The 55170-nt window shown below is 62.8% G+C and carries 54 protein-coding genes and 1 other RNA gene (1 of these 55 running past the window's edge); 24 read left to right on the top strand and 31 right to left on the bottom strand.

Annotated elements, in window-relative coordinates; all coding sequences use genetic code 11:
• The first annotated feature begins 165 nt into the window (after positions 1-165).
• The 3 genes from pyrC to rnpB all read left to right on the top strand — a co-directional run bounded on the left by pyrC (position 166) and on the right by rnpB (position 2488).
• Positions 166-1239 (top strand): dihydroorotase, encoded by a 1074-nt coding sequence (gene pyrC, locus AWB74_RS17625; RefSeq protein ID WP_061148046.1) that lies wholly within the window; start codon positions 166-168, stop codon positions 1237-1239.
• A 10-nt stretch (positions 1240-1249) separates the two neighbouring features.
• A complete protein-coding gene (locus tag AWB74_RS17620) occupies positions 1250-2056 on the top strand; it encodes a DUF3025 domain-containing protein (RefSeq protein ID WP_061148009.1) in 807 nt (268 codons plus the stop codon).
• Positions 2057-2074: 18 nt separating this feature from the next.
• An RNA gene (gene rnpB, locus AWB74_RS17615) (RNase P RNA component class A) lies at positions 2075-2488 on the top strand.
• A 66-nt stretch (positions 2489-2554) separates the two neighbouring features.
• Here rnpB and AWB74_RS17610 read toward each other — a convergent pair.
• On the bottom strand, positions 2555-2977 hold the full coding sequence (locus tag AWB74_RS17610) for an OsmC family protein (protein ID WP_061127173.1): 423 nt from the start codon (positions 2975-2977) through the stop codon (positions 2555-2557).
• 590 nt (positions 2978-3567) lie between these two features.
• On the opposite strand from AWB74_RS17610, the gene rplM reads away from it, so the two are divergent.
• The 3 genes from rplM to erpA all read left to right on the top strand — a co-directional run bounded on the left by rplM (position 3568) and on the right by erpA (position 4976).
• Positions 3568-3996, top strand: coding sequence for a 50S ribosomal protein L13 (rplM, locus tag AWB74_RS17605; protein WP_035961695.1), 429 nt, complete (start codon positions 3568-3570; stop codon positions 3994-3996).
• Between the two features lie 11 nt (positions 3997-4007).
• A complete protein-coding gene (gene rpsI / locus AWB74_RS17600; RefSeq protein WP_061148008.1) occupies positions 4008-4400 on the top strand; it encodes a 30S ribosomal protein S9 in 393 nt (130 codons plus the stop codon).
• Between the two features lie 210 nt (positions 4401-4610).
• Positions 4611-4976: an iron-sulfur cluster insertion protein ErpA gene (erpA, locus tag AWB74_RS17595; RefSeq protein ID WP_061127160.1), complete on the top strand. Its 366-nt coding sequence runs from the start codon at positions 4611-4613 to the stop codon at positions 4974-4976.
• Positions 4977-5029: 53 nt separating this feature from the next.
• Here erpA and AWB74_RS17590 read toward each other — a convergent pair whose 3' ends face one another.
• Positions 5030-6160, bottom strand: a complete 1131-nt coding sequence (locus AWB74_RS17590; RefSeq protein WP_087039076.1) for an anhydro-N-acetylmuramic acid kinase — start codon at positions 6158-6160, stop codon at positions 5030-5032.
• 320 nt (positions 6161-6480) lie between these two features.
• Here AWB74_RS17590 and tyrS point away from each other — a divergent pair, with 320 nt between their 5' ends.
• The 3 genes from tyrS to AWB74_RS17575 are packed head-to-tail and all read left to right on the top strand — an operon-like array spanning position 6481 to position 8815.
• Positions 6481-7728 (top strand): tyrosine--tRNA ligase, encoded by a 1248-nt coding sequence (tyrS, locus tag AWB74_RS17585; protein WP_061148007.1) that lies wholly within the window; start codon positions 6481-6483, stop codon positions 7726-7728.
• Positions 7725-8168: a D-aminoacyl-tRNA deacylase gene (dtd, locus tag AWB74_RS17580; protein ID WP_061148006.1), complete on the top strand. Its 444-nt coding sequence runs from the start codon at positions 7725-7727 to the stop codon at positions 8166-8168. The genes tyrS and dtd overlap by 4 nt, the downstream gene beginning before the upstream one ends.
• On the top strand, positions 8165-8815 hold the full coding sequence (locus AWB74_RS17575; protein WP_061148005.1) for a histidine phosphatase family protein: 651 nt from the start codon (positions 8165-8167) through the stop codon (positions 8813-8815). The genes dtd and AWB74_RS17575 overlap by 4 nt, the downstream gene beginning before the upstream one ends.
• On the opposite strand, the gene ruvB is transcribed toward AWB74_RS17575, so the two are convergent.
• From ruvB to AWB74_RS17515, 12 genes are all read right to left on the bottom strand, one after another.
• Positions 8812-9885 (bottom strand): Holliday junction branch migration DNA helicase RuvB, encoded by a 1074-nt coding sequence (ruvB, locus tag AWB74_RS17570; protein ID WP_061148004.1) that lies wholly within the window; start codon positions 9883-9885, stop codon positions 8812-8814. The two genes, AWB74_RS17575 and ruvB, sit on opposite strands and share 4 nt — an antisense overlap.
• 58 nt (positions 9886-9943) lie before the next feature.
• Entirely contained in the window at positions 9944-10525 is a 582-nt protein-coding gene (gene ruvA, locus AWB74_RS17565) for a Holliday junction branch migration protein RuvA (RefSeq protein WP_061148003.1), read from the bottom strand.
• A gap of 21 nt (positions 10526-10546) precedes the next feature.
• Entirely contained in the window at positions 10547-11089 is a 543-nt protein-coding gene (gene ruvC / locus AWB74_RS17560; RefSeq protein WP_061148002.1) for a crossover junction endodeoxyribonuclease RuvC, read from the bottom strand.
• Positions 11090-11179: 90 nt separating this feature from the next.
• Positions 11180-12745, bottom strand: a complete 1566-nt coding sequence (purH, locus tag AWB74_RS17555) for a bifunctional phosphoribosylaminoimidazolecarboxamide formyltransferase/IMP cyclohydrolase (protein ID WP_061148001.1) — start codon at positions 12743-12745, stop codon at positions 11180-11182.
• 64 nt (positions 12746-12809) lie between these two features.
• Entirely contained in the window at positions 12810-13043 is a 234-nt protein-coding gene (locus AWB74_RS17550) for a Fis family transcriptional regulator (protein ID WP_008351548.1), read from the bottom strand.
• Positions 13040-14134 (bottom strand): tRNA dihydrouridine synthase DusB, encoded by a 1095-nt coding sequence (dusB, locus tag AWB74_RS17545; protein ID WP_061148000.1) that lies wholly within the window; start codon positions 14132-14134, stop codon positions 13040-13042. Before dusB ends, AWB74_RS17550 begins: the two co-directional genes overlap by 4 nt.
• Positions 14135-14347: 213 nt before the next feature.
• Positions 14348-15538 (bottom strand): UbiH/UbiF/VisC/COQ6 family ubiquinone biosynthesis hydroxylase, encoded by a 1191-nt coding sequence (locus AWB74_RS17540; protein ID WP_061147999.1) that lies wholly within the window; start codon positions 15536-15538, stop codon positions 14348-14350.
• 2 nt (positions 15539-15540) lie between these two features.
• The gene (locus AWB74_RS17535; RefSeq protein ID WP_061148044.1) at positions 15541-16938 is read right to left on the bottom strand and encodes an aminopeptidase P N-terminal domain-containing protein; all 1398 of its coding nucleotides are present in this window, start codon (positions 16936-16938) and stop codon (positions 15541-15543) included.
• A 168-nt stretch (positions 16939-17106) separates the two neighbouring features.
• Positions 17107-18411: a THUMP domain-containing class I SAM-dependent RNA methyltransferase gene (locus AWB74_RS17530; RefSeq protein WP_061147998.1), complete on the bottom strand. Its 1305-nt coding sequence runs from the start codon at positions 18409-18411 to the stop codon at positions 17107-17109.
• Between the two features lie 125 nt (positions 18412-18536).
• Entirely contained in the window at positions 18537-19979 is a 1443-nt protein-coding gene (locus AWB74_RS17525; RefSeq protein WP_061147997.1) for an NAD(P)(+) transhydrogenase (Re/Si-specific) subunit beta, read from the bottom strand.
• Entirely contained in the window at positions 19980-20300 is a 321-nt protein-coding gene (locus AWB74_RS17520) for an NAD(P) transhydrogenase subunit alpha (protein WP_061147996.1), read from the bottom strand.
• Between the two features lie 14 nt (positions 20301-20314).
• On the bottom strand, positions 20315-21460 hold the full coding sequence (locus tag AWB74_RS17515; protein WP_061147995.1) for a Re/Si-specific NAD(P)(+) transhydrogenase subunit alpha: 1146 nt from the start codon (positions 21458-21460) through the stop codon (positions 20315-20317).
• Between the two features lie 225 nt (positions 21461-21685).
• On the opposite strand from AWB74_RS17515, the gene AWB74_RS17510 reads away from it, so the two are divergent.
• From AWB74_RS17510 to AWB74_RS17495, 4 genes are all read left to right on the top strand, one after another.
• A complete protein-coding gene (locus tag AWB74_RS17510; RefSeq protein WP_061148043.1) occupies positions 21686-22168 on the top strand; it encodes an NUDIX hydrolase in 483 nt (160 codons plus the stop codon).
• A 12-nt stretch (positions 22169-22180) separates the two neighbouring features.
• Positions 22181-23311 (top strand): tRNA 2-thiouridine(34) synthase MnmA, encoded by a 1131-nt coding sequence (mnmA, locus tag AWB74_RS17505; protein ID WP_061147994.1) that lies wholly within the window; start codon positions 22181-22183, stop codon positions 23309-23311.
• A gap of 159 nt (positions 23312-23470) precedes the next feature.
• Entirely contained in the window at positions 23471-24028 is a 558-nt protein-coding gene (locus AWB74_RS17500) for a TetR/AcrR family transcriptional regulator (RefSeq protein ID WP_061147993.1), read from the top strand.
• A gap of 253 nt (positions 24029-24281) precedes the next feature.
• Positions 24282-25316 carry an alpha/beta hydrolase gene (locus AWB74_RS17495; RefSeq protein ID WP_061147992.1) on the top strand — a complete coding sequence of 345 codons (1035 nt, stop codon included), beginning with the start codon at positions 24282-24284 and terminating at the stop codon, positions 25314-25316.
• 45 nt (positions 25317-25361) lie between these two features.
• Here the strand turns inward: AWB74_RS17495 and AWB74_RS17490 are convergent, their stop codons facing one another.
• The 5 genes from AWB74_RS17490 to AWB74_RS17470 all read right to left on the bottom strand — a co-directional run bounded on the left by AWB74_RS17490 (position 25362) and on the right by AWB74_RS17470 (position 29856).
• A complete protein-coding gene (locus AWB74_RS17490; protein ID WP_200821987.1) occupies positions 25362-25973 on the bottom strand; it encodes a glutathione S-transferase family protein in 612 nt (203 codons plus the stop codon).
• Positions 25974-26125: 152 nt separating this feature from the next.
• Positions 26126-26830 (bottom strand): PqiC family protein, encoded by a 705-nt coding sequence (locus tag AWB74_RS17485; RefSeq protein ID WP_061147991.1) that lies wholly within the window; start codon positions 26828-26830, stop codon positions 26126-26128.
• A complete protein-coding gene (locus AWB74_RS17480; protein ID WP_235024609.1) occupies positions 26827-28509 on the bottom strand; it encodes a PqiB family protein in 1683 nt (560 codons plus the stop codon). Before AWB74_RS17480 ends, AWB74_RS17485 begins: the two co-directional genes overlap by 4 nt.
• Positions 28502-29182, bottom strand: a complete 681-nt coding sequence (locus AWB74_RS17475; RefSeq protein ID WP_061147990.1) for a paraquat-inducible protein A — start codon at positions 29180-29182, stop codon at positions 28502-28504. The genes AWB74_RS17480 and AWB74_RS17475 overlap by 8 nt, the downstream gene beginning before the upstream one ends.
• Complete coding sequence (locus tag AWB74_RS17470) at positions 29179-29856, bottom strand: paraquat-inducible protein A (protein WP_061147989.1); 678 nt, start codon at positions 29854-29856, stop codon at positions 29179-29181. Before AWB74_RS17470 ends, AWB74_RS17475 begins: the two co-directional genes overlap by 4 nt.
• Positions 29857-30314: 458 nt before the next feature.
• On the opposite strand from AWB74_RS17470, the gene AWB74_RS17465 reads away from it, so the two are divergent.
• From AWB74_RS17465 to AWB74_RS17455, 3 genes are all read left to right on the top strand, one after another.
• Positions 30315-30884: a cytochrome b gene (locus AWB74_RS17465; protein ID WP_061147988.1), complete on the top strand. Its 570-nt coding sequence runs from the start codon at positions 30315-30317 to the stop codon at positions 30882-30884.
• A gap of 135 nt (positions 30885-31019) precedes the next feature.
• Positions 31020-31577, top strand: coding sequence for a YceI family protein (locus AWB74_RS17460; RefSeq protein ID WP_061147987.1), 558 nt, complete (start codon positions 31020-31022; stop codon positions 31575-31577).
• 90 nt (positions 31578-31667) lie between these two features.
• A complete protein-coding gene (locus AWB74_RS17455) occupies positions 31668-32219 on the top strand; it encodes a YceI family protein (RefSeq protein WP_407642449.1) in 552 nt (183 codons plus the stop codon).
• A 197-nt stretch (positions 32220-32416) separates the two neighbouring features.
• Here the strand turns inward: AWB74_RS17455 and secF are convergent, their stop codons facing one another.
• The 5 genes from secF to queA all read right to left on the bottom strand — a co-directional run bounded on the left by secF (position 32417) and on the right by queA (position 38412).
• The gene (gene secF / locus AWB74_RS17450) at positions 32417-33367 is read right to left on the bottom strand and encodes a protein translocase subunit SecF (protein ID WP_061147985.1); all 951 of its coding nucleotides are present in this window, start codon (positions 33365-33367) and stop codon (positions 32417-32419) included.
• A gap of 28 nt (positions 33368-33395) precedes the next feature.
• Positions 33396-35471, bottom strand: coding sequence for a protein translocase subunit SecD (gene secD, locus AWB74_RS17445; RefSeq protein WP_061147984.1), 2076 nt, complete (start codon positions 35469-35471; stop codon positions 33396-33398).
• Positions 35472-35610: 139 nt separating this feature from the next.
• Positions 35611-35937, bottom strand: coding sequence for a preprotein translocase subunit YajC (gene yajC, locus AWB74_RS17440; RefSeq protein ID WP_061123793.1), 327 nt, complete (start codon positions 35935-35937; stop codon positions 35611-35613).
• Positions 35938-36147: 210 nt separating this feature from the next.
• Positions 36148-37311, bottom strand: coding sequence for a tRNA guanosine(34) transglycosylase Tgt (gene tgt / locus AWB74_RS17435; protein ID WP_061147983.1), 1164 nt, complete (start codon positions 37309-37311; stop codon positions 36148-36150).
• Positions 37312-37365: 54 nt separating this feature from the next.
• Positions 37366-38412, bottom strand: a complete 1047-nt coding sequence (queA, locus tag AWB74_RS17430; protein WP_061147982.1) for a tRNA preQ1(34) S-adenosylmethionine ribosyltransferase-isomerase QueA — start codon at positions 38410-38412, stop codon at positions 37366-37368.
• Positions 38413-38503: 91 nt separating this feature from the next.
• Between queA and recG the strand changes: the two genes are divergently transcribed.
• From recG to ubiA, 6 genes are all read left to right on the top strand, one after another.
• On the top strand, positions 38504-40687 hold the full coding sequence (gene recG / locus AWB74_RS17425) for an ATP-dependent DNA helicase RecG (protein WP_061147981.1): 2184 nt from the start codon (positions 38504-38506) through the stop codon (positions 40685-40687).
• A gap of 133 nt (positions 40688-40820) precedes the next feature.
• Positions 40821-41780 carry a hydrogen peroxide-inducible genes activator gene (locus tag AWB74_RS17420; protein ID WP_061147980.1) on the top strand — a complete coding sequence of 320 codons (960 nt, stop codon included), beginning with the start codon at positions 40821-40823 and terminating at the stop codon, positions 41778-41780.
• Between the two features lie 334 nt (positions 41781-42114).
• Positions 42115-43587 (top strand): catalase, encoded by a 1473-nt coding sequence (locus AWB74_RS17415; RefSeq protein ID WP_061147979.1) that lies wholly within the window; start codon positions 42115-42117, stop codon positions 43585-43587.
• Between the two features lie 30 nt (positions 43588-43617).
• Entirely contained in the window at positions 43618-43770 is a 153-nt protein-coding gene (locus AWB74_RS46420; protein WP_160110268.1) for a hypothetical protein, read from the top strand.
• 178 nt (positions 43771-43948) lie between these two features.
• Positions 43949-44437 carry a Dps family protein gene (locus AWB74_RS17410; protein WP_061123787.1) on the top strand — a complete coding sequence of 163 codons (489 nt, stop codon included), beginning with the start codon at positions 43949-43951 and terminating at the stop codon, positions 44435-44437.
• Positions 44438-44542: 105 nt separating this feature from the next.
• The gene (gene ubiA, locus AWB74_RS17405; RefSeq protein WP_061147978.1) at positions 44543-45400 is read left to right on the top strand and encodes a 4-hydroxybenzoate octaprenyltransferase; all 858 of its coding nucleotides are present in this window, start codon (positions 44543-44545) and stop codon (positions 45398-45400) included.
• A gap of 58 nt (positions 45401-45458) precedes the next feature.
• Here ubiA and proC read toward each other — a convergent pair whose 3' ends face one another.
• The 6 genes from proC to AWB74_RS17375 all read right to left on the bottom strand — a co-directional run bounded on the left by proC (position 45459) and on the right by AWB74_RS17375 (position 52494).
• Positions 45459-46271 (bottom strand): pyrroline-5-carboxylate reductase, encoded by an 813-nt coding sequence (gene proC, locus AWB74_RS17400; RefSeq protein WP_061147977.1) that lies wholly within the window; start codon positions 46269-46271, stop codon positions 45459-45461.
• Between the two features lie 15 nt (positions 46272-46286).
• Positions 46287-46982: a YggS family pyridoxal phosphate-dependent enzyme gene (locus AWB74_RS17395; protein ID WP_061147976.1), complete on the bottom strand. Its 696-nt coding sequence runs from the start codon at positions 46980-46982 to the stop codon at positions 46287-46289.
• Positions 46983-47022: 40 nt separating this feature from the next.
• Entirely contained in the window at positions 47023-48249 is a 1227-nt protein-coding gene (gene glcF / locus AWB74_RS17390; protein ID WP_061147975.1) for a glycolate oxidase subunit GlcF, read from the bottom strand.
• A gap of 8 nt (positions 48250-48257) precedes the next feature.
• On the bottom strand, positions 48258-49346 hold the full coding sequence (gene glcE, locus AWB74_RS17385; protein WP_061147974.1) for a glycolate oxidase subunit GlcE: 1089 nt from the start codon (positions 49344-49346) through the stop codon (positions 48258-48260).
• Between the two features lie 115 nt (positions 49347-49461).
• Positions 49462-50973 (bottom strand): FAD-linked oxidase C-terminal domain-containing protein, encoded by a 1512-nt coding sequence (locus AWB74_RS17380; protein WP_061148040.1) that lies wholly within the window; start codon positions 50971-50973, stop codon positions 49462-49464.
• Between the two features lie 102 nt (positions 50974-51075).
• Positions 51076-52494, bottom strand: a complete 1419-nt coding sequence (locus AWB74_RS17375; protein ID WP_061147973.1) for an FAD-binding oxidoreductase — start codon at positions 52492-52494, stop codon at positions 51076-51078.
• Between the two features lie 251 nt (positions 52495-52745).
• Here AWB74_RS17375 and AWB74_RS17370 point away from each other — a divergent pair, with 251 nt between their 5' ends.
• Complete coding sequence (locus AWB74_RS17370; RefSeq protein ID WP_061147972.1) at positions 52746-53300, top strand: cob(I)yrinic acid a,c-diamide adenosyltransferase; 555 nt, start codon at positions 52746-52748, stop codon at positions 53298-53300.
• A 155-nt stretch (positions 53301-53455) separates the two neighbouring features.
• Positions 53456-54376 (top strand): restriction endonuclease, encoded by a 921-nt coding sequence (locus AWB74_RS17365; protein ID WP_061147971.1) that lies wholly within the window; start codon positions 53456-53458, stop codon positions 54374-54376.
• A gap of 68 nt (positions 54377-54444) precedes the next feature.
• On the opposite strand, the gene aroG is transcribed toward AWB74_RS17365, so the two are convergent.
• A protein-coding gene (gene aroG / locus AWB74_RS17360) for a 3-deoxy-7-phosphoheptulonate synthase AroG (RefSeq protein ID WP_061147970.1) crosses the window boundary here: on the bottom strand, positions 54445-55170 show its 3' portion. The gene runs 348 nt beyond the window's last position; 726 of the gene's 1074 nt are visible here — the last part of the coding sequence; its start codon lies off the right edge, out of view — the gene reads right to left on this strand; its stop codon occupies positions 54445-54447.

Genomic DNA, 55170 nt, shown 5'->3' with positions numbered 1-55170 from the left:
TTATGGCCTGGTTGTTACAATACGTCCGACAAGCATATCACCGAGGCAAGAGCGAAAAAATCGCGCGAGCGCTCGCCAGCGCACGCGTTGTGGATTTTCCACGGCGATTTTTTTTCCAGTCTTCGCGTGAACGTGCGCCATTCCAACGTCTCCCGTCACTTCGCCATGTCCGCTAACTCATCCTCGCCCAAGTCGCTCACGATCGCGCGCCCCGACGACTGGCATCTGCACGTGCGCGACGGCGCGACGCTCGCGGCGGTCCTGCCGCACACGGCGCGCCAGTTCGGCCGCGCAATCATCATGCCGAACCTGAAGCCGCCGGTCACGACGACGGAACTGGCCGCCGCGTACCGCGACCGCATCTTGGCGGCACTGCCGAAAGATGGTGCGGGCGCACGCTTCGAGCCGCTGATGACGCTCTATCTCACCGACAACACGCCGCCCGACGAAATCCGCCGCGCGAAAGAGAGCGGTTTCGTGCATGGCGTGAAGCTGTATCCGGCGGGCGCGACGACGAATTCCGACGCAGGCGTGACCGATCTGCTCGGCAAGTGCGCGAAAACGCTCGAAGCGATGCAGGAAGTCGGCATGCCTTTGCTGACTCACGGCGAAGTGACCGACAGCGACATCGACGTGTTCGATCGCGAAAAGGTGTTCATCGACCGCGTGATGACGCCGCTGCGCCGCGATTTTCCGGCGCTGAAGGTCGTGTTCGAGCACATCACGACGAAGGATGCCGCCGATTACGTGCGCGACGTGGAAGGCCCGATCGGAGCGACGATCACCGCGCATCACCTGCTCTATAACCGCAACATCATGCTGGTCGGCGGCATGCGGCCGCATTACTACTGCCTGCCGGTATTGAAGCGCGAGACGCATCGCGTGGCGCTCGTCGAGGCGGCGACGTCGGGCAATCCGCGCTACTTCCTCGGCACCGACAGCGCGCCGCATCCGAAAGGCCTGAAGGAACACGCCTGCGGCTGCGCGGGCTGCTACACGGCGCTGCACGCGCTCGAGCTCTACGCTGAATCGTTCGACAAGGCAGGCGCGCTCGACAAGCTCGAAGGCTTCGCGAGTTTCCACGGCGCCGACTTCTACGGCCTGCCGCGCAGCGCGGAAAAGGTGACGCTGGAACGCGCATCGTGGACGCTGCCCGACGAATTCACCGCCGGCGACGCGACGATCGTCCCGCTGCGCGGCGGCGAGTCGATCGGCTGGCGCTTCTCGGACGCGCATTGATACGACGCACGTGAGCGCGGGTTTCGCCGATATCGACTGGGCGCGGCCCTGGCTCGCGCCGATCGAGCCGCGCGGCAAACGCTGGCAGGCGGCGGCGCTCACCGGTTACGCCGACTATCTCGCGACGCTGAACGAAGACGCATCCGCCGCCGCGCTTTTCACGGGCCGTGGCCGGCCGCTTGCGTTCATCGCGCAGGAAGAGTTGCCGGCGGGCGCGTCTTACGAAGGTCATATCGCGCAAACCGGCCGCGTGCCGACGCGTCACAATCTCCACGATTTCTTCAACGGCTCGATGTGGTTCGCGTATCCGCGCATCAAGGCGGTGCTCAACGCGCGCCAGGCGGAACAGATCGATGAACGCGGCATCGGTCCGACGCGTGGCGGCGTGCGCGACGGGCTCACGCTCTTCGACGAGAACGCGGTGCTCTTCGCCTGCGCCGATGCAGCGCTCGCGGATTCGCTGCGCGGGTTTCAGTGGCGCGCGCTGTTCATCGACCAGCGCGCGGCGTGGGGTACGCGCTGCGAGGCGCGCATCTTCGGCCATGCGCTGCTGGAAAAGCTCGTCGCGCCTTACAAGGCATGCACGGGGCATGCGTGGATCGTCGATGTCCCCGCCGACTATTTCACGCTCGACGATGCCGGCCGCCGCGCGCTCATCGACGAACGCATCGCGCAAAGCGTGCTCGACGCGCCGCTCGACAGCCGCGCCTTCGCGCCGCTGCCGGTGCTGGGCGTGCCGGGATGGTGGGGGGCGAACGCATCGCCCGATTTCTATGACGATGTCTCCGTGTTCCGCCCGGGCCGGCGTAATCGCTGATGTTAAAATCGATGCCGCAAAGCAGGCCAGGCAATCGCGGCTTCGGCGTTTCGGCGCAGAGGGCGAGGAAAGTCCGGACTCCACAGGGCAGGGTGATGGCTAACGGCCATCCGTGGCGACACGCGGAACAGGGCAACAGAAAGCAAACCGCCGATGGCTTCGGGCGCAAGTCCGGAGATCAGGTAAGGGTGAAACGGTGCGGTAAGAGCGCACCGCGGACGTCGCGAGACGTTCCGGCACGGTAACCTCCACCCGGAGCAATTCCAAATAGGCAGGCGCGCATCCTCGCGATGCAGGACGGGGCCCCCGTTTCGTCTGCGGGTAGGAAGCTTGAGCGCGTCAGCAATGGCGCGCCTAGAGGAATGATTGCCACGCGCGTCGGGCTTCGGCTGGGCGTGTGCACAAAATCCGGCTTATCGGCCCGCTTTGTCGACATCAAAAAGAAAGAGCCGGCGTCTCGCGACGTCGGCTCTTTTTGCTTTCGCGGATGCTTCGTGCTCAGACTTCGACGATCTCGAACGAATGCGTGAGCTCCGCCGACTTCGCCAGCATGATGGACGCCGAGCAGTACTTGTCGTGCGACAGGTTGATCGCGCGTTCGACCGTCGCCGGATTCAGGTTCTTGCCCGTTACCGTGAAATGGAAGTGGATCTTCGTGAAGACCTTCGGGTCTTCGCTCGCGCGATCCGCCTTGAGCGTCACCGAACAGCCCTGAATTTCCTGGCGGCTCTTCTTCAGGATCATTACGACGTCGTACGCGGTGCAGCCGCCGGTGCCGAGCAGCACCATTTCCATCGGGCGGGGCGCGAGATTGCGGCCGCCGCCTTCGGGCGCGCCGTCCATGTTGACGAGATGGCCGCTGCCCGTTTCGGCGGCGAACGCCATGCCGTCTTGTCCCATCCAGCTAACTTTGCATTCCATGCTCAGGCTCCAGCTGCTCAACGCATCGTTACAGAGGGCTTCATTGTAGCGGTTCATTGACTTTGGTTCTCTCGCTGCTTACGAGCAATTACCAGTTGACGCAGCGAAATTCGGCGAGGCGGTTCACTATTCAAAGATCCGAACGAGTCCTCTAGACCGCGAGATTGGGCAACGTACGTCACGTAACTACATGAAATGAATCAAGAAACCCGCTTTTCGTGTGATCGTGTCAAGATTTCAAATTATGAAATTCGATTTCGCGATGCAAATCTTCTTGCCTTGCAGCATGACCGTACCTATACTCGTTCCTGTCTCCTCCACCTCCTCCTTGGTGGATTAAGCCCGAGCCTCAGTTGCCCGGGCTTTTTTTCGTCCGCTTTTTTGTTCATGCGGCGCGCGAAATCAATTCTTTGACGCGGCAGCAGAAATCCCTTTATAATTCAAAGTTCTCTTCGCCCTACGCCCGCGGAGGGAGGCCTGTGAGAGCCTGCAAGCGTCGGATTCTTGGATCTGAGCGCACTCATATAAGCAGGGCCGAACAGCGCAGAGTCGAAATCAGTTCAAGGGCAATTCAATTTTTTGGATCGATCATGAAGACGTTTTCCGCAAAAGCCGAAGAGGTGACGCGCGAATGGTACGTGATTGACGCGACGGATAAGGTTCTCGGCCGTGTCGCCAGCGAAGTGGCACGCCGTCTTCGCGGCAAGCACAAGCCTGAATTTACTCCGCACGTCGACACTGGTGATTTCATCATCATCATCAACGCCGGCAAGCTGAAGGTCACGGGCAACAAGACCACGGACAAGAAGTACTATCGTCACTCGGGCTACCCGGGCGGCATCTACGAAACGACGTTCGGCAAGATGCAAGAGCGCTTCCCGGGCCGTGCGCTCGAGAAGGCTGTCAAGGGCATGCTTCCGAAGGGTCCTCTCGGCTACGCAATGATCAAGAAGCTCAAGGTCTACGCTGAAGCCACGCATCCGCATACGGCTCAGCAGCCGAAAGCGCTCGAGATCTAAGGGGAGCCCACATGATCGGTAACTGGAACTACGGTACGGGCCGCCGCAAGAGCGCCGTCGCTCGCGTCTTCATCAAGTCGGGCAAGGGCGAGATCGTCGTCAATGGCAAGCCCATCGCCGACTACTTCTCGCGTGAAACGTCGCTGATGATCGTGCGTCAGCCGCTCGAGCTCACGAACCACGCCACCACGTTCGACATCAAGGTCAACGTGTCGGGCGGCGGTGAAACGGGTCAGGCAGGCGCGGTTCGCCACGGCATCACGCGCGCGCTGATGGACTACGACGCTACGCTCAAGTCGCAACTGTCGAACGCTGGCTTCGTCACGCGTGACGCGCGTGAAGTGGAACGTAAGAAGGTCGGTTTCCACAAGGCACGTCGCAGGAAGCAGTTCTCGAAGCGTTAAGCGCTTCGGCTTCGCCCGGGCTGGTCCGCCGGCCTGGATGCGAAAACTGCCGCAAAGCCGCCCGCACTCAGGTGCCGGCGGCTTTTTGTTTTGGCGCGCGCAGGCTGATCGATGTCGAATTTGCATATAGCCCATTGATTTCATGGACATTCGGCACGATATTGAGATCAGCCCTACAATAGCGGTTAGAAGCTTAATTGGAGAATTCGAATGAGCGCTGTCAGCGACACCCCCACGACCGAAATGCCGATGCCGTTCGTCTTCACCGACGCGGCTGCGGACAAGGTCAAGCAATTGATCGACGAAGAAGGCAATCCGGATCTGAAGCTGCGCGTGTTCGTGCAAGGCGGCGGATGCTCGGGGTTCCAGTACGGTTTCACGTTCGACGAGGAAGTCAACGAAGACGACACGGTGCTGGACAAGGCGGGCGTGCAGTTGCTCGTCGACTCGATGAGCTATCAGTATCTCGTCGGCGCGGAGATCGACTATAAGGACGACCTCAACGGCGCCCAGTTCGTCATCAAGAACCCGAACGCCACGACCACCTGCGGTTGCGGTTCGTCGTTCTCGGTTTAAGCGCGCGTTTCTGGCGCTGAAGAAAAACGGAGCCTCGTGGCTCCGTTTTTTCGTTAATGCGGGTAAATCGCGCCGAGCACGCGTACGCCCGCCGCGCCTGTCACCGCAGGCAGATTGCCCGGCTCGCGCGCGACACAGCGCATCGCGAGCCATGCGAAGGCGAACGCTTCGACTTGCTGCGGTGGCACGCCGAGCGCTTCGGTCGTCATGACGGGCACGCTCGCGACCGCGTTGTCCGCCAGCGCCTGCTGAAGCATCTGCATCAGCACCGGATTGCGCGCGCCGCCACCGCACACATACACGGCGCGCGTGTCGGATGCGTGGCGCGCGATCTCGCGGGCGACCGTCGTCGCGGTGAGCGCGGTGAGCGTCGCCTGGACATCGGCGGGAGCGAGGCTTGCGAAGGCCGCGAGCTTCGCGTCCATCCACGCCGGATTGAACAGATCGCGGCCCGTGCTCTTCGGCGGCACGAGATCGAAAAACGGTTCGTCGAGCAATGTGTTCAAAAGCGGCTGGCTGATGCGGCCTTGGGCCGCGAACTGTCCGCCATCGTCATACGCGCGCTGCGTGTGACGGAACGCCCATTCATCGATGAGTGCATTCGCCGGGCCGCAATCGAAGCCGCGTACTTCGCCGTTCGCCGCCAGAATCGTGATGTTGCTGATGCCGCCCAGATTGCACACGACGCGCGTTTCGTTCGCTGCGCCGAACATCGTCGCGTGAAACGCCGGCACGAGCGGCGCGCCCTGGCCGCCCGCGGCGACGTCGCGGCTGCGGAAGTCGGCGACCACGTCGATGCTGGTCATTTCCGCGAGCAGCGCGGGATTGTTGATCTGCCGCGTGTAGCCCTTTTCCGGCCGATGCCGCACCGTCTGTCCATGCACGCCGATCGCCCGCACCTTCGACGCCGAGTAGCCGCTCATGCTCTGCAATTCGTGACAGCAGACGGCATAGCGCGTCGCCAGCGCATTGGCGGCGAGGGCTTCGCGCTCCAACTCGTTGTCGCCGGGCGATTGCAGCTCGAAGAGCGCGTCGCGCAGACCTTTCGAAAAGGATACATGCGCCTCGCCGAGCACGACGGGCGGTTTGCCCGTCGCGAACTGCACCGCGACGCCATCGACGCCGTCCATGCTGGTGCCGGACATCAAACCGAAGTACACGCCATCCGACTTGCCGGTTTCGATTGCTTCGGTTTTCTTTCCCACGTTGCTCTCCTCTTCGATGCCGTGCCGCCGGTTCTCGTTCAAGCGGGGATTATCCGCGTTACGGAGCGAATCGTTAAGATGCGTCTGACTTCGATCTGGATGGAAACGGTTCGACAGGACATGAAACGGCGCGAATGGCCGCGTCATCGCGTAAAATCCTCAGCCTGAACAAGCAATTGCGCGCGATATCGTCATTTTTTCCCGCGCGCGCCGCTCGACTGAGCGGCCTTCCTCACGGCCACGGCGCCTGCCGCCACATCGCCAGTCATCGAACCCTTTTGACTTCACAAGCCGCAAGCATGACCACTGATTCCAACGCTTCCGCCGCGCAGAGCTTTCCGATCACCGACGACGTGAAGAGCGCGCTCGCCATCGCCAAACGTGGCTGCGACGAACTGCTGATCGAGGACGAATTCGCGCAGAAGCTCGCGAGGAGCGCCGCGACGGGCAAGCCGCTGCGCATCAAGCTCGGTCTCGATCCGACCGCGCCCGATATCCACATCGGCCACACGGTCGTGCTGAACAAGATGCGCCAGTTGCAGGATCTCGGCCATCACGTCATTTTTCTGATCGGCGATTTCACGTCGCTGATCGGCGATCCGTCCGGCCGCAACGCGACGCGTCCGCCGCTCACGCGCGAGCAGATCGAAATGAACGCGAAGACGTATTTCGAGCAGGCGTCGCTCGTGCTCGACCGCGAGAAAACCGAAATCCGCTACAACAGCGAATGGTCGATGCCGCTCGGCGCCGACGGCATGATCAAGCTTGCATCGCGCTACACGGTCGCGCGCATTCTCGAGCGCGAGGACTTCACCAAGCGCTTTCAGGGCGGCGTGCCGATCTCGATCCACGAATTCCTCTATCCGCTGATGCAGGGCTACGACTCCGTCGCGCTGAATTCGGATCTCGAGCTCGGCGGCACGGATCAGAAATTCAACCTGCTCGTCGGCCGCGAACTGCAGAAGCAGTATGGCCAGGAACAGCAGTGCATCCTGACGATGCCGCTGCTCGAAGGCCTCGATGGCGTCGAGAAGATGTCGAAGTCGAAGAACAACTACGTCGGCATCAGCGAGAAGCCGACCGAGATGTTCGGCAAGCTGATGAGCATCTCTGATGTGCTCATGTGGCGTTATTTCGAACTGCTGTCGTTCCGCCCGATGAGCGAGATCGAAGGCTACAAGCGCGAGATCGAAGGCGGACGCAATCCGCGCGACTTCAAGGTGATGCTCGCGCAGGAAATCGTCGCGCGCTTCCATTCGTCCGCCGATGCCGAACGCGCTCTCGACGACTTCAACCATCGTGCAAAGGGCGGCGTGCCGGACGACATCCCGTCGGTGACGCTCGCGGGCGCGCCGGTCGCGATCGGTCAGTTGCTGAAGCAGGCGGGCCTCGTGCCGTCGACGAGCGAAGCGCTGCGCAACATCGAGCAGGGCGGCGTGAAGATCGACGGCGCGACTGTCTCCGACAAGGCGCTGAAAGTCGAAGCGGGCGAGTTCGTTGTGCAGGTCGGCAAGCGCCGCTTCGCGCGCGTTACGTTGACGGCATGATTGCGCTGATTCAACGCGTGAAGCGCGCCGATGTGTGCGTAGGCGAGCGCGTGACCGGCGCCATCGACGCGGGCTTGCTCGCGCTCGTCTGCGCCGAACGCGGCGACAACGAAGCCACCGCCGACAAACTTCTCGCGAAAATGCTCGGCTATCGCGTGTTCAGCGATACAGAGGGCAAGATGAATCTCTCGGTGCAAAGCATCGGCGGCGGTTTGCTGCTCGTATCGCAATTCACGCTCGCCGCCGATACGAACAGCGGCCTGCGCCCGAGCTTCACGCCCGCCGCGCCGCCGGACGAGGGCAAGCGGCTCTTCGATTACTTCGTCGGGCAGGCGCGCGCGAAGCATCCGATCGTCGAGACGGGCGAGTTCGGCGCGGAGATGCAGGTGTCGCTCGTCAACGACGGGCCGGTGACTTTCTGGCTTCAGGTAAGACCATGACGACACAGGTTCTCTTCATCCGCCACGGCGAAACCGACTGGAACGCCATCAAGCGCATTCAGGGGCATATCGACATTCCGTTGTCCGCGCACGGCTTGCTGCAAGCGGAACAGCTCGGACAGCGACTTACGCGTGATGGCCGGATCGATGCGGTGTATTCCAGCGATCTGCAACGCGCGCAGCAGACGGCGCGTCCTTTCGCGGACGCGCTCGGGCTCGGCTTGCGTCTGTCGGAACGCTTGCGCGAACGTTTCTACGGTGCGTTCCAGGGCCATGACAGCGACGAGATCAACGACAAGTTTCCCGCCGAATACATCGAATGGCAGACGCGCGATCCCGGCTTCGCGCCACCCGGCGATGGCGAATCGCAGCGTGTGTTCTATCACCGCATCGTGCATGCGATGGAACCGATCGTCGCGGCCCATCCGGGCGGACGCATCGCGGTGGTCGCGCATGGCGGCGTGCTCGATTGCATCTATCGGTTTGCGATGAAGCTATCGCTGCACGAACCGCGCAACTGGCCGCTGCTCAATTGCAGCGTCAACGTGGTGGACTACGCGGATGGCGGCGCGACGGTCGTGTCGTGGGGCGATATCGCGCATCTTTCGACCGACACCGACGACGACAGTCTGCGCAAGCGCGCCTAGCTGTTGCTCGTATTGCTGCCCGTGTCCCAGAGATCGCGAATTGGCCCCGCGTCGGGCGCGGCAAGGCCGAAGTGCCGGTACGTGAGCATCGTTGCGACACGCCCGCGCGGCGTGCGCTGCAGAAAGCCTTGCTGGATCAGATAAGGCTCCAGCACGTCTTCAATCGTATCGCGCTCTTCGCCGATGGCCGCGGCGAGATTGTCCACGCCGACGGGCCCGCCATCGAACTTGTGAAGGATCGCTTCGAGCAGCTTGCGGTCCATCAGATCGAAGCCGACGGGATCGACGTCGAGCATCTTCAATGCTTTATCGGCGACGTCGGCGGTGATCATGCCGTCCGCTTTCACTTCGGCGTAATCGCGCACGCGACGCAGCAAGCGGTTCGCGATACGCGGCGTGCCGCGCGAGCGCTTCGCGATTTCCAGCGCGCCTTCCGGCACGATCTCCGCCTTCAGCAACGACGCCGAGCGCGCCACGATACGCGCCAGCTCGCTCGCGTTATAGAACTCCAGCCGCGACACGATGCCGAAACGGTCGCGCAGCGGATTCGTCAGCATGCCCGCGCGCGTGGTCGCGCCGACGAGCGTGAACGGCTGAAGATCCAGCTTCACGCTGCGCGCGGCCGGTCCTTCGCCGATCATGATGTCGATCTGATAATCCTCCAGCGCCGGATACAGGATTTCCTCGACGACCGGCGAAAGCCGGTGAATTTCGTCGATGAACAACACGTCGTTGGCTTCGAGATTCGTGAGCAGCGCGGCGAGATCGCCCGCGCGTTCCAGTACCGGCCCCGACGTCTGCCGCAGATTCACGCCCATTTCCCGCGCGATGATGTGCGCGAGCGTTGTCTTGCCGAGACCGGGCGGCCCGAACAGCAACACGTGATCGAGCGCTTCGGAACGGCGCTTGGCCGCCTCGATGAAGATTTCGAGCTGGCCGCGCGCCTTTTCCTGCCCGATATATTCGTCGAGCTTGTGTGGGCGCAGCGCCCGTTCGAACGCTTCCTCGTTCGGCGAGACGGGCGTGGCCGAGATGACGCGTTCGGCGGCGAGTTTGTCGGTTTCGATCATTTTTTGATTGTACAGCGAGCTTTTCAGCAGCGAATCTGGCCGAACGGCCTAGGCACAATCACCCTTTCGAAAGCGCCTTCAGCGCCATCTTGATGCCTTCCGACACGCCCGTTCCCGCCGGCACGTTCTTGATCGCGGCGAGCGCTTCCTTCTCCGAATAGCCGAGCGCGAGCAGCGCGTTGAGGATGTCGGATGCGTGATCGGACTGCGAAACCGTCGCCGCGATCGCGCCGAGATCCGCGCCGAGCTTGCCCTTCAGTTCGAGCAAAAGACGCTCTGCCGTCTTCTTGCCGATGCCCGGCACGCGCGTGAGGCGCGCTGCGTCCTGCGTCGTGACGGTCTGCGAGAGTTCATGCACGCTCATGCCCGAGAGCACGGCCAACGCCATCCGCGCGCCGATGCCGCTGATCTTCAGCAGTTCGCGGAACGTCGCGCGTTCCTGCGCGGTGAGAAAACCGTACAGCAGATGCGCATCTTCGCGCACGATAAGTTGCGTGAGCAGCACGACCTTCTCGCCGGCATTCGGCAGGTTGTAGAACGTGCTCATTGGCACGTCGATTTCGTAGCCGACGCCGTTGCAGTCGACGAGCAGATGCGGCGGATTTTTTTCCAGCAGAACGCCGGCGATGCGACCGATCATAGTTCGAGCTTGAGAAGAGTGTTAACCGATGAGACGCCCGCGCCGCACACGCAAGCCTTTCTTGGCAAGCGATGGCGCGATGCCGCCGAGCGCCGCGAGACCCGTGCCGCCGTGCGCGTGACAGATCGCCATGCCGAGTGCGTCGGCGGCGTCGGTGCTGGGTACGCCGGAGAGATTCAATAGCCGCACGACCATCTGCTGCATCTGCTCCTTGGTCGCGCGTCCATAACCGACGACGGCCTGCTTCAGTTGCAGCGCCGTGTATTCGGCCACCGGCACGCCGCTCGCGACGAGCCCGCAGATCGCGGCGCCGCGCGCCTGCCCAAGCAGCAGGGTCGATTGCGGGTTGACGTTGACGAAGACCTTTTCGATCGCCGCCTGATCCGGGTTGTGCTGCGCGACGAGCGTGGAAATGCCGCTGAAAATCGTGTTGAGGCGCGAAGGCAGATCCGCGTCGGCAGTCTTGATGACGCCGCTCGTCACGTAATTGAGCGTATGCCCGTGCTTCTCGATGATGCCGAAGCCGGTCACCCGCAGACCTGGATCGATGCCGAGGATTCTCATTCGTTCGCGATTTTGCGCTGGTTCAAAACATAAGGCCTGTTTGCGCCGTGCTCGGCGCAAACAGGCCCATGTTATCTGGAAATACGCGAATTAATGACGGAAGTGACGCGTACCGGTGACGATCATCGCGACGTTGTGCTCGTCGGCGGCGGCGATCACTTCGTCGTCGCGCATCGAGCCGCCCGGCTGGATCACGCAGGTCGCGCCCGCGTTCACGACGACATCGAGGCCATCGCGGAACGGGAAGAACGCGTCCGACGCCACCGCCGAGCCGTTCAGCGTCAGACCGGCGTTCTGCGCCTTGATGCCCGCGATGCGCGCCGAATCCACGCGGCTCATCTGGCCCGCGCCGACGCCCATGGTCATGCCGTTCGCGCAGAACACGATTGCGTTCGACTTCACGTACTTCGCGACGCGCCACGCGAACATCAGATCGTCCATTTCCTTCGGCGTCGGATGGCGCTTCGTCACGACGCGCAGTTCGTGCGGCTGCACGTTCTTCGCATCGAGCGATTGCACGAGCAGACCGCCGCCGACGCGCTTCAGATCGAACGCGTTGTGACCGGCGCCGAGCGCGATCTGCAACAGGCGCACGTTCTGCTTCGCCGCGAACACGGCGCGGGCCGCGTCGCTGAACGCCGGCGCGATCAGCACTTCGACGAACTGCTTCGCGACCGCCTGCGCCGCCGCTTCGTCGACTTCACGATTGAACGCGATGATGCCGCCGAACGCGGAAGTCGGATCGGTCTGGAACGCCTTCGAGTACGCTTCGAGCGCATTCACGCCGAGCGCCACGCCGCACGGATTCGCATGCTTGATGATGACGCACGCGGGCGCATCGAACGTCTTCACGCATTCCCATGCGGCGTCCGAATCGGCGATGTTGTTGTACGACAGTTCCTTGCCCTGCAATTGCTCGTAGTTCGCGAGCGCGCCGGCCGGCACGGACAGGTCGCGGTAGAACGCAGCGCTCTGATGCGGATTCTCGCCGTAGCGCAGATCCTGCACCTTCTCGAACGCCAGATTGAACGTGGCCGGATACGTGTTGCGATCCGAATGCTGGAGCGCTTCGGTCAGGCTCGTCAGATAGTTCGTGATCGCGCCGTCGTATTGGGCGGTGTGCGCGAACACCTTGGTCGCGAGACGGAACTTCGTCTGGTAGCCGACGCTGTTATTGTTCGCGCGCATCTCGTCGAGCACGGTCGAGTAATCAGCCGGATCGACGATAACCGTCACGTCGCGATGATTTTTCGCCGCCGAGCGCAACATCGTCGGGCCGCCGATATCGATATTCTCGATCGCGTCTTCCAGCGTGCTTTCTTCCTTCGCGACCGTCTGCACGAACGGATACAGATTCACGACCAGCAGGTCGATCGTCGGAATGTCGTGCTCTTCGAGCGCGGCCACGTGCTCGGGCGAGTCGCGGCGCGCGAGAATGCCGCCGTGAACTTTCGGATGCAGTGTCTTCACGCGCCCGTCGAGCATTTCCGGGAAGCCGGTGTAGTCGGCGACCTCGGTCACGGGCAGGCCTGCGTCGGCGAGCAGTTTCGCCGTGCCGCCGGTCGAAAGGAGCTTGACGCCGAGCGCCGACAGCGATTTGGCGAAATCGACGATGCCGGATTTGTCGGAAACGGAAAGGAGCGCTTGCTTGATCATGATGAACACTGAAACCGAAAAGGGAAACCAGGCCGGACCAAGGCGCACGCCTCAGTCCGATGAATCAAATCAATCCGTGCTGTTGCAGCTTCTTGCGCAAGGTGTTGCGGTTGATGCCGAGATACTCGGCCGCGAGCGATTGATTTCCGCCCGCCTGCTCGAGCACCACTTCGAGCATCGGTTTTTCCACGCACGAAATCACCATGTCGTACACGTCGTGCGGGTTGGAGCCGTCCAGATCCTGAAAGTAGTTGTCGAGGCTCTGGCGGACGCATTGTTCGATGTTATGTCTGCTCATGCGGCAATCAGTCGGTCTGTCGTGTTGTTGTTCCCGCCACACGATTCTTCCCCGTCCGCATCTTCGGCGTCACCGCTTTCGTCCACATAGACGAGACGGTCCGACAACGCCTTTTGTGCGTCAAAGAATTCGTTGACGGCGAGCAATTGTTCTTTGGTCGTGTCCAGCGTATTCATCCGGTGCCGGAAGGTGTTGGCGCCGGAAAGGCCGCGAGTGTACCAGCCGATGTGCTTGCGCGCAGTCCGGACGCCCGTGAATTCCCCGTAAAAGGCGTAGTGATCTTCGAGGTGCTCGTTCATCACCTGCTGGATCTCGTCGATGCGCGGCGGCGGCAGGCGCTCGCCCGTTTGCAGAAAATATTCGATCTCGCGGAACAGCCACGGACGGCCCTGTGCGGCGCGACCGATCATGATGGCGTCGGCGTTCGTGGCGGCTAGTACGTCGCGCGCTTTTTCGGGCGTTGTGATGTCGCCGTTCGCGACGACGGGAATTTTCACCGACGCCTTCACGGCCGCGATGGTTTCGTACTCCGCGTCGCCCTTGTAGAGATCGGCGCGCGTGCGGCCGTGGACGGTGAGCATGGCAATGCCGGCGTCCTCCGCGATCTTCGCGATGGCGAGCGCGTTCTTGTTCTCGCGATTCCACCCCGTGCGAATCTTGAGCGTGACGGGCACGGCATCCGGCCCGACGCCGACCGCCTGCACCACGGCCGCGACGATCTGCGCGACGAGCGGTTCGTTCTGCAGGAGCGCGGACCCCGCCGCGACGTTGCACACCTTCTTGGCCGGGCAGCCCATGTTGATGTCGATGATCTGCGCGCCGTTCGCCACGTTGTGCCGCGCCGCTTCCGCGAGCATCTGCGGATCGGCGCCGGCGATCTGCACCGAGATCGGCTCGACCTCGCCCGCGTGATTCGCGCGGCGCATGGTCTTCTCGCTTTTCCACAGCTGCGCGTTCGACGCGACCATCTCCGACACCGCGTAGCCCGCGCCCATGCGCTTGCAGAGCTGCCGGAACGGGCGGTCGGTGACACCTGCCATCGGGGCGACGAACAGGTTATTGCGCAGAACGTGTGAACCGATGGTGGGCATGAAGGCTAAAGGACCCGCTCGGTCGTTACGCAGTGAAACCGCGTCCGGCGGATGCAACATTTCTCAAGGGGAAACGCATATTTTAGCGCGAATAGCGTGCTGAAATTAAGAGCAATCGCATGCAAGTCTTTAAATCTTCTATGAAAGACGGCGCGTTCATAGAGGATAAGTTCTTCTTTTTAGCGCAGACGATTGCCTCTTTGCCGTGTTGGCTCAGCGGCGCTGCCCGAACATCATCTGGCGGGCGAGGGCCGTTTTGACCGGCGGAAGGAACTCGAGCGCCGTGAGAGCGAGGCCGCGCATCGCGGCGAACGGCGCAAAGTCCACCGTGAAAATGCGGGCGAGCGTATCCGTCGCACCGATCGTCAGGCGGCGGTCAAGCGCGCGGCGCTGGGCGAAGCGCGCCAGCGCGAGCGGGCGCGGGCCGTCGGCGGAAAGGGCGTCGGTGAGCGCGAGCGCGTCGCGCAGGCCGAGGTTCAGACCCTGCCCCGCGACCGGATGCAGCGTCTGCGCGGCATTGCCGATCGCTACGGTGCGCCGGTCGACGAGCACATCGAGCGCGGTCAGCCCGAGCGGAAACGCGGCGCGTCCCGTGATGCGCGTGAAGCGGCCCATGCGCGTGCCAAAGGCGGCGCCGAGTTCGGCGAGAAAGGTGTCGTCGTCGAGTTGCGTGCGGCGCGCGGCTTCGTCGGGCGAGCAACACCAGACGAGCGAATAATCCGCGTGACGCTGGCCGCCGCACGGCAGGAGCGCGATCGGTCCTTCGTTCGTGAAGCGCTCCCACGCGACGTTCGCGCGCGGATCGGACACGCTCACCGTCCCGACGATGGCCGTCTGGCCGTAATCGCGTGCGCGGCGATCATCGGAGGGTGCGTCCTTCTGATAGAGACCGCCCTCCGCGTTCACCAGCGCTTTCACGCGGATCGTGCGCTCGCCCTGTGCCGATTGCAGCGGCAGCGTGACGCTGTCGTGGTCCTGTAGCGGCGCGAGGGCGGAAGTGTCTGTCAGCCAGTCGACGCCGGTCGCGCGCACGGCATCGGCGAGCGCGCCGACCAGCGAGCCGTAGCGTACGACGTAGCCCAGTTCGGGCAACTCGTGCTCGTCGTGCTCGATCAGCGTCCGGCCGAAATGTCCGCGCTGCGAAACGTGGATACGACGGATCGGCGTGGCGTCGGCGGGAAAACCGAGCGGCTGGAGCATCACGCGGCTGCCGTGCGAGAGTGCGAGCGCGCGCGGATCGTTCGCAGCGGCTTCGGGCGTGCGCGCGTCGATGAGCGCGATGGAAAGCCGTGAGGTTGCGCTACGCCGCGCGAGCCAGCCCGCAAGCGCGAGCCCGACCGGCCCCGCGCCCACGATGGCGATGTCGTAATCGAAATGCGGTTCGGTGCCTTGAACGTCGCTCATGGTCAGTTTGCGTTCGTTTCGCGCATCAGCGCTTCGATATCGTCGGCGGCGACGGGCACTTCGCGCGTCAGCAGCTCGCAGCCGTTTTCCGTGACGACGGCGTCGTCCTCGATGCGGATGCCGATATTCCAATACTGCTCTGGCACGTCCTCGGCGGCGCGCACGTAGAGACCCGGCTCGACGGTGAGCGCCATGCCGGGCACGAGCGTGCGCCACGGACGCGCGCCTTGCTCGTCGCGCGGACCACTGGCGTCGCGGTACTCGCCCGCGTCGTGCACGTCCATGCCGATCCAGTGTCCCGTGCGATGCATGTAGAAACGCGCGTAGGCGCGTTCCGCGAGGACGTCGTCGACGCTCCCGAATGTGGTTTTGTCGAGAATGCCCGTATCGAGCAAACCTTGCGACAGCACTTTCAACGCCGCCTGATGCGGCGCGTCGAAGTTCACACCGGGGCGAGTCGCGTCGACCGCTGCGGCCTGCGCGGCGAGCACGATGTCGTACAGCTCGCGCTGCGCGAGCGTGAAGCGGCCGCTCGCGGGAAACGTGCGTGTGATGTCCGACGCATAACCGTCGAGCTCGCACGCGGCGTCGATCAGGATCAGATCGCCTTCGCGCGCGATCGCGTTGCCCGCCGGATAGTGCAGGACGCAGGCGTTCGCGCCCGCTGCGACGATCGAACCGTACGCGGGGGCCTGCGCGCCGTGACGGCGGAACGTGTACAGCAGCTCGGCCTCGATCTCGTATTCGCGCATGCCGGGGCGGCAAGCGCGCATCGCGCGGCGATGCGCTTCGGCGGAAATCGCTGCCGCACGCCGCATGATCGCGATCTCGTGCGCATCTTTGACCAGGCGCATTTCGTCGAGAATCGGCAGCAGATTCTCCGCGCGGGCGGGCGCGCGCACGCCGCTGCGGCTCTGCGCGCGCACGGCGGCGAGCCAGCCACGCACTTGCGCATCCAGTTCCGCCGATGTGCCGAGCGCGTAATGCAGCGCGGGCTTGTCGGCGATGAGGCGCGGGATTTCCTCGTCGAGCGCGGTGATGGGCGATGCGGCATCGAAACCGAAGGCGTCGCGCGCGGCTTCGGGGCCGAAGCGGAAGCCTTCCCACGTTTCGCGCTCCGCGTTTTTCTCGCGACAGAAGAGTATCGACGCGGGCTCGCCGTCTTTGGCGTTCGCGTTCAGCACGAGCGTCGCCTCGGGTTCGTTGAAGCCCGTCAGATAGTAGAAGTAGCTGTCGTGACGGAAGGGGTAGTCCGTGTCGCGATTGCGCATGACTTCCGGCGCGGTCGGCACGATGGCGACGCCGCCGCCTTGCGCACGCAGCGCGGCGAGCACGCGCTCGCGACGGGCGCGGTAGATGTCGACGGCGATGGGACTGGCGAGTTCGGTCGGTGAGTTCATGCGCCGATTGTAGCGCCGGCTCTTCGCTGCCGACACTCGGCCGTTTGGCATAAGCCGAAATGCATGGGGGCGAAGGACTTCAAGCGATTCGTGCGATTTGCCTATGCCATTCGGCCGAATGGCTTCACGTGCGCCGCCGCTGCATACTTGTTTCGAAGGCGGCGCGGCTTACTCGTCGGCGGGGCGATTGCGCACGCTGCCCGCGATCAGATCGAAGCGGAACAGACGGCATTCGAGCGCGCCATTGAAAAGCGGCGTTTTCGTCGACTCGCGCAGCCGCAGCATGCCCGGCAGTTTGCGGTCCGACGTGAGCACGTAGGCGCGCCAGCCGGGAAAGCGCTGCTTGAGCGCGTTACCGAAGTTGACGAAGAATTCCGTGTCGGCGGGATCGGGCTGCGCGCGGGCGAAGGCGTCGTCGTCTTCGCGGCGGGAGCGCGCCGTGTCGCGGATTTCGCCGCGCGGGCCGCGTCCGCGCACTTCGATCCGCTCGCCGTACGGCGGATTCGCGACGAGGATGCCGGGCGCGTCGGTCGGGGGCACCATGTTGCGGGCGTCGACCTGCTTGAGCGAGAGGCCGGAAACGCCCGCGCGGCTCAGGTTCGCGCGCGCTTTTTCGAGCATGTCGCCGGAGATGTCGCTGCCGAAGATATTCAGTTCGTTTTGGGCTGCGCGTGCGGCGCGGCGTTGTTCGAGCGCGGCCGTCTTGAGCTTTTGCCACATGCCGGGGTGGAACGGCTTGAGCTTTTCGAAGCCGAAGCGCCGCTCGCTGCCCGGCGCGATCTCGAGCGCCGTTTGGGCCGCTTCGGCGAGGAAGGTGCCGCTGCCGCACATCGGATCGAAGAGCGGCGTGCCGGGCGTCCAGCCCGTGAGGCGCAGAATGCCTGCGGCGAGATTCTCCCGCAGCGGCGCGGCGCCCTTGTCCATGCGCCAGCCGCGCTTGAAGAGCGGCTCGCCCGAGGTGTCGAGATAGAGCGTGCACTCGTTCATCGTGAGGAACGCGAACACGCGCACATCGGGCTGGGCGGTGTCGATGCTCGGACGAGCGCCAGCCACGTCGCGCAGACGGTCGCAGACGGCGTCCTTCACGCGCAAGGTCGTGAATTCGAGGCTTTTCACCGGCGATTTGATTGCCGTGAGATCGACGCGCATCGTCTGGCTCGGCGTGAACCATTGCTCCCAGCGCTGGCGATGCGTCAGTTCGTAGATGTCGTGCTCGTTGCGATACGGACCTTGCGCGACTTTTAAAAGCACGCGGCTCGCGATGCGCGAGTGCAGGTTCGCCGCCATGCCCGCGACCCAGCCGCCCCGGAAATGCACGCCGCCGGGCACTTGCGCGCCGACGACGAGCGATCCGCCACCCGACAGCGGCGCGCCTGACACATGCCGTTCACCGATCTCCGCAAGCTCGGCGGCGAGCGGCGCTTCGAGACCGCGCGGGCAGGGGACAAACCAGTCGAAGAGAGGGGAGGACATGTGGTGCTTTTCTGACGTTCAAAGGCGGTATTGTACGCGGGCGATCGAAACGAAAGCGCCAGCCTCTGTGAGAGCAGGCTGGCGCAGTTCGTTCGACGATCTCGATCGTGGCTATGCCATGACCGTCAATCCACCGCCTTCATCATCTCCTCGACGACCTTCTTCGCGTCCCCGAACACCATCATCGTCTTGTCCATATAGAACAGTTCGTTGTCGAGACCGGCATAACCCGCCGCCATCGACCGCTTGTTCACGATGATCGTCCGCGCCTTGTACGCTTCGAGAATCGGCATCCCGGCGATCGGTGACTTGGGATCGGTCTTCGCGGCGGGGTTCACCACATCGTTCGCCCCGAGCACCAGCACCACATCGGTCTGGCCGAACTCGCTGTTGATGTCCTCCATCTCCTGGACCATCTCGTAAGGCACTTCAGCCTCCGCGAGCAGCACGTTCATGTGCCCCGGCATGCGCCCCGCGACCGGGTGAATCGCGTACCGCACATCGATGCCTTTCTCGACGAGCTTGTCGGTCAGCTCCTTCAGCGCGTGCTGCGCGCGCGCTACGGCCAAACCGTAACCCGGCACGATCACCACGCTTTCGGCATTGCCGAGCATGAACGCGGCGTCATCGGCGGAACCGGATTTGACCGGGCGTTGCTCTGCCGAACCACCCGCCGTCGCACCGCCAGCCTCGCCGCCAAATCCGCCGAGAATCACGTTGAAGAACGAGCGGTTCATCGCCTTGCACATGATGTACGACAGAATCGCACCCGACGAACCCACGAGCGAGCCCGCGATAATCAGCATCGGATTGTTCAGCGAGAAGCCGATGCCCGCCGCCGCCCAGCCCGAGTACGAGTTCAGCATCGACACGACCACGGGCATGTCCGCGCCGCCGATTGGAATGATGATGAGCACGCCCAGCGCGAACGCAATGATCGTCATGATGATGAACGGCAGCCACGATTGCGTGATCATGAAGATCACACCGAAGCCGACCATTGCGATCGCGAGCAGCAGGTTGATCAGATGCTGTCCCGAATACACGACCGGCGCGCCCTGAAACAGCCGGAACTTGTACTTGCCCGACAGCTTGCCGAACGCGATGACCGAACCCGAGAACGTAATCGCACCGACGAATGTGCCGATAAACAACTCGACGCGATTGCCGTACGGAATCGGCTCACCGAGCGGCGCGAGACCGAACGCGGCCGGCTCCGCAACGACGCCATAGGCGATACACACCGCCGCGAGACCGATCAGCGAGTGCATGGCCGCGACGAGTTCAGGCATCTTCGTCATCTCGACTTTCGCCGCGATGTACGCGCCCGCGCCGCCGCCGACGATCAGCGCGACGAACAACAGCGACAAGCCCAGCGCCAGATTCGCTTCGAGGTAAGCCGCCTGCTTCACGATCAGCGCGAGCGTCGTGAGAATGGCGATCGCCATGCCCGCCATGCCGAACGTGTTGCCGATGCGCGCGGTCTTCGGATTGGACAAGCCCTTCAACGCCTGGATGAAGCACACCGAGGCGACGAGATAAAGGAGAGTAACGACGTTAAGGCTCATTTACGCACCCTCCTTGCTCGTAATCTTCTTGGGTTCTTTCTTCTTGAACATCTCGAGCATTCGCCTTGTGACGAGGAAGCCGCCGAACACGTTTACCGCCGCAAGCAGCACGGCGAGTGTGCCGAAGAACTTGCCCGCGACGCCGACGGTCAGGCCGACCGCGAGCATCGCGCCGACGATGACGATTGCCGAAATCGCATTGGTCACGGCCATCAGCGGCGTATGCAGCGCAGGCGTGACGTTCCACACGACGTGATAGCCCACATAGATGGCCAGCACGAAGATGATGAGGTTGATCACCGTATGATTGATGACGTCCATGGCTCGTCTCCGTGTTATGCCGTGGCGCGCGCCACTTGACCGTCGCGGCACTGGAGCGTGGCCGCGACGATGTCGTCCGCGAGATCGATGTTGAGCGTGCCTTCCTTCGTCAGAATCAGCTTCAGGAAGTCCAGGAGATTGCGGGCGTAGAGCGCGGAGGCATCGGCGCCGACCATCGAAGCGAGATTCGTGTGGCCGACGATATGCACGCCGTGCTTCATCACCACCTGATCGACTTCGGTGAGCGGGCAATTGCCGCCTTTCTTGCCTTCGTACTCGGGCCCGCGACCGGCGGCGAGATCGACGATCACGCTGCCAGGCTTCATGTGCTTCACGGTTTCGACGGAAATGAGCGTCGGCGCGGGACGGCCGGGAATCAGCGCCGTCGAGATGACGATGTCCGCCGCCTTTGCACGCTCGTGCACTTGTGCCGCCTGCCGCGCGAGCCAGCTTGGCGGCATCGGGCGCGCGTAGCCGCCGACGCCGACTGCGGCTTCGCGTTCCTCATCGGTTTCGAAGGGCACGTCGACGAACTTCCCGCCGAGCGATTCGATCTGCTCCTTCACGGCCGGACGCACATCGGAGGCTTCGACCACCGCGCCGAGACGCTTGGCCGTCGCAATCGCCTGCAAGCCCGCCACGCCCGCGCCGAGCACGAGCACGCGCGCCGCTTTCACGGTGCCGGCGGCGGTCATCAGCATCGGCATGAAGCGCTGGTAGTACTGGCAGGCCATCAGCACCGCCTTGTATCCGGCGATGTTCGCCTGCGACGAGAGCACGTCGAGGCTTTGCGCGCGCGTGGTACGCGGCGCGGCTTCGAGCGCGAACGCGGTCACGTTCGCGGACGCGAGACGTGCGGTGTTCTCCGTGTTGAAGGGATCGAGCATGCCGATGAGCACGGCGCCCGGTTTGAGCATCGCGAGTTCGCCTTCGCTCGGCGATTGCACCTTGAGGACGATTTCGGCGGAAAAGGCCGTGGCCGCATCGACGAGATCCGCGCCCGCCTGAGCGAACGCATCGTCGATATAACTTGCCGGCAAGCCCGCGCCGCTCTGGACAGAAACGCGATGTCCTTGCGTGACGAGCTTTTTGACCGTTTCGGGCGTGGCGGCGACGCGCGCCTCGTTCGCCCGCGTTTCAGCAGGCACTCCAATATGCATCTTCAATTCTCCTGTCTCTGTTGCCTTCTTCACCCGGGCAAGGCTTAGGAAGGCTTAAGGCTGAGTTTTTATTTCAAATGCTGGAACTTACGGCTATCGCAACTGTAACCGAAGAAATGCGCGCGCAAGAACCCGATCCGGCACTCGTTCCGTTTTGCCCACAGTCGGCGCTTACCCTTAGGGCGGATGCGCGTGATCTGTGCGGGGACGGTAAAATATCTCACCATGAAATCAGTTACTTGGGCCCCCCACGTTACGGTGGCTGCCATCATCGAGCGCGACGGGCGTTTTCTCGTCATCGAGGAGCACACCTCCGCAGGGCTGCGAATCAACCAACCGGCCGGTCATCTCGAAGCGGGCGAAACGCTCGTCGAGGCCGTGGTGCGCGAAACGCTGGAAGAAACCGCGCATCGCTTCGAACCGGAGGCGCTCGTCGGCACGTATATGACGCACTTCGAGCGGCCGGGCCGCGGCGTCACGTATCTACGATTTACGTTCTGCGGCAGGTCGTCGGGAGAAGAGTCCGGTCGTTCGCTCGACGCAGGCATCGTCCGCGCGATGTGGCTCACCGCCGACGAATTGCGGGCGTCCGCAAGCCAGCATCGGACGCCGCTCGTGATGCAGTGTGTCGACGATTATTTATCCGGGCGGCGTGTGCCGCTCGACTTCATTCATACGCATTCGGTCGCGCCGGTCGTGCGGAGCTGAGCTTTTTTTCCTATGAGCAAGCGAAGAGTAGTGGTAGGCATGTCGGGCGGCGTGGACTCGTCGGTGACGGCATGGCTTCTGAAGGAGCAGGGCTACGACGTGGTCGGCCTCTTCATGAAGAACTGGGAAGACGATGACGACGGCGAATACTGCTCGACCCGGCAAGACTGGATCGACGTGGTATCCGTGGCGGACCTGATCGGCATCGACGTCGAGGCGGTCAATTTCGCCGCGGAGTACAAGGACCGCGTGTTCGCGGAATTCCTTCGCGAATATTCGGCGGGCCGCACACCCAATCCCGACGTGCTCTGCAACGCCGAAATCAAGTTCAAGGCGTTCCTCGACCACGCGATGTCGCTGGGCGCGGAAAACATCGCGACGGGGCACTACGCGCGCGTGCGCGAGCAGGACGGCCTCTTCCAGTTGCTCAAGGCCACCGATTCGACCAAGGACCAGTCGTACTTCCTGCACCGGCTGAATCAGGCGCAATTGTCGAATACGCTGTTTCCGCTTGGCGAGATTCCGAAGACGAAAGTGCGCGAAATCGCCGCGCAGATCGGCCTGCCGAACGCGAAAAAGAAGGATTCGACGGGCATCTGTTTCATTGGCGAACGGCCGTTCCGCGAATTTCTGAATCGCTATCTGCCGACCAAACCCGGCCCGATGAAAACGGCCGAGGGCAAGGTCGTCGGCGAGCATATCGGGCTGGCGTTCTATACCTTCGGGCAGCGCAAGGGCATCGGCATCGGCGGGGCGAAGGACGGCAGCGGCGAGCCGTGGTTCGTCGCCGGCAAGGATATGGCGACGAACACACTCTACGTCGTGCAGGGGCACGATCATCCGTGGCTGCTGTCGCCGACGCTCGTCGCGGGCAACACGAGCTGGGTCGCGGGTTTCGCGCCGGAAGAGGGCGCAGCGTGTGGCGCGAAGACGCGCTATCGGCAACAGGATGCCGCGTGCCGTTTCGCGAATGCCGACGACGGCCGATTCGCGCTCCATTTCGACGACGCACAATGGGCCGTGACGCCGGGGCAATCCGCCGTGTTGTATCAAGGCGATGTGTGTCTGGGCGGCGGCATCATCGAGCGTGCGGCGGTGGGCGACGAGCCGGTGCAAGCCGCTGTCCTTTCCGCAGCGCGCTAGATTCCTCTGCGATTTCCGTCGAACGACGACGAGCCCTGCCTACGGTCAGGGCTTTTCTTTTTCCTATCAAGCCGATAAAAACTTTTTTGATACAAGTGCTTGACCATCTATCTAGTGATAGATAAATTACGCATATCGAATGCAGGGACAATCAGGGAAATGGACAGGAACACCGTACGCGAGGCGCTGCTGGACCACGCTCAGACGCTGTTGATGACGCGCGGCTACAACGGTTTCAGCTACCGTGACCTGTCCGAACTGGTGGGTGTGAAGACATCGAGCATTCACTATTACTTTCCGACCAAAGAAGACCTCGCGCTCGAAGCGGTGAACGCGTACAGCGCCGACGTGATGTCGTCGATATACGCGATCGACAGCTCTGCGCCGGCCGACAAGAAGCTCGATCGGTACACGAAGCTTTTCGGGCGGATCATCGGCGGGGGAAACCAGATTTGCCTGTGTGGCATGCTTGCGGCGGACATCGAATCGTTGCCCGAAAGGGTTCGGCACGCGGTGCAGTCGTTCTACAAGGCCAACGAGAACTGGCTGACTAAAGTGCTCGCGGAAGGCGAGGCGCAGGACACGCTCGATGCCGGCAAGAATCCTGAAGCCGCGGCGCGCACGCTGTACGCCGCATTCCAGGGCAGTCTCCTCGCTTGCCGCCTGTTTCAGACGCGTGCAAGGCTCGAAGAAGTCGCGAACGCCGTACGCCGGTAGATAACCCTGTGGATAACCTTGTGAAAATCGCGTGAATCGGCGTTCGAAAATCTATCTTTAAGTAGATAAATTTTGGTGGATAAAGCTGCGGATTTCCCGATCCGTGGTTCCGTCAGTCGGTTCGGCATCAGAACGCGTTCCCCGGAGCGGAAATGGTCCAGGTAGTTCGTGACATGTTTCAAATACGCTTCGTTATCTATCTAGTAGTAGATGTAAATCAATATCTAACTTGACTGAGAAAAGGAGTGCCTCGATGAAGAAGCTCAAAGCCGCCGCCATCGCCACCGCTGTTGCAACCGCCGTGTTGGCGCAGTCGGCCGCGCACGCGCAATCCTCTGCGCCCGTCCTCGAACCCGTGACGCAGCAGTTCATCGACGCTCTCGCCGCGAAGAACGTGCCGCCGATCTACACGCTCTCGCCCGCCGACGCGCGCAACGTGCTTGCCGGCGCTCAAGCGCAGCCGGTGAAAAAACAGGCGGCGAAGATCGAGGATCGCGTGATCGAAGCCGGACCGACCGGAAAAATCGCGCTGCGCATCGTGCGACCCGAGCACGCGAAGGGCGCGCTGCCGGTCGTCATGTACTTCCACGGCGGCGGCTGGGTGCTCGGCGATAAGAACACGCACGATCGCCTCGTGCGCGAAATCGCGAACGGTGCGCAGGCGGCGGTCGTGTTCGTCGATTACGACCGTTCACCGGAAACCAAATATCCGGTGCCGATCGAACAGGCGTACGCGGCGACGCGCTACGTCGCCGACCACGCGCGCGAATTCAACGTCGACGCGTCGCGCATGGCGGTGGCGGGCGATAGCGTCGGCGGCAACATGACGGCGGCCGTCACGCTGCTCGCGAAGGAACGCGGCGGACCGAAGCTGCGCGCGCAAGTGCTGTTCTATCCGGTGACGGACGCCAGTTTCGACGACGGCTCGTACACCCAGTTCGCCAACGGGCCGTGGCTCACGCGCGACGCGATGAAGTGGTTCTGGGACGCCTACGCGCCGGACGCCGCCGACCGCGCGAAGATCACGGCATCGCCGCTGCGCGCGAGCATCGATGAGCTGAAGGGATTGCCGCCCGCACTCGTTATCACCGATGAAAACGACGTGCTGCGCGACGAAGGCGAGGCTTATGCGCGCAAGCTGACGCAGGCCGGTGTACCGGTCACGTCGGTGCGCTACAACGGCACGATCCACGACTTCGTGATGCTCAACGCGCTGGCCGGGACCCCCGCGACGCGCGCGGCGATCGGCCAGGCGAACGCGACGCTGAAAGCCGCGCTGAAGAAGTAAGCGCGAGACGCTCCCGCCGCGTGCGGGAGCGCATCGTCTTGCGGCTCAGGCGGGCGCGGTATCGATGAACGACGGGCGCTGCGAAATGCGCGCGAAGTATTTGTCGAGATTCGGATGCGCGTCGCGCCAGTTCAGATCCGGCATGCGAAAGTCGAGATAGCCGAGCGCGCAGCCGCACGCGATGTCCGCGAGCGTGAAGCGGTTCGCAGAACACCATTGCTTCGAGCCGAGGCCACGCGCCATCGCGCGCAGGCCGTCTTCCACTTTGCGATGCTGACGCGCCGTCCACTTTTCGCTGCGATGCGCCTCTTCGCGCACCACGCCTTCGAGCCGGATCAGCACGGCGGCATCGAGCATGCCGTCGGCGAGCGCTTCCCAGCAACGTACCTCGGTGCGCTCGCGCCGCTCCTGCGGCAAAAGTTTGCCGACGGGCGTGAGCGTGTCCACGTACTCGCAGATGACGCGGGAATCGAACACCGCTTCGCCGTCGTCGAGAATGAGGCAGGGCACTTTGCCGAGCGGATTGTAATCGTGGATCTTCGAATCGGATGCCCAGACGTCCTCGAGCACCAGTTCGCAATCGATTTTCTTTTCCGCCATGACGATTCGTACCTTGCGGACGAATGGGCTGGGGTGCGAACCGATCAGTTTCATCATCTATTCTTCGCTGTTGATTCGGAATACAGGCGACGACGATCTTAACCGGGCGCGCACGAACCATCGGCAATTTAGAGATGGCGGCGGACGACAATGTCGCCTGCCCACAACATGAGACGCCGCGCCCGGCGCGATGCCGGGCGCGGCGTGGATCATGGCGCGCTGGCCGTCGTTGCCGCGCTTGCGACAGGACACGGCAGCATCGGCGCGGATGCGGGCTTCGTGACCGCGCCGCTCTTGCCCTTCGCGGGCGCGACGGGTGCGCTCGCCGTCGTGCGCGGCAGCGAGCCCAGGCTGCGCACGCCTGCGGAGATCGCCGACGCGAGTTCGTCGACGGCCTTGCGATGGCCCTCCACGAGCGCGTCGTAGCCCGAGCCCACGCGTTCCTGCGCGACGGTCCGGCAAGTCAGTACGGTGTCCGATCCGGCGGCGCGCACGCTCCACACCGCGTCGATCACGGCTTGCGAGCCGGGCCAGGATTCGAAGCGCTGCACGTTCACCTTCACGCGATAGACCGGCACCGCGTCCGGATGCGGCGTGCCGTACACATCGATCGCGCCCAGTTGCTGCGTGAGATCTGCCGACAGCGCGCGACGCACTTCGTCGCCGGGCAGCGATGCCCAGCGCTCTTCCTCCAGCACGCGCACCTGCGCGGGGCTCGTCTGCACCACCAACTGATTCTTCGCGACCTGCTGCGGCATGTCCACGGGCGCGAGCTCGAAATAGAACGAAGCCGGCGCGGACGATACGGGCCGCGCGTCGCTGCTGCCGAGCGTATAGAAACGGCTCGCCGGCGAAGCGCAGGCGGCGAGCACAGCCACCGCGCCCAAGGTCGATATCAACGAGCCGAACTTCATGGTTTGTCTCCCGATTTACCGCGCACGAGCGATTCCGGATGGCGCTCCAGATAATCCGCGAGCGAATTGAGCGATTGAAGCGTGCGTGTGAGCTCCTGCAACGCCTGATGCACGTCCGATTGCAGCGGCGAGTCCTGCTGCAGCGTCGATCGCGCTTCGCCGAAGGTGTTCTTCGCCTGCGTGAGCGTGTCCTTCATTTCCGGCATGACTTCCTTGTCGAGCCGGTCGAACAGTGCGTTCGCGTTCTTCAGCGAGCCGTTCAGGTTCGTGCCGATCTCATCGAACGGAATCTTGTCGATCTTGCGCGCGATATCCGCGATCTGCAGTTGCAGTTCGTCGAGCGTGTTCGGCACAGTGGGAAATTCGAGCGGATCCGCAGTGCCATTCACCTTGACCGTCGGCGCCTTCGGGAAGAAGTCGAGCGCGATATACAACTGGCTCGTCAGCAGGTTGCCGGTGCGCAACTGGCCGCGCAGGCCGCGATTCACGAGCAGTTGCAGCATGTCCTGGCTCGCCGGGGAACCTTGTTCCGGCAACACCTGCTTTGCGCGCTTGCCGAGCCGGTCCGGATAGAGATCGATCGTGACCGGCATCCTGAACGAACGCGATTTCGGATCGTATTGCACGCCGATGCCCGTCACCTGACCGAGCACGATGCCGCGGAAATCGACCGGCGCGCCGACCGAGAGCCCGCGCAGCGACTGATTGAAATTCATCACGACGTGCACGGCCTGGCCGTCGGGATCGCGCATCGCGTCGGCCTGATCGCCGGCGAGACGGAAAGTCGTATTGTTCTGCGCCTGTGGCCCGGACTGCTGGTTGGGTGGCGTCTGGAACGCGATGCCGCCGAGCACGACGGTCGCGAGCGATTGCGTGTTGAGCGTGAAGCCGCTCGAATCGAGCCGCAGATCGACGCCGCTCGCATGCCACCAGCGCGAATTGCTGCCGACGTACTGGTCGTAGGGCGCGTTGACGAACACCTGCAGCGTGACGCCGGTGCCGTCCTTGTCGAGCGAAAACCCGACAACCTGGCCCACCTGCACGCGCCGGTAATACACGGGCGAGCCGATATCGAGCGAGCCGAGCGATTCGCCATGCAGCGTGAAGGTGTGGCCCTTCTGGTCGCCAGTGACGCCGGGCGGCCCTTCGAGACCGACGAAATGCGTCTGGTCCTCGGTCGATTTGCCCGCATCGACGCCGATGTACGCACCGGACAGGAGCGTCGACAGACCGGTCACGCCGCTTGCGGCCACGCGCGGACGCACGACCCAGAAGCGCGTGTCCTTCACGGCGAAATCGGTGGCTTCCTTCGTGAGCAATACGTCGACGAGCACGCGCGAATGATCCTTCGACAACGTGATGGTCTTGACCGTGCCGATATCGACGTCCTTGAACTTCACCTTGGTCTTGCCGGGCTCGAGGCCTTCCGCCGAGACGAAGCTGATGGTGATGGTCGGTCCGCGGCTCGACACCGTCTTCACGACGAGAATCACGCCGATCAGCGCCGCGACGAGCGGAATGACCCATACGAGCGACGGCAGCCAGCGGCTGCGCGGTTCGATCACGGGTTCGGGGAGATTCGGCGGCAGTCCGCCGCCTTTGCCTTTATCGCCTGTGTCGCCGTTTCCGGACGGCGGCACGGGCTGCTTCGGGTCGTTCGGACCTTGGGCACTAGTCATATTTCTTTCCTGACGGTTCGATGTTGTCCCAGATGAGGCGCGGGTCGAATTGCATGGACGCGATCATCGTCAGCACGACGACCGACGCGAACGCGAGCGCGCCGGGGCCTGGCGTGATGACGGCGAGCGACTTGAAGCGCACCAGCGCGATGGTGAGCGTGATCACGAAGATATCGAGCATCGACCAGCGGCCGATGCCCTCGACGATGCGAAAGAGCGTCGTGCGCTGACGCGGCCGCCATTGCGAGCGCCACTGCACGCTGATGACGAGAAAGCTGAGCGTGACGAGCTTCAGCATCGGCACGAGAATGCTCGCGATGAAGATCACGGCGGCGAGCGGATAGTCGCCGTCGTTCCAGAAGAGCGCGACGCCGCTCATGATGGTGTCGTCCTCGGAACCGAGGATGGACGACGTATGCATGATCGGAAACAGATTCGCGGGGATATAGAGAATCGCCGCGCTGATGAGCAGCGCCCACGTGCGCGCGATGCTGTCGGGGTGGCGCCGGTGGACGACCGCGTCGCAGCGCGTGCAGCGCTGCTTCTCGATGGTGCGCGCGAGCGGCTGCACGAGCCCGCACGCGTGACAGGACACGAGTTGCGCGCGCGAGGCGGTCGTGTAGTTCGGCTGCGGCGCGTCAGCGTCCGCAGGCTGGTCGAAGGAGTCGCTCATTGTTTTTGCCTCGTGGCGGGGCGCATGCGCTCGGACTGTGTGCCGCCCACGGCCTTGCGCGGGCCGAGTCTGCCCGCGATGTCCCACAGCGCGCGCGGATCGAAACTCACGACGACCGCGAACATCAACGTGAGCGCGCCGAACGCGAAGAGCGCCGCCTCGGGAATCACGCGCGCGATGCTCACCATCTTCACGAGCGTGACGAGCACGCCGAGCATGAAGACTTCGATCATTCCCCACGGACGCACGAACTGAATCGCGCGCAGGACCGCATGCAGGCCCGGTGGAACGTAACCTGAGCGCAGCGGAATCAGCACGTAGAGCAGCGCGATCAGCTCGCACAGCGGGAAAAGAATCGTCGAGCAGAAGACGAGGACGGCCATGATTTCCATCTGCTCGTTCCACAGCGCGACGATCGCGCCGATGAGCGTGGTCTGCGACGTGAGACCGTTGGCATCCAGCTCGACGATGGGAAAGCCCTGCGCGATCACGAACGTGACGAGCGCGGCGAGCGTCATTGCGGAGATCTTGTCGAGGTTCGACGAGATGCTTCGATAGAGCAGCGATCCGCAGCGCGGACATTTCGCCGATGTGCGCCGAGGCAATGCACGTTTATGGAAGAGCGCGTCGCATTCGTGACACGCGATAAGTTCGTCCGGTTCGTTGGCGTTCATGGTCGAGGCCCGAGGCGTGTCGAGCGTATGTATCGGGCGCCGCGAGAACCGGCTCCGACGGAGCCTAGCAAGCAGCAGGCCAGCGCAAAGGGTAGCAGCATGTTATCAAATGGCGGGTTTGCGACCGATTAGGCAGGACGCTTCGTTACAGACGGAATGAAACCGCTTGCCCGCTCGTTAATACATCGATGCCGGAATGCCGTGCCGTTCACGCCGCCTCTTCGCGCTTCATCGACCGTTGCACGCGTGGAATAGTTCGTTGCATGCGCGGCACGTGAGTGCGCCGCAGGGCGGCCGGAAGCCCGCAGAGCCGCGCCGGGCGTGGCTCTGCGATCTTGCGAGTGTCGCTTTGCGCGCGCTGGCAATTCGTTATCGTTGAGGTAGCATGGCGGCCTTGGATACTTGTCATCGGCTGATGACAAGCCAGGAAACCATCGAACACATTGGGTGAAAGCAATATGGAAAGCAGCGCGCGCATCGCGGCGACAGCGCCGGCGCAACGCTACGGCGCCACGGCGATCGGCCTGCACTGGCTGATTGCGTTGTTGATTGTGGGCGGCTTCTGGCTCGGCTGGATCATGACCGATATCCCCGGCATCACGCCGACGAAGCTCAAGTACTTTTCGTGGCACAAGTGGATCGGCGTGACGGTGTTCGCGCTCGCGTTGCTGCGCCTCATCTGGCGCGCGACGCATCCGACGCCGCCGATGCCCGATGGCATGCCGCGCTGGCAGCAGCAAGCGGCGAATCTCACGCACTTCCTGCTCTATGTGCTGATGCTCGTCATTCCCGCGTCGGGCTATCTGTACAGCTCGGCCGCGGGGATTCAGGTGGTGTACCTCGGCGTCCTTCCGCTGCCGACGATCATCGGTCCGGACAAGGCGCTGAAGGCGACGCTGCGCATCGTGCATGTGGCGCTGAACTACACGCTGCTGTTCTTCGTGGTCATGCACGTGCTCGCTGCGCTGAAGCATCATTTCGTCGATCGTGACGGTTTGCTCGGCCGCATGCTGCCGTTTCTCCGATAAGCACGTCGATTGTTTCTTCGCCGTTGGCAGGACGTTTCCCGGCGGCTGATTGTTCTTGCGTTCTTTTGATTTCCAATACCGGTTTGTTCATTCAGACCGTTTCGAAGCGTTTCGAATCGTTTCAATAGGGCACACATGAAAGTGAAACTCAATCGTTGGATGCTGGCCACGGCAGCTTCGCTCGCTCTCGCGGCCGGCGCGCACGCGCAGGTGGACGTGAGCAAGAGCACGGTGATCGCTACGTCGAAGCAGATGAACGTGCCCACCGATGGCAAGTTCAACAAGTTCACCGCGCAGATCGCGTTCGATCCCGCGAAGCCGACGGCGGGCACGGCGAGCATCACGATCGACACCGGCAGCTACGATCTCGGCGACGACGAGTACAACAAGCAAGTGCGCGGCGCGGAATGGTTCGACGCGGGCAAGTATCCGACCGCGACTTTCGTCTCCAGCGCGATCGCGCCTGCGGGCGGGAACAAGTACAACGTCACGGGCAAGATCACGATCAAGGGCAAGTCGCAGACGCTCACGGTGCCGGTGACGGTCACGCAGCAGGGCGCAACCGAAACCTTCGACGGCTCGCTGCCGATCAAGCGCACCCAGTTCGATGTCGGAACGGGCGAATGGAAGGACACGTCGATCGTCGCGGACGACGTCGTCATCAAGTTTCACATCGTCGCCGCGAAGAAGTGAGCGGCACATATTTCGCGTATCTGCGCATATTTGGTTAGTCAGGAGAACAACTTGAAAAAGCTTTCGATCATCGCTGCGGGCGCGCTCGCAATGGGTCTGTCGTTTGGCGCGTCGTTGAGCGCGATTGCGGCCGACACGTATCAGCTCGACCCGAACCACACCTATCCGAGCTTCGAAGCGGATCACTTTGGCGGCGTGTCGACGTGGCGCGGCAAGTTCAACAAGAGCAGCGGCACCGTCGTGCTCGATCGCGCGGCGAAGACCGGCACGGTCGACGTGACGATCGACGTCGCATCGGTGAATACCGGCAACGTGAAGCTGGACGAGCATCTGCAGAAGGCCGAGTTCTTCGATGTCGCCAAGTTCCCGACGGCCGTCTACAAGGGCACGTCGATCAAGTTCGACGGCGACAAGCCTTCGGAAGTGATCGGCACGCTGACGATGCACGGCGTGACCAAGCCGATCAACCTGAAGGTCGAGAGCTTCAAGTGCTTCGTCAATCCGATGATGAAGAAGGAAGTGTGCGGCGTCGAAGCGACGACGACCTTCGATCGCGGCGACTTCGGGATGGACTACGGCAAGGCTTATGGGTTCAGCCTGAAGACGGTGCTGCATATTCAGGCGGAGGGCGTTAAGCAGTAAGTTCGCTTTCGCTGAATCTCTTGAGAGAACCGCTTCGTGCGTATGCGCGAAGCGGTTTTTTTTTGTGCCTGAATAGCCGCTAATCGAGCTTTATGTCTTGCACGATGAGCGATTGACCGATTGTCTTGCCTCGAAAAGACACAAAAAAGCCGGTCTGGATAGACCGGCTTCAGAAGCTCTCAATTACCGCGCACCACTCAAACCTGCGCTCCCGCATTCGGATCGTTCGGATCGAACTTGTCTTTCTTGTCCTTCACGAGATCCTCGCGCTTCACGCCGAACCACATCGCGAGCGCCGCCGCGACGAACACTGACGAGTAGATGCCGAACAGAATGCCGACGGTGAGCGCCAGCGCGAAGTAGTGCAGCGTCGGGCCGCCGAAGAAGAACATCGACAGCACCATCATTTCCGTACAGCCGTGGGTGATGATGGTTCGCGACATCGTGCTCGTGATCGCGTGGTCGATCACTTCCTTCACCGTCATCTTGCGCTGCTTGCGGAACGTCTCGCGGATCCGGTCGAAGATAACCACCGACTCGTTCACCGAATAGCCGAGCACCGCGAGAATCGCCGCCAGCACCGACAGCGAGAACTCCCACTGGAAGTAGGCGAAGAAGCCGAGGATGATCACGACGTCGTGCAGGTTCGCGATGATGCCCGCGACCGCGTACTTCCATTCGAAGCGGAACGACAGGTAAATGACGATGCCGATCACCACGCACGCGAGCGCGAGCAGACCGTTCGTGACGAGCTCCTTGCCCACCTGCGGCCCGACGAACTCCACGCGCTGCAACTTCACTTGCGCGTTATCGGCCTTGAGCGCGGTCATCACCTGATCGCTTTGCTGTGCGGACGTCAGGCCCTGCTTGAGCGGCAGACGGATCAGAACGTCCTGCGACGTGCCGAAGTTCTGCACCTGTGCGTCGGGGTAGCCGAGCCTGCCCATCGACGCGCGCACGGGCTCGAGCTGCGCGGCTTGCGGATACTGCACTTCGACGACCGTGCCGCCGGTGAATTCCACCGACAGATGCAGGCCGCGATGCATGAGGAAAAACACAGCGACGAGGAACGTCACGAACGAAATCACGTTGAAAATCAACGCGCGTTCCATGAACGGCAAGTCGCGGCGGATGCGGAAGAATTCCATTTGCTTTTTTCTCCGGACTCAAGCGGTCTCAGCGGGACTGGCCCGGCTTCTGTTGATCGACGCCCGGGCCCGAGCGGCGGCGCACCGTCGGCTTGCCGGTGCGCGCGTTCGGCTGACTGGCCGGTTCCGCTGCGCGCGGCGCCGCCACGGCGGTCTTCGTCTTGCCCTTCGCGGTCTTCACGATTTCGTCGACGGGCGATTCGTCGCCGCGTTGCGCCGCGAGATAGGCCGCCGCGGCCGCTTCGGCATTCGTGCCTTCGGGGCGCCACACCTGACCGATCGCGAGCGACTTCAGCTTCTTCTTGCCGCCGTACCACAGGTTCACGAGGCCGCGCGAGAAGAACACCGCCGAGAACATCGACGTGAGAATGCCGATACAGTGCACGACCGCGAAGCCGCGCACCGGACCCGAGCCGAACGCGAGCAGCGCGAGGCCGGCGATCAGCGTGGTGACGTTCGAGTCGAGAATCGTCGCCCAGGCGTGCTTGAAGCCTTCCTGAATCGCGGTCTGCGGCGGCGCGCCGTTACGCAGTTCCTCGCGGATACGTTCGTTGATCAGCACGTTGGCGTCGATCGCCATACCGAGCGCGAGCGCGATAGCCGCGATGCCCGGCAGCGTCAGCGTTGCCTGCAGCAGCGAAAGGATGGCCACCAGCAGCAGCAGGTTGACCGACAGCGACAGCATCGAGAACAGACCGAACAGCAGGTAGTACGCGATCATGAAGATGGCGATCGCGGCGAAACCATACGTGACCGAATCGAAACCTTTCTTGATGTTGTCCGCGCCGAGGCTCGGGCCGACCGTGCGTTCCTCGATGATGTCCATCGGCGCCGCGAGCGAGCCGGCGCGCAACAGCAACGCGAGATCGGTGGCGGCCTGCGCGCTCGGCTGGCCGGTGATCGAGAAGCGGTCGCCCAGTTCGGACTGGATGTTCGCCACCGTCAGCACTTCGCCCTTGCCCTTTTCGAAGAGCACCATCGCCATCGGCTTGCCGATGTTGTCGCGGGACACGCTCGCAATCGCGCGGCCGCCGGCCGAGTCGAGACGGATATTCACCGACGGACGCTGATGCTCGTCGAAGCCCGTGGAAGCATCGACGATGCGGTCGCCAGTGAAGATCACCTGCTTGCGCAGGAGCACGCGGCGATCGCCCTGATTGAACGCTTCGTCGCCCGGCGGCACCGCATCGTTCGGGCCGATGTAGGTGTTGATCGGATCGGCGAGACGCGCTTCGAGCGTCGCCGTGCGGCCGATGATGTCCTTCGCCTTCGCGGTGTCCTGTACGCCCGGCAGTTCGACCACGATGCGATCGGAGCCTTGCTGCTGGATCACCGGCTCCGCGACGCCGAGTTCGTTCACCCGGTTATGCAAGGTCGTGATGTTCTGCTTGAGCGCGCTGTCTTCGACGGTTTTCATCGCGTCCGGCGCGAACGTGCCGACGACCTGGAAGCCATCGGCGCCCTGGCGCGTCGTCCATTGCAGCTCGGCGACGCCCGTCTGGAGCAGCGTGCGCGCGCTGTCCGCTGCGGCCTGATCCGAGAAATTCACGACGACCGATTGCCCGACGCGGTTCACGCCGCCATCGCGGATGTTGCGGTCGCGCAGGTAGGTGCGCGCGTCCGATGCGTCGGAGTCGAGTTTCTTGTTGAGCGCGCCGGCCATGTCGACCTGGAGCAGGAAATGCACGCCGCCGCGCAGGTCGAGACCGAGGTACATCGGCAGCGCATGCAGCGCCGTCAGCCAGCGCGGCGAGGCGCTCTGCAGATTCAGCGCGACGATGTACTGCGGATTGGCGGGGTCCGGGTTCAGCGTCTTCGAAAGCAGATCCTTCACGTGCAGCTGCGTGTCGGTGTCTTTGAGACGCACGCGGATGTTCGCGTTGAGCTGCGAGTTGTCGAAGTTGACTTCGTCGGGCTTGATGTTGCTCGCGGCGAGCGCGGCTTCGACGTTCGAGAGTGTCGACGAATCGAGCTTGACGGTCGCCTTGCCGCTCGACACCTGAACTGCGGGCGCTTCGCCGAAGAAGTTGGGGAGCGTGTACACGAGGCCGATGGCGAGCGCCACCAGCATCACGACATACTTCCAGAGGGGATAACGATTCATGGGGATGGCCGACCGGAAAGTTGGCTTCGGGGGAGAGGGCGTCCGGCGATATGCGCTGCGAGCGGGTCGGGAAGACGCGTGTGGCTCAGTGAGCGAGGCCGCGCCGGACGCGATGGAACCATTGGCCTGACAGCGGGCCTTACAGCGACTTGATCGTGCCCTTCGGGAGAATGGTCGTGACCGACGCCTTCTGCACGGTGATTTCCGTGCCTTCGGCGATTTCCACGCCCACGTAAGCGTCCGACACCTTCGTCACCTTGCCGACGATACCGCCGTTCGTCACGACTTCGTCGCCCTTCGCCATCGCGGAGAGCATGTTGCGATGCTCCTTCTGACGCTTCATCTGCGGACGGATCATGATGAAGTACAGCACCGCGAACATCAGGATCAGCGGCAGGAAGCTCATCAGGCTCGATTCCGCGCCACCGGTTGCGCCTTGTGCAAAGGCATTGGAAATGAACGACACGTTGGTCTCTCCGTTAAAAACGTCAGAAATACGTTCGAAAAACTCGAATGGAAATTAGCCCGGTATTCTACCACTCGGGCATGTCGCGAGACTCCGGAATGCGCTTTGCCATCAAGCCGTTAGGGCGCGGTTTCCTGAAGTATCGCGGCATTTTCCCGCAAGTGATAGAAAGCAGATTGTAATACTTGCCGCGCCATTTCGAGACGTCGCTCAATCGACGCCGCGCGCCCGGTTCTCTGCAAAAGTCTTGCGGAACGCTTCGAACGTATGGTTTTCGATCGATTCCCGCACTTCGCCGATCAGCTGCAGGTAGTAATGCAGGTTGTGGATCGTGTTCAATTGCGCGCCGAGAATTTCGCCCACGCGATGCAGATGATGCAGATAGCCGCGCGTGAAGTTCTGGCAGGTATAGCAGCCGCACGATTCATCGAGCGGTTTCATCGAGTTCTTGTGGGTCGCGTTCTTGATCTTGAGATCGCCGAAGCGCGTGAAGAGCCAGCCGTTGCGCGCATTGCGCGTGGGCATCACGCAGTCGAACATGTCGACGCCCGCCGCCACGCCCGCGACGAGATCCTCCGGCGTGCCGACGCCCATCAGATAGTGAGGCTTGTCGGCGGGCAGCTTCGGGCCGATATGGTTCAGCACGCGCATCATGTCTTCCTTCGGCTCGCCGACCGACAGCCCGCCGATCGCGAGTCCGTGAAAGCCGATCTCGGAAAGGCCCGCGAGCGATTCGTCGCGCAGGTCTTCGAACATGCCGCCCTGCACGATGCCGAAGAGCGCGTTCGGATTGCCGAGCCGCTGAAATTCGTCGATAGAGCGTTTCGCCCAGCGCATCGACATGCGCATGGAGTCCGCGGCGTCCTTGTGCGAAGTCGCGATGCCGTTGGTCGAGTAGGGCGTGCACTCGTCGAACTGCATGACGATGTCCGAGTTCAGCACCTTCTGGATTTGCATTGACACTTCGGGCGACAGAAACAGTTTGTCGCCATTGATCGGCGATGCAAACGTGACGCCTTCTTCCGTGATCTTGCGCAGATCGCCCAACGAAAATACCTGAAAACCGCCGGAGTCGGTGAGAATCGGCCGGTTCCATCCCATGAACTTGTGCAGGCCGCCGTGCGCGCCGATGACTTCGAGCCCCGGCCGCAGCCAGAGGTGAAACGTGTTGCCGAGGATGATCTGCGCGCGAATTTCTTCGAGCTCGCGCGGCTGGATCGCCTTGACGGTGCCGTACGTGCCGACCGGCATGAAGATCGGCGTTTCGACGACGCCGTGATTGAGCGTTAGACGGCCGCGGCGCGCCTGGCCATCGGTCGTCAGCAATTCGAACTTGAGGCCGTTTTCGGGCGGGGTAAATTGACCAGTGGTCATTGATGAAGCTCCATGCAACCGGAGAACAGTCCGGCGCAAAAGTGGTTGAGAAACTCAGTTCTTGCGAGTCAGCAGCATCGCGTCGCCGTAACTGAAAAAGCGATAACGCTGCTTGATCGCGTGCCGGTACGCGTCGCGAATCGTGTCCATGCCGGCGAACGCGGACACGAGCATGAGCAGCGTCGACTTCGGCAGATGGAAGTTCGTCACCAATCTGTCGACGACGCGAAATTCATAGCCCGGCGTGATGAAAATATCCGTCTCCGCCTGGCTGCCGGCGAGCGGCTTGCCTGCGTCGGCGGCGTCGCGGGCGGCGGCTTCCAGTGCGCGCATCGATGTCGTGCCCACCGCGATCACTTTATTGCCGCGGGCCTTCACGGCCGCGATGCGGTCGACGAGCGATTGCGGCAGGTCGTACCACTCGCTGTGCATCTTGTGCTCGGCGATATTCTCGACGCGCACCGGCTGAAACGTGCCGGCGCCAACATGCAGCGTCAGCGTCGCCCGCTCGACGCCTTTTGCATCGAGTTCGGCGAAGAGCGCATCGTCGAAATGCAGGCCGGCAGTCGGCGCGGCCACCGCGCCCGGATTGGCTGCATACACCGTCTGGTAGCGCGTTTCGTCGTAGGCGTCGGCGTCGTGCTCGATGTACGGCGGCAGGGGCAAGCGCCCGTATTGCTCGATGAGCGTCAGGCATTCGGCCGGAAAATGCAGCGTGTAGAACGGTTCGACGCGCTCGCCGACGGTCACGTCGAAAGCGTCCGCGAGCCGGATCGTGCTGCCTTCGGCCGGGCTTTTGCTCGCGCGGATTTGCGCGAGCGCCGTGGTCGCGCCGGCCAGACGCTCGACCAGCACCTCGACGCGCCCGCCGCTGGCCTTCTTGCCGAGAAAGCGCGCCTTCAGGACTTTGGTATCGTTGAACACCAGCAGATCGCCGGCATCGATGAGATTCGGCAACTCGGAGAAGCGCCGGTCGATGAGCCGGGTTTGCGTCATGTCATTGGACACTTCGAGCAGGCGGCTCGCGCTGCGCTCGGCGAGCGCACTCTGCGCGATCAGCTCGGGCGGCAGATTAAAATCGAAATCGGAAAGCGTGAACATGGCTTGAACGTAGCGCGAACGGGCGCGAACGAAGTGTTATCAGGTTCAATCGCGCCGAACAAACCTCATATTGTACTTGCGAAGAGAGTCAATGCCCTTGTCCGACCGCCGCCTCGCCTCGACCGATCCGCTGCCCGTGGAGGAAAGCGAAGCGCCGCGCGCCGCCGCTGCCGCGCGCAAGAAGGCGAAAACGGAGGAAAAACCGAAGCCCGTCGTGAAGACGGCGGACAAGCTCGCCAAGCTCGGACTGAAATCCGATATCGATCTCGTGCTGCATCTGCCGATGCGCTACGAGGACGAAACGCAGCTCACGCCCATCGGCGAGATGATTCCCGGCGATATCGCGCAGACCGAAGGCGTCGTGTTCGACAACGAAATCGCGTACCGGCCGCGCCGCCAGTTGCTCGTGAAAATGCAGGACGACGCCGGCGACGAGCTCACGCTGCGTTTTCTCAATTTCTACGGCTCGCAGGTCAAGCAGATGGCCGTCGGCGTGCGTCTGCGCGTGCGCGGCGACGTGCGCGGCGGCTTCTTCGGACTGGAGATGGTGCATCCGGCGGTGCGTCCCGTCGATGAAGACACGCCATTGCCGCAAGCGCTCACGCCGGTGTATCCGTCGACGGCAGGCATCTCGCAGGCGTACTTGCGCAAGGCGATCGATTCGGCGATCTCGCGTGTGTCGCTGCCGGAGCTTTTGCCTGAACCGATTGCGAACGCGTATCTGAAGCCGCTCGATGTGCCCGGCCTGCTCGACGCAGTGAAGACGCTGCATCATCCGCGCGCGGATTCGGACGAGACCGCGCTCATCGACGGGACGCATCCGGCGTGGACGCGCATCAAATTCGAGGAACTGCTCGCGCAGCAGTTGTCACTCAAGCGTGCGCACGAAGAGCGCCGCACCCGCGCCGCGCCGGCGATGCCGCGCCGTTTGCCGAACGATGAACAATCGCTCGTCGTGCGGCTGCTCAAAGCGCTGCCGTTTGCGCTGACCGGCGCGCAAGAGCGCGTCGTTGGCGAAATCGCGGGAGAGCTCACGCTCGCGCATCCGATGCAACGTCTCTTGCAGGGCGATGTCGGCAGCGGCAAGACCATCGTCGCAGCGCTCGCGGCGGCGCAGGCCATCGACGCGGGTTATCAGGCCGCGCTCATGGCGCCGACCGAAATCCTCGCGGAACAGCACGCGCGCAAGTTGCGCGGCTGGCTGGAGCCGCTCGGCGTGTCCGTCGCGTGGCTCGCGGGCAGCCTCAAGGCGAAGGACAAGCGCGCCGCGCTCGAAGCGGCGGCGCTCGGCACGGCGCAACTGATCATCGGCACGCACGCGATCATTCAGGATGCGGTCGAGTTCGCGCGCCTCGGGCTCGTGATCGTCGACGAGCAGCATCGCTTCGGCGTCGCGCAACGGCTCGCGCTGCGCGCCAAGGCGGCGAACGCGGCGGACGGCGCGCGCGATTTCCAGCCGCATCAACTGATGATGTCCGCGACGCCGATCCCGCGCACGCTCGCGATGACCTATTACGCCGATCTCGACGTCTCCACGATCGACGAATTGCCGCCCGGCCGCACGCCGATCCTGACGAAAGTCGTCGCCGATGGCCGCCGCGACGAGATCATCGGCCGCGTGCGCGAGGCGGCGCTGACCGGGCGGCAGGTGTATTGGGTGTGTCCGCTGATCGAGGAAAGCGAGACTTTGCAGTTGCAAACCGCCGTCGAGACATACGAAACGCTCGCCGCCGCGCTGCCGGAACTGCGCGTCGGGCTGGTTCACGGGCGGCTCGCGCCCGCCGAAAAAGCCGCCGTCATGGACGCGTTCTCACGCAATGAAGTACAACTGCTCGTCGCGACGACGGTGATCGAAGTCGGCGTGGACGTGCCGAACGCATCACTGATGGTGATCGAGCATGCCGAGCGCTTCGGACTCGCGCAGTTGCATCAGTTGCGTGGGCGCGTGGGGCGGGGCAGCGCGGCGTCCATCTGCGTGCTGATGTATTCGAACCCGCTGTCGCAGACGGCGCGCGCCCGCCTGAAGACGATGCGCGAGACCACCGACGGCTTCGAGATCGCCCGGCGCGATCTGGAAATCCGCGGCCCGGGCGAGTTTCTCGGCGCACGGCAATCGGGCGAAGCGATGCTGCGTTTCGCCAGCCTGGAGAACGACGGCTGGCTGATCGAGCCCGCGCGCGCAGCCGCCGACCAGATGCTCAAGTCGTTCCCCGATGCCGTCACGCGTCATCTCGCGCGCTGGCTCGGCGCGCGGGAACAGTATTTAAAGGCGTAGTTGCTGAACTCGCGCTGAACTTGCGACGGTCTTGTCGGTCCCTATTTGGGCGTTACAGGCTCGCTGTTGTCGAAGTGCGGTCAGCGGGTGTATAAGTCAAACCTATCGAATCAATGTATTTCATTGGCCTCCAATGACGCTCACTGAACTGAAGTACATCGTCGCGGTTGCGCGCGAACGGCATTTCGGCCGCGCCGCCGAGGCGTGCTTCGTCAGCCAGCCGACGCTGTCGGTGGCAATCAAGAAGCTCGAAGACGAACTGAACGTGCAGATCTTCGAGCGCGGCACGAGCGAAGTCAGCGTGACGCCGATCGGCGAGCAGATCGTCACGCAGGCGCAGCGCGTGCTCGAACAGACGCTCGCCATCAAGGAAATCGCCAAGCAGGGCAAGGATCCGCTCGTCGGACCGCTCAGGCTGGGCGTTATCTACACGATCGGACCGTATCTGCTGCCTACGCTCGTCAAGCAGATGATCAAAGCCGTCCCGCAGATGCCGCTGATGCTCCAGGAGAACTACACGCTCAAGCTGATCGAGCTTCTGAAGCAGGGCGAAATCGATGTCGCCATCATGGCGCTGCCGTTTCCCGAAACCGGTCTGATGGTGCGCGCGCTCTATGACGAGCCGTTCGTCGTCGCGATGCCGTCGGGCCACGCGTGGGAAAACCGCGCGAAAATCGATCCGGACGATCTCAAGCAGGAAACGATGCTGTTGCTCGGCAGCGGCCATTGCTTCCGCGATCACGTGCTCGGCGTCTGTCCCGAGTTGATGCGCTTCTCGCAGAACGCGGACGGCATCCAGAAGACGTTCGAAGGTTCGTCGCTGGAAACGATTCGCCATATGGTCGCGAGCGGCGTCGGCATCACGGTGCTGCCGCGCATGTCGGTGAGCGAGGTGAAGCCGCATGCGCCGGGCATCGATTCCGGTCTGCTCAGTTACGTGCCGTTCGACGAACCCGTGCCGGACCGACGCGTCGTGCTCGCGTGGCGCAAGAGCTTCACGCGCATGCCTGCCATCGACGCCATTTCGGAAGCGATCGCCAACTGCGATCTGCCGGGCGTCAGGAAACTGGATATGCCCGTCGCGGTCAACTGATCGCGCCTTGCTTCGCGAACGCCGCGCTCTGGAAACGGAGCGCGGCGTTTTCGTTTTCGGTCGCTCGCTCAAGCGAAATCCGTACGAGCTTTGACCTATCGCATATATAAATTTAATCGAATTAAAAATATCGATAGTCTGCGCTACGATCCTCTTCAAGTCGGCGCCGGGCCGACATCAGAAACAAAGAGGATTTCATGACTGCCGCAACCTTCTTCGACCGCTGGGCGAGCCTGCGCGACGTGGCGGTCTCGATCCTTGCCGATTTCGCCCGCGTCGCCTGAGCACGCGCCGCGCATTCATCCAACGCAAACGCAAAAACAGGAGCATCACGATGACGACTCAACGACTCACGACCGCCGCAGGCGCCCCCGTCGGCGACAACCAGAATTCGCAGACCGCGGGCCCGCGCGGACCCGTCACGCTGCAGGACTTCTGGCTCGTCGAAAAACTCGCGCATTTCGATCGCGAAGTGATTCCCGAACGCCGCGTCCACGCGAAAGGGTCCGGCGCGTTCGGCACGTTCCGCGTGACGCACGACATCTCGCGCTACACGAAGGCGAAGCTGTTCGCGGACGTCGGCAAGGAAACGCCGATTTTCATGCGCTTCTCGACGGTCGCGGGCGAGCGTGGCGCCGCCGATGCAGAGCGCGATGTGCGCGGTTTCTCCATCAAGTTCTACACGGAAGAGGGCAACTGGGACGTGGTCGGCAACAACACGCCGATTTTCTTCATCCGCGATCCGCTGAAATTTCCCGACTTCATCCACACGCAAAAGCGCGATCCGTACACGAACCTGCGCAGCAACGTCGCGGCGTGGGATTTCTGGTCGCGTCATCCGGAATCGCTGCATCAGGTCACGATCCTCATGAGCGACCGCGGCATTCCGAAGAATTACCGTCAGATGCACGGCTTCGGCTCGCACACGTTTTCGTTCATCAACGAGGACAACGAACGTTTCTACGTGAAGTTCCACTTCAAGTCGCAGCAAACGCTAGAGAACTACACGGACGCCGAAGCCGCCGCCGTCATCGCGGGAGACCGTGAAAGCGCGCAGCGTGACTTGGTGGATAACATCGAGAACGGCAATTTCCCGCGCTGGAATTTCCGCATTCAGGTGATGACGGAAGCGCAGGCCGCGAACTCGGCGATGAACCCGTTCGACATCACGAAGGTGTGGCCGCACAAGGACTATCCGCTGATCGACGTCGGCGTGATCGAGCTGAATCGCAACGCGCAAAACTATTTCGCGGACGTCGAGCAGGCCGCGTTCACGCCGGCGAACGTGGTGCCGGGCATCGGCTTCTCGCCGGACCGTCTGCTGCAAGGGCGTCTGTTCTCCTATGGCGATACGCAGCGTTATCGGCTCGGCATCAATCATCACCAGATTCCGGTGAATGCGCCGCGTGCGCCGGTAGCGAACCCGTTCCATCGCGATGGCGCGATGCGCACCGACGGCAATCTCGGTGGTCGCGTGAACTACGAGCCGAATCGCTACGGCGAATTCGCGCAGGACGCGAGCGCGAACGAGCCGCCGCTCGCGGGCGGCACGGTGTATCGCTATGACCATCGCGAAGACGACGATTACTACAGCCAGCCGGCCGCGCTGTTCAGGCTGTTCAATGACGCGCAACGCGAGCGCTTCTTCGGCAACATCGCGCGGCACATTCATGGCGTGCCGAACGAGATCGTCGCGCGGCAGATCGCGCATTTCCGTCGCATCGATCCGGCGTACGCGCAGGGCGTGATCGACGCGCTCGCGAAGCTCGGTCAGCTGGTCGACGAGAAGGACACCGCCGCCGTCTGACACGGCGCAACCAAACACGGGAGAACGAACATGTCTCAAGCGTTGAACCACATCGCCCAGGCCGTCGACCAGATCGAAGCGACGAGCCGTCAGGCCTCGCGCGGCGTGCGCGTCGCGATCGCATTCGGCATTGTCGCGGCGGGCTATGGGCTCGTTATCGCGAGCGGCGTGGCCGGCGCCTGAGCGTGACCGATGACGGATGGGTTGCGTCAACAGGGCGCAGCGCACGCGCCCGAAAGCCTTGCCGCGTAATAAAGCGATCCCCATTTCTACGATAAACTGTCGGACGCTCGAAACGCCGCGCGGCAAGACGAAGCGCGCGGCGCTCGCACCGTTCGAATCACTCTCTCACGGAGTCATCATGGCGAAGAAAGGCACTGCACCTGCCGTCAATATCGGCATCAGCGACAAGGACCGCAAGAAGATCGCCGAGGGCTTGTCCCGGCTGCTGGCCGATACGTACACGCTGTATCTGAAGACCCATAACTTCCACTGGAACGTGACGGGTCCGATGTTCAACACGCTGCACCTGATGTTCGAGACGCAATACACCGAACTCGCGCTCGCCGTCGATTCGATCGCGGAACGCATCCGCGCACTGGGCGTGCATGCGCCGGGCAGCTACAGGGACTTCGCGAAGCTGTCGTCGATTCCGGAAGCGGACGGCGTGCCGGCTGCCGAAGACATGATCCGTCAACTGGTGGAAGGCCAGGAAGCGGTAGTGCGCACGGCGCGCGAGATCTTCCCGGCGACCGAAGCCGCGAACGACGAGCCGACCGCCGACCTGCTCACGCAGCGTATGCAGACGCACGAGAAGACCGCGTGGATGCTGCGCGCGATGCTGGCCTGATTGCATCAGTTGATCGTTGAAAGAGCCCCGCTATGACGCGGGGCTCTTTGCATTTCAGGCCGTGCTCTAAAATAGCCGCATCCCGTTTTTCCGCATTCCGCCGCCATGCTCGCCCGTCTCCCGCTCTACATGCGCCTCGTGCGCCTCGACAAGCCCATCGGCAGTTTGCTGCTCTTGTGGCCGACGCTCAACGCGCTGTGGATCGCGTCGGAGGGACGTCCATCGCCGATGCTGCTCGTCATCTTCATCGTCGGCACGATTCTGATGCGCTCGGCGGGCTGCGCGATCAACGATTACGCCGACCGCGACTTCGACAAGCACGTCAAGCGCACCGCCGAGCGGCCGATCACGTCGGGCAAGATCAAGGCCTGGGAGGCGGTGGCGCTGGCGGCGGCGCTCGCGCTCGTCGCGTTCCTGCTGATCCTGCCGCTCAACACGCTGACGAAGGAGCTGTCGGTGTTCGCGCTGTTCGTCGCGGGCACGTATCCGTTCACCAAGCGCTTCTTCGCGATTCCGCAGGCGTATCTCGGCATCGCGTTCGGCTTCGGCATTCCGATGGCCTTCGCCGCCGTGCAGAACCATGTGCCGATGCTCGCGTGGATCATGCTCGCGGCGAACGTGTTCTGGTCGATCGCCTACGACACCGAATACGCGATGGTCGACCGCGACGACGACATCAAGATCGGCATCCGCACATCGGCGCTCACCTTCGGCCGCTACGACGTGTTCGCCGTGATGCTGTGCTACGCGGTGACGCTCGCGATCTACATGGGCATCGGTATAGCGCTGCACTTCGGCTGGCTTTACTGGCTCGGCTGGCTCGCGGCGGCGGGATGCGCGGTGTATCACTACGGGCTGATCCGCAATCGCGACCGCATGGCGTGCTTTGCCGCGTTCAGGCACAACAACTGGCTCGGCGGGATGCTGTTTGCGGGCATCGCGCTGCATTACGCGCTGACCTGAACAAAAAAACGGCAGCTTGAAGAGCTGCCGTTCTCGTATCGATCAGGCGCGCATGGTTTCAGGCTGCGCCCAACTCATCCCCCATCTCTTTCGCGCGCGCCTGTGCGGCCAGCGCGCCACGCACGATCGCGTCCTTCACGCCTTGTGCATCGAACGATGCAAGCGCCGCCGCCGTCGTGCCGCCCTTCGACGTCACGCGTTCGCGCAGCACGCACGCCGGTTCCCCGGATTGCGCCGCCAGTTGCGCCGCGCCGGTGAACGTGGCGACGGCGAGCGCACGGCCTTGCTCTTCATCCATGCCGAGCTGACGCGCGGCTTCCTGCATCGCTTCGATGAAATAAAACACGTAGGCCGGGCCGCTGCCGGAGATCGCGGTGACGGCGTCGAGCTTCGCTTCGTCATCGAACCAGACGGCCGTGCCGACCGCTTCCAGCACTTGCGATGCAAGCGCCTTCGCCGCATCGGAGACGCCGGGCAGCGCGGCGAGACCCGTCACGCCCATCCCGATCAGCGCGGGCGTGTTCGGCATCGTGCGCACGATCTGCGTATAGTCGTTGAGCCAGCGGCTGAGATCCGTCGCGCGGATGCCCGCCGCAATGCTGATGACCGTCTGCTTCGACAGATGCGGCGCGAGCGCTTCGGCCACGCTCTTGAGCACCTGCGGCTTCACCGCGATCACGATGGCGTCGTAACCGGCGAGCGCCGCGTCGACGGCCGCGCCCGTCGCGATGCCGAATTGCTTCGCGGTGCGCTCGCGCGCTTCGTCGTTGATGTCGACGGCGTAGATGTCAGCGGGCGAAGCGCCGCGCTTGACGAGACCGCCGATGAGCGCCGCAGCCATGTTGCCGCCGCCGATGAATGCAATTTTCATGATGGAAGGTGAGAGTCAGGTGGTGTAAGTCCGTGCGCCGAAAATCGCGGTGCCGATGCGCACCATCGTCGCGCCTTCGAGCACGGCGGCTTCGAGATCGGCGGACATGCCCATCGAGAGCGTGTCGAGATCGAGGCCATCGGCGCGCAAGGTGTCCATCAGTTCGCGCAGACGCGCATGCGGCGCGCGTTGCGCGTCGAGCGTGTCGGCGGGTTCGGGAATCGCCATCAGGCCGCGCAAACGCAAGCCGGGCAGCGCCGCCACCGCGTGAGCGAGCGCGCCGGCTTCATCCGGCTCGACGCCGCTTTTCGACTGCTCGCCGCTCACGTTCACCTGAATGCACACGTTGAGCGCGCTCGCGCCTTCGGGACGCTGCGCGGAAAGCCGCTCGGCGATCTTCAGCCGGTCGACGGAATGCACCCAGTCGAACTGCTCCGCGACGAGCTTCGTCTTGTTCGATTGCAGCGGCCCGATGAAGTGCCATTCGATCTCGCCGCGCACATCGGCGAGCGCCGCGATTTTCGCGATGCCTTCCTGCACGTAGTTTTCGCCGAACGCGCGCTGGCCGGCATCGAAGGCGGCGCGCACGTCGTCGGCGGGAAAGGTTTTCGACACGGCGAGCAGCGTGACCGACGACGTGTCGCGCGACGCGTCGTGCGCGGCCTTCGCGATGCGCTGGCGGACTTCTTCTAGATGTTGAGCGATGGACATGAGACAGCCTTCAGAATCGTCCGGCCATTATACGAATCGCTCATCCATACAGCAGATGTTCCAGCAGTTGAATCCAGTGCGTGACGGGCGTGGACGTGCCGCTTTGCAGATGCGCGATGCAGCCGACGTTCGCCGACACGATCAATTGCGTTTCCAGCTTTTCCAGCCGGTCCAGCTTCTGATTGCGCAGCGTGTACGACAATTTCGGCTGCAACACCGAATACGTTCCCGCCGATCCGCAGCACAGATGGCTGTCGGCGGGCAGGCGCACTTCGAGGCCGAGCGCGGTCAGCAGATGCTCGACGCGTCCGCGAATCTGCTGGCCGTGCTGCAACGTGCACGGGGGATGAAACGCGACCGTATGCACGCCGCGCCGTCGCGCGAGCGAGACCAGTTCTTCTTCGTACATCGGCAGGATTTCGGCGAGATCGCGCGTCAGCTCGACGATGCGCCGCGCCTTCTCCGCATACGCCGGATCGTGACGCAGCAAGTGCGCGTATTCCTTCACGGTCGCGCCGCAGCCCGATGCGTTCATCACGATCGCCTCGACGCCGCTTTCCACGTACGGCCACCATGCGTCGATGTTGTTGCGCACGTCGTCGAGCGCGTCGTCGTTGTAGCCGAGATGCAGGCGGATCGCGCCGCAGCAGCCCGCGCCCGGCGCCGTGACGATCTCGATGCCGAGCGCGTCGAACACGCGCGCGGTCGCCGTGTTGACGTTGGGCATCATCGCGGGCTGCACGCAGCCGGCGAGCATCAGCATCTTGCGTTCGTGCTTGTTCGTGGGCGGCGCGAGCGGCCGCTCGGGCACCGGAATCTTCGCGCGCAGCTTGCGCGGAAGGATGCCGCGAAACTGCTGGCCGAGCTTCATCGCGGGCGTGAAGAGCGTGCTGTTCGGCAGAAAGCTGGCGAGAAAGCGCCGTTGCAGCCGATGACGCATCGGCCGCTCGACTTTCTGTTCGACGACCTTGCGCCCGATCTCGACGAGCTTGCCGTACTGCACGCCCGACGGGCAGGTGCTTTCGCAGTTGCGGCAGGTGAGGCAGCGATCCAGATGCAGCTGCGTGCTGCGTGTGACCGGCGCGCCTTCGAACATCTGCTTCATCAGATAGATGCGCCCGCGCGGCCCGTCGAGTTCGTCGCCGAGCAATTGATACGTCGGGCACGTGGCCGTGCAGAAGCCGCAGTGCACGCATTTGCGCAGGATGGCGTCGGCTTCGTCGCCGTCTGCGGTGCCGCGAATGAAGTCGGCGAGATTGGTTTGCATCGATGCGCCTAGAAGTCGGGATACAAACGCGCGCGATTGAAGATGCGCGCCGGATCGAATGCGGCTTTCAATCCGCGATGAATCTTCATCAGCGGCGCGGGCAGCGGCGTGAAGACGCCCGCATTGCGATCGTAGGCGGAGCCCGCGCGGAAGATCGTCGCGTGACCGCCCGCCTGCTTCGCGCTGATGCGCACGGTCTGCGGATCGGTGTCGGTGATCCACCAGCGCTGCGCGCCGCCCCACTCCATCAACTGCGCGCCCGGCAGATGAAGCGGCTCGGCGATCGACGGCAACGCGAGCCGCCAGAGCGCCGAACGCGGCTCGATCACGGCGAAGAACGGATCGGTCTGCTCGCGCATGCCGATCCAGAAACGATCGGCTTCGACGGCATCGACCACTTCGCCGCCGAGCGTGTTGCGTGCGGTCTTGACAGCCGCTTCCGCGCCCGCGAGACGCAGCGCGAGCGTGCCGTCGCGCCACGCGCTGCCGCAAATCGGCAGCGGATGGCCGCCCCATTCGTTGAGCTTGCGCACGCCGTCTGTCGCGTGCATGTCGAACTTGAGCGTGGCTTCCGCGACGGGACGCGGTAGCACCTTGATCGACAATTCGAGAATCAGCCCGAGCGTGCCGAGCGAACCCGCGAGCAGGCGCGACACGTCGTAGCCCGCGACGTTCTTCACCACTTGGCCGCCGAAGCGCAACACTTGCCCGTGCCCGTTCATCACGACCGCGCCGAGCACGAAATCGCGCGGCGCGCCGGTCCACGCGCGGCGCGGGCCCGCGAGCCCCGCGGCGATGCAGCCGCCGAGCGTTGCGTTGCGTCCGAAGTGGGGCGGCTCGAACGGCAGCATCTGGTTGTGTTCACGCAGCGCGGCTTCGATTTCGGCGAGCGGCGTGCCGCTCTTCGCGGTGATGACGAGCTCTGCCGGATCGTAGGCGATGATCCCGCGATACGCGCGCGTGTCGAGGATTTCTCCCTGGAGGGTCTGGCCGTACCAGTCCTTCGTGCCGCCGCCGCGGATACGCAGCAGCGTGCCGGCTTCGGTCGCCCGGGCGATCCTCTCCGACCAGCCGGCGACGATGTCGTCCTGTTCCATGCGTGTTCCGCTCGTATTTCGATTTCTGTTGGGCTGCCCGGTCGATTGTACCGGCCGCTTAACGGCGCAATACCCGGTGAAACGTGGATAGCGGAACGCGGAACGCGATTCGCCCCTAGAAGCGCGGCAACTCCGGATGCGGCAGCAGCCCGCCCCGGACATGCATCTTGCCGTATTCGGCGCAGCGCGCGCGCGTCGGAATGCCCTTGTCGGGATTGAGCAGGCCGGGCGGATCGAATGCGCGCTTCACGGCGAAGAACGCGTCGCGCTCCTCGGGCGAGAACTGCACGCACATCGAATTGATTTTCTCGATGCCCACGCCATGCTCGCCCGTCACCGTGCCGCCCAACTCGACGCAGGTTTCCAGAATGTCGGAACCGAACGCTTCCGCGCGGTGCCATTCGTCGAGATCGTTGCCATTGAAGAGAATGAGCGGATGCATGTTGCCGTCACCCGCATGGAACACGTTGATGCAGCGCAGCGCGTACTTCTTCTCCATCTCTTCGATGCGCGCAAGCAGCGGCCCTATTGCGCGGCGCGGCACGGTGCCGTCCATGCAGTAATAGTCCGGCGAGATGCGGCCGGCTGCCGGGAACGCGTTCTTGCGGCCCGACCAGAACTTGAGGCGCTCGGTCTCCGAACGCGAAATCTGGATACGCGATGCGCCATGCTCGCGCAGCACGGCCGTCATGCGGACGATTTCCTCGGCGACTTCGTCGTGCGTGCCGTCGGATTCGCACAGCAGGATTGCGGCGGCGTCGAGATCGTAGCCCGCGTTGACGAACTCTTCGACGGCGCGCGTCGCGGGCTTGTCCATCATTTCCAGGCCGGCCGGGATGATGCCCGCCGCGATGATCGCCGCGACGGCGTTGCCGCCTTTCACGACATCGTCGAAGCTGGCCATGATGACTTGCGCCGTCTGCGGCTTCGGAATCAGCTTGACGGTGATTTCGGTGACGATCGCGAACATGCCTTCGCTGCCGATCAGCACCGCGAGCAGATCGAGGCCGGGCGCGTCAGGGCCGAGCGAGCCGAATTCGACGACATCGCCGTCCATCGTCACCGCGCGCACGCGCAGGACGTTGTGGACCGTGAGCCCGTACTTCAGGCAGTGCACGCCGCCGGAGTTTTCGGAGACGTTGCCGCCGATCGTGCAGGCGATCTGCGACGACGGATCGGGCGCGTAGTAAAGGCCGTAGGGCGCGGCGGCTTCCGAAATGGCGAGGTTTCGTACGCCGGGTTGCACGGTCGCGGTGCGCGCGTACGGATCGACTTCGACGATCTTCCGAAAGCGCGCCAGCGACAGCACGATGCCGTGACGGATCGGCATGGCACCGCCGGACAGTCCCGTGCCCGCGCCGCGCGGGACGATCGGAATGGCGAGACGTGCGCAGATCTGCACGACGCGCTGAACCTGCGCCTCGGTTTCCGGCAGCGCGACCGCGAGCGGCAGGCGGCGATAGGCGGCGAGGCCATCGCATTCATAGGCGGCCGTGTCTTCCTCGCGGAAGAGCAGACAGTGCGTCGGCAGCACGGCCATCAGCGCCTGCACGACTTCACGCTGACGCGCGGCGAGTTGCTCTTCGGTCAGCGCTTCGGCTTCTTCGTGCGGCAGATTCGGCGACATCTGCTCGTGCTTGAGCTCGTCGGGTGCGTTCATGTCTCCTCCCTTTCGGCGCCGATGTTGCTTCGGGCGCTCATTTCGTTCCGCCTATCTTGCGCGACTTCGTCAGCCTTCGAAAGAGAAGATTTTCCCCGGGTTCATCAGGTTCTTCGGATCGAGCGCCTGCTTGATCGAGCGCATCACGGCGACGGCGTCTTCGCCGTGCTCGTCGATCAGAAAGCCCATCTTGTGCAGTCCGATGCCATGTTCGCCGGTGCAGGTGCCGCCCATCTTCAGCGCGCGTCCGACGATGCGTCGATTGATGCGCTCCGCTTCTTCCAGCTCTTCAGCTTTCGCCGGATCGAGCAGCATCGCGACGTGAAAGTTGCCGTCGCCGACATGGCCGACGATCGGGCTCGGCAAGTACGAGCCTTGCAGATCCTTTTCCGTTTCCTCGACGCATTCCGCGAGGCGCGAGATCGGCACGCAGACATCGGTCGTGACGGCGCGGCAGCCGGGCTTCAGTTGCAGCATCGCGAAGTAGGCGGAGTGGCGCGCGTTCCAGAGGCGGCTGCGGTCTTCGGGACGCGTTGCCCATTCGAAGTCCTCGCCCTTGTTTTCCGCGACGATGTCCTGCACCGTCTGCGCCTGCTCCAGCACGCCCGATTCGGTGCCGTGGAATTCGAAGAACAGCATCGGCGCTTCACGCAGCGTCAGGTTCGAGTGACGGTTGATCGCGCGCACGGCGAGCTTGTCGACGAACTCGACGCGCGCGATCGGCACGCCCATCTGGATCGTTTCGATGACGGCGCGCACGGCGTCGCCCATCGACGGAAACGCGCACACGGCCGCCGAGATCGCTTCGGGCTGCGGGTAGAGGCGCACGGTGATTTCGGTGATGACGCCGAGCGTGCCTTCCGAGCCGACGAAAAGACGCGTGAGATCGTAGCCCGCCGACGATTTGCGCGCGCGCGTGCCGGTTTTGATGACGCGGCCATCGGCGGTGACGACGATGAGGCCGAGGACGTTTTCGCGCATCGTGCCGTAGCGCACGGCGTTGGTGCCCGATGCGCGCGTCGCCGACATGCCGCCGATGCTCGCGTCCGCGCCGGGATCGATCGGGAAGAAGAGGCCGGTGTCTTTGAGCGCTTCGTTCAATTGCTTGCGGGAGATGCCGGGTTGCACGGTGACGGTGAGGTCTTCGGCGTTGATCGAGACGACCTGGTTCATCTCGGACAGATCGATGGATACGCCGCCTTGCACCGCGAGCAGATGGCCTTCGAGCGATGAGCCGTTGCCGTAGGGGATGATCGGGACGTCATGTTCGGCGCAGAGTCTGACGATGGTTTGCACTTCGTCGGTGCTGCGCGCGTAGACGACGGCGTCGGGGAGTTGCGGGTCGAACGGGGATTCGTCGCGGCCGTGGTGTTCGCGGACGGCTTGTGCTGTGGAGACGCGGTCGGCGAAGGTTTGCTTCAGCGATTCGAGAAGCGCGGCGGGGAAGGGGCGTTTCTGGAGGGCGGCGCGTTCGGTGGGGTGGTTCACAAGGTGTCTCCGGGTGCGGCTTTGTTTGTTTGCGTTTTTTGCGGATTTTCGCGGGGTGGATGCTTGTTCGCGTTGCGCCTGGTATGGGCGTTGCGGAATTCCCGCGTAATGCTTTGTGGTTTACCGTTGGCTCGTTCTCGCGATGGCCGGGCGGTGTTCATCTCATTTTACGCCGTCGCGGAGAAGCCCGGCGGGGCGGGGCTTCGGGCGTTGGGCCGTGCCTATAATGGGCTTTGACTTGGGAGCCAGTGATGGGAAACCGCTTGAGCAAGATCGCCACGCGCACCGGTGATGATGGAACCACCGGGCTCGGCGATGGCGGCCGTGTATCGAAGGACGACGCGCGCATCGCCGCGATTGGCGATGTCGATGAGTTGAATTCTTGTATCGGCGTTTTGCTTTGTGAGCCGATGCCTTCTGATATTCGCTCCGCGTTGACGCAGATTCAGAACGACTTGTTTGATCTCGGTGGAGAGCTATCGATTCCCGGACATTCGATGATTGCTGAGTCGCACTTGGCGCGGCTCGATTCCTGGCTTGCAGAGTACAACGCGACGCTGCCGCCGTTGAAGGAGTTTATTTTGCCGGGCGGGTCTAGGGCGGCGGCGCTGGCTCACGTTGCACGGACGGTTTGTCGGAGGGCGGAGCGGGCTGTCGTTGCGCTCGGACGTTCAGATGCAGCGGGAGTTAATGAGGCACCGCGAAGGTATTTAAATCGACTGTCGGATCTATTGTTTGTATTTGCGCGAGTATTGAATCGCGCTGACGGCGGAGAAGATGTTTTGTGGACCCATGAGCCGGCGTAGAAAAGTTTTGACGTTGAATGCTTATTGCTGCTGTCTGGCAGTATTTATCTCATGGAAATTCTCAGAAAAATCTTGTGTTATGGTTGCATGAATGTTGGATTTGTTGGCTGTGCTACTATTCTGGCTGTCAAAGATATAGATAGGTGCGGGTATCGATGAGCTTTCCCTCCGATATCAAAAATGCGATGTGTGATTGCATCCTTAAGCTGTTTTGGGCTAAGGATGATATCGTTAATTTTTTTAAGAGTAACGGTTGCAATAGCAATGATCTAAAATCGCTTGGAAATCCGAAGGACTGGACTCGTAAAGCGCTCGTTATAAGGATGTTCGATCATCTTTCTCAGAGACCTGACGAAGGTCTTGGTCAATTTCGGGCGATGCTGAATTCTTTGATTAATTGGACTCATTTCGATCCATTTTACTTCGATACACTTGGAAAGTTAAATCGGGAGGAAGCGAGGCGATCCATCGAGCATCTAGGTCAACTTCAAGAAATTCGTGATCATAAGATCCATGAAGAGAGGCGGCAGCGGGAGCTTCGAGAAGCGGAATCTCAAAGGGGCCAATCAGCGTTGCCCGAATTGAAGGCTAAATTTATCTCGCTCCTGCAAGGCGAAGTTGTTGGTGCTAAGCGAGGGTATGCGTTGGAAGGCATCCTCCAAGAGACATGCAAGGCGTCCTCCCTTTCGGTAACCGAGCCGTTCCGAACTCGCGGAGAGCAGATAGACGGCGCAGTTAAGTTTGATGGCGAACACTATCTTATTGAAGCCAAATGGCAGGATAAGGCGGCCGCAAACGAATCCGTATATCAGTTTGCGGCGAAAATTGAGGGAAAGATGTATGGCAGGGGGCTGTTCGTGTCGATTAATGGTTTCAGTGAGAACGTTATCTCCTCATTGGTTGCTGGAAAGGCAATCAAGACGATCTTTATCGATGGCGCAGACCTGATTACTGTCCTTGAGGGGATAATCAGCCTTTCCGACATGCTTGATCGCAAGGTGAAGGCGGCTCAAACTAAGGGTCTCATTTATATAGACGCCGTTACAGGGAAGGAAAAGGTTGGACGCCCGTCTTAGTCAGCCTCCTGTGGTGTATGAAAGCGCAACTACATATTTAGTTAGTTAGCTGCGCTTCGCCAATATACTCAGTTTCCGCCGCGCCGAACAACCCGCCGCTGCTTAACCGCCTCCGCCAACCCCTCCAGCACCTTCACACTCTCATCCCACCCAATACAAGCATCAGTAATGCTCTGCCCGTAAGTGAGTTCACACCCTTCCCGCAAATCCTGCCTTCCCGCAACAAGATGCGACTCCACCATCACGCCAACGATTCTTTCATCACCAGCAGCCAACTGCCGCCCGATATCCTCACAAACCGGAATCTGATTCTCATGCTTCTTAGAACTATTAGCATGACTCGCGTCAATCATTAACCGCGCGGCCAGCCCAGCCTTCCCGATATCACTACAAGCCGCATCCACACTAGCGGCATCATAATTAGGCGTCTTTCCTCCGCGCAAAATGATGTGACAATCCTCATTCCCCGCAGTAGAAACGATCGCCGAGTGCCCGCCTTTCGTAACCGACAAGAAATGATGCGGCTGCGACGCCGCCTTGATCGCATCGACGGCGATCTTCACATTCCCGTCAGTGCCATTCTTGAAGCCAACGGGACAAGACAACCCAGAAGCCAGCTCACGGTGAACTTGAGACTCCGTAGTCCGCGCCCCAATCGCTCCCCAAGAAATGAGATCGGCGATGTACTGCGGACTGATCATGTCGAGATACTCGGTGCCCGCAGGCAAGCCAAGCTCATTGATATGCATGAGCAATTCCCGAGCAGCCCGCAACCCATCATTGATCTTGAAACT

It is taken from the genome of Caballeronia arvi (assembly GCF_001544695.2).
Lineage (GTDB): Bacteria > Pseudomonadota > Gammaproteobacteria > Burkholderiales > Burkholderiaceae > Caballeronia > Caballeronia arvi.
This window is presented reverse-complemented; position numbering and strand designations above follow the sequence as displayed.

What these genes read in the sequence shown, in the direction of transcription:
- pyrC (WP_061148046.1), top strand. Translation starts at nt 166, where the DNA reads ATGTCCGCTAACTCATCCTCGCCCAAGTCGCTCACGATCGCGCGCCCC.
- AWB74_RS17610 (WP_061127173.1), bottom strand. Translation starts at nt 2,977, where the DNA reads ATGGAATGCAAAGTTAGCTGGATGGGACAAGACGGCATGGCGTTCGCC.
- rplM (WP_035961695.1), top strand. Translation starts at nt 3,568, where the DNA reads ATGAAGACGTTTTCCGCAAAAGCCGAAGAGGTGACGCGCGAATGGTAC.
- rpsI (WP_061148008.1), top strand. Translation starts at nt 4,008, where the DNA reads ATGATCGGTAACTGGAACTACGGTACGGGCCGCCGCAAGAGCGCCGTC.
- erpA (WP_061127160.1), top strand. Translation starts at nt 4,611, where the DNA reads ATGAGCGCTGTCAGCGACACCCCCACGACCGAAATGCCGATGCCGTTC.
- tyrS (WP_061148007.1), top strand. Translation starts at nt 6,481, where the DNA reads ATGACCACTGATTCCAACGCTTCCGCCGCGCAGAGCTTTCCGATCACC.
- dtd (WP_061148006.1), top strand. Translation starts at nt 7,725, where the DNA reads ATGATTGCGCTGATTCAACGCGTGAAGCGCGCCGATGTGTGCGTAGGC.
- AWB74_RS17575 (WP_061148005.1), top strand. Translation starts at nt 8,165, where the DNA reads ATGACGACACAGGTTCTCTTCATCCGCCACGGCGAAACCGACTGGAAC.
- ruvB (WP_061148004.1), bottom strand. Translation starts at nt 9,885, where the DNA reads ATGATCGAAACCGACAAACTCGCCGCCGAACGCGTCATCTCGGCCACG.
- ruvA (WP_061148003.1), bottom strand. Translation starts at nt 10,525, where the DNA reads ATGATCGGTCGCATCGCCGGCGTTCTGCTGGAAAAAAATCCGCCGCAT.
- ruvC (WP_061148002.1), bottom strand. Translation starts at nt 11,089, where the DNA reads ATGAGAATCCTCGGCATCGATCCAGGTCTGCGGGTGACCGGCTTCGGC.
- purH (WP_061148001.1), bottom strand. Translation starts at nt 12,745, where the DNA reads ATGATCAAGCAAGCGCTCCTTTCCGTTTCCGACAAATCCGGCATCGTC.
- AWB74_RS17550 (WP_008351548.1), bottom strand. Translation starts at nt 13,043, where the DNA reads ATGAGCAGACATAACATCGAACAATGCGTCCGCCAGAGCCTCGACAAC.
- dusB (WP_061148000.1), bottom strand. Translation starts at nt 14,134, where the DNA reads ATGCCCACCATCGGTTCACACGTTCTGCGCAATAACCTGTTCGTCGCC.
- AWB74_RS17540 (WP_061147999.1), bottom strand. Translation starts at nt 15,538, where the DNA reads ATGAGCGACGTTCAAGGCACCGAACCGCATTTCGATTACGACATCGCC.
- AWB74_RS17535 (WP_061148044.1), bottom strand. Translation starts at nt 16,938, where the DNA reads ATGAACTCACCGACCGAACTCGCCAGTCCCATCGCCGTCGACATCTAC.
- AWB74_RS17530 (WP_061147998.1), bottom strand. Translation starts at nt 18,411, where the DNA reads ATGTCCTCCCCTCTCTTCGACTGGTTTGTCCCCTGCCCGCGCGGTCTC.
- AWB74_RS17525 (WP_061147997.1), bottom strand. Translation starts at nt 19,979, where the DNA reads ATGAGCCTTAACGTCGTTACTCTCCTTTATCTCGTCGCCTCGGTGTGC.
- AWB74_RS17520 (WP_061147996.1), bottom strand. Translation starts at nt 20,300, where the DNA reads ATGGACGTCATCAATCATACGGTGATCAACCTCATCATCTTCGTGCTG.
- AWB74_RS17515 (WP_061147995.1), bottom strand. Translation starts at nt 21,460, where the DNA reads ATGCATATTGGAGTGCCTGCTGAAACGCGGGCGAACGAGGCGCGCGTC.
- AWB74_RS17510 (WP_061148043.1), top strand. Translation starts at nt 21,686, where the DNA reads ATGAAATCAGTTACTTGGGCCCCCCACGTTACGGTGGCTGCCATCATC.
- mnmA (WP_061147994.1), top strand. Translation starts at nt 22,181, where the DNA reads ATGAGCAAGCGAAGAGTAGTGGTAGGCATGTCGGGCGGCGTGGACTCG.
- AWB74_RS17500 (WP_061147993.1), top strand. Translation starts at nt 23,471, where the DNA reads ATGGACAGGAACACCGTACGCGAGGCGCTGCTGGACCACGCTCAGACG.
- AWB74_RS17495 (WP_061147992.1), top strand. Translation starts at nt 24,282, where the DNA reads ATGAAGAAGCTCAAAGCCGCCGCCATCGCCACCGCTGTTGCAACCGCC.
- AWB74_RS17490 (WP_200821987.1), bottom strand. Translation starts at nt 25,973, where the DNA reads ATGATGAAACTGATCGGTTCGCACCCCAGCCCATTCGTCCGCAAGGTA.
- AWB74_RS17485 (WP_061147991.1), bottom strand. Translation starts at nt 26,830, where the DNA reads ATGAAGTTCGGCTCGTTGATATCGACCTTGGGCGCGGTGGCTGTGCTC.
- AWB74_RS17480 (WP_235024609.1), bottom strand. Translation starts at nt 28,509, where the DNA reads ATGACTAGTGCCCAAGGTCCGAACGACCCGAAGCAGCCCGTGCCGCCG.
- AWB74_RS17475 (WP_061147990.1), bottom strand. Translation starts at nt 29,182, where the DNA reads ATGAGCGACTCCTTCGACCAGCCTGCGGACGCTGACGCGCCGCAGCCG.
- AWB74_RS17470 (WP_061147989.1), bottom strand. Translation starts at nt 29,856, where the DNA reads ATGAACGCCAACGAACCGGACGAACTTATCGCGTGTCACGAATGCGAC.
- AWB74_RS17465 (WP_061147988.1), top strand. Translation starts at nt 30,315, where the DNA reads ATGGAAAGCAGCGCGCGCATCGCGGCGACAGCGCCGGCGCAACGCTAC.
- AWB74_RS17460 (WP_061147987.1), top strand. Translation starts at nt 31,020, where the DNA reads ATGAAAGTGAAACTCAATCGTTGGATGCTGGCCACGGCAGCTTCGCTC.
- AWB74_RS17455 (WP_407642449.1), top strand. Translation starts at nt 31,668, where the DNA reads ATGGGTCTGTCGTTTGGCGCGTCGTTGAGCGCGATTGCGGCCGACACG.
- secF (WP_061147985.1), bottom strand. Translation starts at nt 33,367, where the DNA reads ATGGAATTCTTCCGCATCCGCCGCGACTTGCCGTTCATGGAACGCGCG.
- secD (WP_061147984.1), bottom strand. Translation starts at nt 35,471, where the DNA reads ATGAATCGTTATCCCCTCTGGAAGTATGTCGTGATGCTGGTGGCGCTC.
- tgt (WP_061147983.1), bottom strand. Translation starts at nt 37,311, where the DNA reads ATGACCACTGGTCAATTTACCCCGCCCGAAAACGGCCTCAAGTTCGAA.
- queA (WP_061147982.1), bottom strand. Translation starts at nt 38,412, where the DNA reads ATGTTCACGCTTTCCGATTTCGATTTTAATCTGCCGCCCGAGCTGATC.
- recG (WP_061147981.1), top strand. Translation starts at nt 38,504, where the DNA reads ATGCCCTTGTCCGACCGCCGCCTCGCCTCGACCGATCCGCTGCCCGTG.
- AWB74_RS17420 (WP_061147980.1), top strand. Translation starts at nt 40,821, where the DNA reads ATGACGCTCACTGAACTGAAGTACATCGTCGCGGTTGCGCGCGAACGG.
- AWB74_RS17415 (WP_061147979.1), top strand. Translation starts at nt 42,115, where the DNA reads ATGACGACTCAACGACTCACGACCGCCGCAGGCGCCCCCGTCGGCGAC.
- AWB74_RS46420 (WP_160110268.1), top strand. Translation starts at nt 43,618, where the DNA reads ATGTCTCAAGCGTTGAACCACATCGCCCAGGCCGTCGACCAGATCGAA.
- AWB74_RS17410 (WP_061123787.1), top strand. Translation starts at nt 43,949, where the DNA reads ATGGCGAAGAAAGGCACTGCACCTGCCGTCAATATCGGCATCAGCGAC.
- ubiA (WP_061147978.1), top strand. Translation starts at nt 44,543, where the DNA reads ATGCTCGCCCGTCTCCCGCTCTACATGCGCCTCGTGCGCCTCGACAAG.
- proC (WP_061147977.1), bottom strand. Translation starts at nt 46,271, where the DNA reads ATGAAAATTGCATTCATCGGCGGCGGCAACATGGCTGCGGCGCTCATC.
- AWB74_RS17395 (WP_061147976.1), bottom strand. Translation starts at nt 46,982, where the DNA reads ATGTCCATCGCTCAACATCTAGAAGAAGTCCGCCAGCGCATCGCGAAG.
- glcF (WP_061147975.1), bottom strand. Translation starts at nt 48,249, where the DNA reads ATGCAAACCAATCTCGCCGACTTCATTCGCGGCACCGCAGACGGCGAC.
- glcE (WP_061147974.1), bottom strand. Translation starts at nt 49,346, where the DNA reads ATGGAACAGGACGACATCGTCGCCGGCTGGTCGGAGAGGATCGCCCGG.
- AWB74_RS17380 (WP_061148040.1), bottom strand. Translation starts at nt 50,973, where the DNA reads ATGTCGCCGAATCTGCCGCACGAAGAAGCCGAAGCGCTGACCGAAGAG.
- AWB74_RS17370 (WP_061147972.1), top strand. Translation starts at nt 52,746, where the DNA reads ATGGGAAACCGCTTGAGCAAGATCGCCACGCGCACCGGTGATGATGGA.
- AWB74_RS17365 (WP_061147971.1), top strand. Translation starts at nt 53,456, where the DNA reads ATGAGCTTTCCCTCCGATATCAAAAATGCGATGTGTGATTGCATCCTT.